General features: G+C 71.2%; 53 protein-coding genes and 2 riboswitches. Of the genes, 36 read left to right on the top strand and 17 right to left on the bottom strand.

Annotation, left to right across the window (positions count from 1 at the left end):
- The 3 genes from ACFY5B_RS15655 to ACFY5B_RS15665 form a co-directional block, all read left to right on the top strand.
- A partial coding sequence (locus tag ACFY5B_RS15655; RefSeq protein ID WP_389969219.1) for a cbb3-type cytochrome c oxidase subunit I occupies positions 1–1,237 on the top strand: 1,237 nt, incomplete at its 5' end.
- The gene (locus ACFY5B_RS15660) at positions 1,234–1,632 is read left to right on the top strand and encodes a cytochrome c oxidase subunit 4 (RefSeq protein WP_389969221.1); all 399 of its coding nucleotides are present in this window, start codon (positions 1,234–1,236) and stop codon (positions 1,630–1,632) included. The genes ACFY5B_RS15655 and ACFY5B_RS15660, both read left to right, overlap by 4 nt.
- A gap of 132 nt (positions 1,633–1,764) precedes the next feature.
- A complete protein-coding gene (locus ACFY5B_RS15665) occupies positions 1,765–3,018 on the top strand; it encodes an Ig-like domain-containing protein (RefSeq protein ID WP_389969223.1) in 1,254 nt (417 codons plus the stop codon).
- A 105-nt stretch (positions 3,019–3,123) separates the two neighbouring features.
- Here the strand turns inward: ACFY5B_RS15665 and ACFY5B_RS15670 are convergent, their stop codons facing one another.
- Positions 3,124–3,525: a hypothetical protein gene (locus ACFY5B_RS15670; RefSeq protein ID WP_389969225.1), complete on the bottom strand. Its 402-nt coding sequence runs from the start codon at positions 3,523–3,525 to the stop codon at positions 3,124–3,126.
- Positions 3,526–3,670: 145 nt separating this feature from the next.
- On the opposite strand from ACFY5B_RS15670, the gene ACFY5B_RS15675 reads away from it, so the two are divergent.
- The 6 genes from ACFY5B_RS15675 (at position 3,671) to ACFY5B_RS15700 (ending at position 10,782) form a co-directional block, all read left to right on the top strand.
- Positions 3,671–4,291, top strand: coding sequence for a heme-copper oxidase subunit III (locus ACFY5B_RS15675; RefSeq protein ID WP_020272940.1), 621 nt, complete (start codon positions 3,671–3,673; stop codon positions 4,289–4,291).
- 81 nt (positions 4,292–4,372) lie between these two features.
- Positions 4,373–5,185: a c-type cytochrome gene (locus tag ACFY5B_RS15680; RefSeq protein ID WP_389969227.1), complete on the top strand. Its 813-nt coding sequence runs from the start codon at positions 4,373–4,375 to the stop codon at positions 5,183–5,185.
- Positions 5,182–6,255: a Rieske 2Fe-2S domain-containing protein gene (locus ACFY5B_RS15685; protein ID WP_389969229.1), complete on the top strand. Its 1,074-nt coding sequence runs from the start codon at positions 5,182–5,184 to the stop codon at positions 6,253–6,255. The genes ACFY5B_RS15680 and ACFY5B_RS15685 overlap by 4 nt, the downstream gene beginning before the upstream one ends.
- The gene (locus tag ACFY5B_RS15690) at positions 6,252–7,874 is read left to right on the top strand and encodes a cytochrome bc complex cytochrome b subunit (RefSeq protein WP_389969231.1); all 1,623 of its coding nucleotides are present in this window, start codon (positions 6,252–6,254) and stop codon (positions 7,872–7,874) included. The genes ACFY5B_RS15685 and ACFY5B_RS15690 overlap by 4 nt, the downstream gene beginning before the upstream one ends.
- 138 nt (positions 7,875–8,012) lie before the next feature.
- Positions 8,013–9,077: an anthranilate phosphoribosyltransferase gene (gene trpD, locus ACFY5B_RS15695; protein ID WP_389969233.1), complete on the top strand. Its 1,065-nt coding sequence runs from the start codon at positions 8,013–8,015 to the stop codon at positions 9,075–9,077.
- Positions 9,078–9,162: 85 nt separating this feature from the next.
- Positions 9,163–9,279, top strand: a riboswitch (SAM riboswitch).
- Positions 9,280–9,414: 135 nt separating this feature from the next.
- Positions 9,415–10,782, top strand: coding sequence for an aminotransferase class V-fold PLP-dependent enzyme (locus tag ACFY5B_RS15700; RefSeq protein ID WP_389969235.1), 1,368 nt, complete (start codon positions 9,415–9,417; stop codon positions 10,780–10,782).
- Positions 10,783–10,869: 87 nt separating this feature from the next.
- Here the strand turns inward: ACFY5B_RS15700 and ACFY5B_RS15705 are convergent, their stop codons facing one another.
- Together ACFY5B_RS15705 and ACFY5B_RS15710 are read right to left on the bottom strand one after the other, a co-directional pair.
- Positions 10,870–11,151 (bottom strand): Lrp/AsnC family transcriptional regulator, encoded by a 282-nt coding sequence (locus tag ACFY5B_RS15705; protein WP_030848030.1) that lies wholly within the window; start codon positions 11,149–11,151, stop codon positions 10,870–10,872.
- Complete coding sequence (locus ACFY5B_RS15710; protein ID WP_389969238.1) at positions 11,148–11,900, bottom strand: rhomboid family intramembrane serine protease; 753 nt, start codon at positions 11,898–11,900, stop codon at positions 11,148–11,150. The genes ACFY5B_RS15705 and ACFY5B_RS15710 overlap by 4 nt, the downstream gene beginning before the upstream one ends.
- Positions 11,901–12,059: 159 nt before the next feature.
- Between ACFY5B_RS15710 and ACFY5B_RS15715 the strand changes: the two genes are divergently transcribed.
- The 6 genes from ACFY5B_RS15715 to ACFY5B_RS15740 all read left to right on the top strand — a co-directional run bounded on the left by ACFY5B_RS15715 (position 12,060) and on the right by ACFY5B_RS15740 (position 17,883).
- Positions 12,060–12,299, top strand: a complete 240-nt coding sequence (locus ACFY5B_RS15715; protein WP_003989675.1) for a hypothetical protein — start codon at positions 12,060–12,062, stop codon at positions 12,297–12,299.
- Between the two features lie 37 nt (positions 12,300–12,336).
- Positions 12,337–13,686 (top strand): NYN domain-containing protein, encoded by a 1,350-nt coding sequence (locus tag ACFY5B_RS15720; RefSeq protein ID WP_389969240.1) that lies wholly within the window; start codon positions 12,337–12,339, stop codon positions 13,684–13,686.
- Between the two features lie 245 nt (positions 13,687–13,931).
- Entirely contained in the window at positions 13,932–14,972 is a 1,041-nt protein-coding gene (locus ACFY5B_RS15725) for an NlpC/P60 family protein (protein WP_389969242.1), read from the top strand.
- A 241-nt stretch (positions 14,973–15,213) separates the two neighbouring features.
- The gene (locus ACFY5B_RS15730) at positions 15,214–16,227 is read left to right on the top strand and encodes an NlpC/P60 family protein (RefSeq protein WP_389969244.1); all 1,014 of its coding nucleotides are present in this window, start codon (positions 15,214–15,216) and stop codon (positions 16,225–16,227) included.
- Between the two features lie 135 nt (positions 16,228–16,362).
- The gene (locus ACFY5B_RS15735; protein ID WP_389969920.1) at positions 16,363–17,520 is read left to right on the top strand and encodes a hypothetical protein; all 1,158 of its coding nucleotides are present in this window, start codon (positions 16,363–16,365) and stop codon (positions 17,518–17,520) included.
- 33 nt (positions 17,521–17,553) lie between these two features.
- Entirely contained in the window at positions 17,554–17,883 is a 330-nt protein-coding gene (locus tag ACFY5B_RS15740; protein WP_389969246.1) for a hypothetical protein, read from the top strand.
- On the opposite strand, the gene ACFY5B_RS15745 is transcribed toward ACFY5B_RS15740, so the two are convergent.
- The gene (locus ACFY5B_RS15745) at positions 17,844–19,082 is read right to left on the bottom strand and encodes a glycosyltransferase 87 family protein (protein ID WP_389969248.1); all 1,239 of its coding nucleotides are present in this window, start codon (positions 19,080–19,082) and stop codon (positions 17,844–17,846) included. The genes ACFY5B_RS15740 and ACFY5B_RS15745 overlap by 40 nt on opposite strands.
- Before the next feature lie 117 nt (positions 19,083–19,199).
- Here ACFY5B_RS15745 and ACFY5B_RS15750 point away from each other — a divergent pair, with 117 nt between their 5' ends.
- Both ACFY5B_RS15750 and ACFY5B_RS15755 read left to right on the top strand, forming a co-directional pair.
- Entirely contained in the window at positions 19,200–20,342 is a 1,143-nt protein-coding gene (locus ACFY5B_RS15750; RefSeq protein WP_389969250.1) for a glycosyltransferase family 4 protein, read from the top strand.
- Between the two features lie 172 nt (positions 20,343–20,514).
- Positions 20,515–22,101 (top strand): GMC oxidoreductase, encoded by a 1,587-nt coding sequence (locus ACFY5B_RS15755; RefSeq protein WP_389969922.1) that lies wholly within the window; start codon positions 20,515–20,517, stop codon positions 22,099–22,101.
- 18 nt (positions 22,102–22,119) lie between these two features.
- Here the strand turns inward: ACFY5B_RS15755 and ACFY5B_RS15760 are convergent, their stop codons facing one another.
- The gene (locus ACFY5B_RS15760) at positions 22,120–22,671 is read right to left on the bottom strand and encodes a hypothetical protein (RefSeq protein ID WP_389969252.1); all 552 of its coding nucleotides are present in this window, start codon (positions 22,669–22,671) and stop codon (positions 22,120–22,122) included.
- 105 nt (positions 22,672–22,776) lie between these two features.
- On the bottom strand, positions 22,777–26,436 hold the full coding sequence (locus ACFY5B_RS15765) for an ALF repeat-containing protein (protein ID WP_389969254.1): 3,660 nt from the start codon (positions 26,434–26,436) through the stop codon (positions 22,777–22,779).
- 604 nt (positions 26,437–27,040) lie between these two features.
- Between ACFY5B_RS15765 and ACFY5B_RS15770 the strand changes: the two genes are divergently transcribed.
- The 3 genes from ACFY5B_RS15770 to ACFY5B_RS15780 all read left to right on the top strand — a co-directional run bounded on the left by ACFY5B_RS15770 (position 27,041) and on the right by ACFY5B_RS15780 (position 30,834).
- The gene (locus ACFY5B_RS15770) at positions 27,041–27,535 is read left to right on the top strand and encodes a hypothetical protein (RefSeq protein ID WP_389969256.1); all 495 of its coding nucleotides are present in this window, start codon (positions 27,041–27,043) and stop codon (positions 27,533–27,535) included.
- An 83-nt stretch (positions 27,536–27,618) separates the two neighbouring features.
- A complete protein-coding gene (locus ACFY5B_RS15775; protein ID WP_389969258.1) occupies positions 27,619–29,811 on the top strand; it encodes a S1 family peptidase in 2,193 nt (730 codons plus the stop codon).
- A 102-nt stretch (positions 29,812–29,913) separates the two neighbouring features.
- Entirely contained in the window at positions 29,914–30,834 is a 921-nt protein-coding gene (locus tag ACFY5B_RS15780) for an alpha/beta hydrolase (protein ID WP_389969260.1), read from the top strand.
- A gap of 132 nt (positions 30,835–30,966) precedes the next feature.
- Here the strand turns inward: ACFY5B_RS15780 and ACFY5B_RS15785 are convergent, their stop codons facing one another.
- Positions 30,967–32,763: an AMP-dependent synthetase/ligase gene (locus ACFY5B_RS15785; RefSeq protein ID WP_389969262.1), complete on the bottom strand. Its 1,797-nt coding sequence runs from the start codon at positions 32,761–32,763 to the stop codon at positions 30,967–30,969.
- A 297-nt stretch (positions 32,764–33,060) separates the two neighbouring features.
- Here ACFY5B_RS15785 and ACFY5B_RS15790 point away from each other — a divergent pair, with 297 nt between their 5' ends.
- From ACFY5B_RS15790 to ACFY5B_RS15815, 6 genes are all read left to right on the top strand, one after another.
- Positions 33,061–33,858: a metallophosphoesterase gene (locus tag ACFY5B_RS15790; protein WP_389969264.1), complete on the top strand. Its 798-nt coding sequence runs from the start codon at positions 33,061–33,063 to the stop codon at positions 33,856–33,858.
- A gap of 109 nt (positions 33,859–33,967) precedes the next feature.
- On the top strand, positions 33,968–34,405 hold the full coding sequence (locus ACFY5B_RS15795; RefSeq protein ID WP_389969266.1) for an SRPBCC family protein: 438 nt from the start codon (positions 33,968–33,970) through the stop codon (positions 34,403–34,405).
- Between the two features lie 134 nt (positions 34,406–34,539).
- A complete protein-coding gene (locus ACFY5B_RS15800; protein ID WP_389969268.1) occupies positions 34,540–35,709 on the top strand; it encodes an ArsA family ATPase in 1,170 nt (389 codons plus the stop codon).
- A 104-nt stretch (positions 35,710–35,813) separates the two neighbouring features.
- Positions 35,814–36,314, top strand: coding sequence for a DUF5304 domain-containing protein (locus ACFY5B_RS15805; RefSeq protein ID WP_389969270.1), 501 nt, complete (start codon positions 35,814–35,816; stop codon positions 36,312–36,314).
- A gap of 132 nt (positions 36,315–36,446) precedes the next feature.
- Positions 36,447–37,400 carry an ROK family glucokinase gene (locus ACFY5B_RS15810; RefSeq protein ID WP_361943350.1) on the top strand — a complete coding sequence of 318 codons (954 nt, stop codon included), beginning with the start codon at positions 36,447–36,449 and terminating at the stop codon, positions 37,398–37,400.
- A 109-nt stretch (positions 37,401–37,509) separates the two neighbouring features.
- Positions 37,510–38,256, top strand: a complete 747-nt coding sequence (locus tag ACFY5B_RS15815) for an endonuclease/exonuclease/phosphatase family protein (RefSeq protein ID WP_389969272.1) — start codon at positions 37,510–37,512, stop codon at positions 38,254–38,256.
- Here ACFY5B_RS15815 and ACFY5B_RS15820 read toward each other — a convergent pair.
- Together ACFY5B_RS15820 and ACFY5B_RS15825 are read right to left on the bottom strand one after the other, a co-directional pair.
- Positions 38,253–38,888 carry a hypothetical protein gene (locus tag ACFY5B_RS15820; protein WP_389969274.1) on the bottom strand — a complete coding sequence of 212 codons (636 nt, stop codon included), beginning with the start codon at positions 38,886–38,888 and terminating at the stop codon, positions 38,253–38,255. The genes ACFY5B_RS15815 and ACFY5B_RS15820 overlap by 4 nt on opposite strands.
- Complete coding sequence (locus tag ACFY5B_RS15825) at positions 38,881–39,678, bottom strand: alpha/beta hydrolase (RefSeq protein ID WP_389969276.1); 798 nt, start codon at positions 39,676–39,678, stop codon at positions 38,881–38,883. Before ACFY5B_RS15825 ends, ACFY5B_RS15820 begins: the two co-directional genes overlap by 8 nt.
- A 203-nt stretch (positions 39,679–39,881) precedes the next feature.
- On the opposite strand from ACFY5B_RS15825, the gene ACFY5B_RS15830 reads away from it, so the two are divergent.
- The 4 genes from ACFY5B_RS15830 to ACFY5B_RS15845 are packed head-to-tail and all read left to right on the top strand — an operon-like array spanning position 39,882 to position 43,742.
- Positions 39,882–40,718: a lysophospholipid acyltransferase family protein gene (locus ACFY5B_RS15830; protein ID WP_389969924.1), complete on the top strand. Its 837-nt coding sequence runs from the start codon at positions 39,882–39,884 to the stop codon at positions 40,716–40,718.
- A gap of 29 nt (positions 40,719–40,747) precedes the next feature.
- The gene (gene macS, locus ACFY5B_RS15835) at positions 40,748–41,974 is read left to right on the top strand and encodes a MacS family sensor histidine kinase (RefSeq protein WP_389969278.1); all 1,227 of its coding nucleotides are present in this window, start codon (positions 40,748–40,750) and stop codon (positions 41,972–41,974) included.
- The gene (locus ACFY5B_RS15840) at positions 41,971–42,660 is read left to right on the top strand and encodes a response regulator (protein WP_389969280.1); all 690 of its coding nucleotides are present in this window, start codon (positions 41,971–41,973) and stop codon (positions 42,658–42,660) included. The genes macS and ACFY5B_RS15840 overlap by 4 nt, the downstream gene beginning before the upstream one ends.
- Positions 42,661–42,713: 53 nt before the next feature.
- Positions 42,714–43,742, top strand: a complete 1,029-nt coding sequence (locus ACFY5B_RS15845) for a 6-phosphofructokinase (protein WP_389969282.1) — start codon at positions 42,714–42,716, stop codon at positions 43,740–43,742.
- A gap of 133 nt (positions 43,743–43,875) precedes the next feature.
- Here the strand turns inward: ACFY5B_RS15845 and ACFY5B_RS15850 are convergent, their stop codons facing one another.
- Positions 43,876–45,741, bottom strand: a complete 1,866-nt coding sequence (locus tag ACFY5B_RS15850) for an anthranilate synthase family protein (protein WP_389969284.1) — start codon at positions 45,739–45,741, stop codon at positions 43,876–43,878.
- Positions 45,742–45,848: 107 nt separating this feature from the next.
- Positions 45,849–45,905: a trp operon leader peptide gene (locus ACFY5B_RS15855; RefSeq protein WP_078602827.1), complete on the bottom strand. Its 57-nt coding sequence runs from the start codon at positions 45,903–45,905 to the stop codon at positions 45,849–45,851.
- A gap of 96 nt (positions 45,906–46,001) precedes the next feature.
- Between ACFY5B_RS15855 and ACFY5B_RS15860 the strand changes: the two genes are divergently transcribed.
- Together ACFY5B_RS15860 and ACFY5B_RS15865 are read left to right on the top strand one after the other, a co-directional pair.
- Positions 46,002–47,354, top strand: coding sequence for a class II 3-deoxy-7-phosphoheptulonate synthase (locus tag ACFY5B_RS15860; protein WP_389969286.1), 1,353 nt, complete (start codon positions 46,002–46,004; stop codon positions 47,352–47,354).
- Positions 47,355–47,504: 150 nt separating this feature from the next.
- A complete protein-coding gene (locus ACFY5B_RS15865; protein WP_389969288.1) occupies positions 47,505–47,738 on the top strand; it encodes a bacterioferritin-associated ferredoxin in 234 nt (77 codons plus the stop codon).
- A gap of 9 nt (positions 47,739–47,747) precedes the next feature.
- Here ACFY5B_RS15865 and bfr read toward each other — a convergent pair whose 3' ends face one another.
- Positions 47,748–48,224, bottom strand: a complete 477-nt coding sequence (gene bfr, locus ACFY5B_RS15870) for a bacterioferritin (RefSeq protein WP_389969290.1) — start codon at positions 48,222–48,224, stop codon at positions 47,748–47,750.
- Between the two features lie 175 nt (positions 48,225–48,399).
- On the opposite strand from bfr, the gene ACFY5B_RS15875 reads away from it, so the two are divergent.
- Positions 48,400–49,050 carry a sulfite oxidase-like oxidoreductase gene (locus ACFY5B_RS15875; RefSeq protein ID WP_389969292.1) on the top strand — a complete coding sequence of 217 codons (651 nt, stop codon included), beginning with the start codon at positions 48,400–48,402 and terminating at the stop codon, positions 49,048–49,050.
- 40 nt (positions 49,051–49,090) lie between these two features.
- On the opposite strand, the gene ACFY5B_RS15880 is transcribed toward ACFY5B_RS15875, so the two are convergent.
- The 5 genes from ACFY5B_RS15880 to thiO all read right to left on the bottom strand — a co-directional run bounded on the left by ACFY5B_RS15880 (position 49,091) and on the right by thiO (position 54,229).
- Complete coding sequence (locus ACFY5B_RS15880; RefSeq protein ID WP_389969294.1) at positions 49,091–49,969, bottom strand: deoxyribonuclease IV; 879 nt, start codon at positions 49,967–49,969, stop codon at positions 49,091–49,093.
- A gap of 59 nt (positions 49,970–50,028) precedes the next feature.
- A complete protein-coding gene (pknB, locus tag ACFY5B_RS15885) occupies positions 50,029–51,960 on the bottom strand; it encodes a Stk1 family PASTA domain-containing Ser/Thr kinase (RefSeq protein ID WP_389969296.1) in 1,932 nt (643 codons plus the stop codon).
- Between the two features lie 87 nt (positions 51,961–52,047).
- Complete coding sequence (locus ACFY5B_RS15890; RefSeq protein ID WP_389969298.1) at positions 52,048–52,845, bottom strand: thiazole synthase; 798 nt, start codon at positions 52,843–52,845, stop codon at positions 52,048–52,050.
- 2 nt (positions 52,846–52,847) lie between these two features.
- Positions 52,848–53,048 carry a sulfur carrier protein ThiS gene (thiS, locus tag ACFY5B_RS15895; protein ID WP_053671923.1) on the bottom strand — a complete coding sequence of 67 codons (201 nt, stop codon included), beginning with the start codon at positions 53,046–53,048 and terminating at the stop codon, positions 52,848–52,850.
- A complete protein-coding gene (gene thiO, locus ACFY5B_RS15900) occupies positions 53,045–54,229 on the bottom strand; it encodes a glycine oxidase ThiO (protein WP_389969301.1) in 1,185 nt (394 codons plus the stop codon). Before thiO ends, thiS begins: the two co-directional genes overlap by 4 nt.
- A riboswitch (TPP riboswitch) is annotated at positions 54,227–54,338 on the bottom strand. Its footprint overlaps the gene before it by 3 nt.
- A 52-nt stretch (positions 54,339–54,390) precedes the next feature.
- Between thiO and ACFY5B_RS15905 the strand changes: the two genes are divergently transcribed.
- The 3 genes from ACFY5B_RS15905 to ACFY5B_RS15915 all read left to right on the top strand — a co-directional run bounded on the left by ACFY5B_RS15905 (position 54,391) and on the right by ACFY5B_RS15915 (position 56,492).
- Positions 54,391–54,741 (top strand): hypothetical protein, encoded by a 351-nt coding sequence (locus tag ACFY5B_RS15905; protein WP_389969303.1) that lies wholly within the window; start codon positions 54,391–54,393, stop codon positions 54,739–54,741.
- 32 nt (positions 54,742–54,773) lie between these two features.
- Positions 54,774–56,033, top strand: a complete 1,260-nt coding sequence (locus ACFY5B_RS15910) for an NAD(P)/FAD-dependent oxidoreductase (protein WP_389969305.1) — start codon at positions 54,774–54,776, stop codon at positions 56,031–56,033.
- 93 nt (positions 56,034–56,126) lie between these two features.
- Positions 56,127–56,492: an Rv2175c family DNA-binding protein gene (locus ACFY5B_RS15915; protein ID WP_053671919.1), complete on the top strand. Its 366-nt coding sequence runs from the start codon at positions 56,127–56,129 to the stop codon at positions 56,490–56,492.
- Positions 56,493–56,630 lie beyond the last annotated feature (138 nt).

Consider the following 56,630-nt stretch of genomic DNA (forward strand, 5'->3'; position numbering starts at 1 on the left):
CCCGGGCATCGGCGCCGACATGTGGATCATGGGCCTGGCCTTCTCCGGCTTCGGCACCATCCTCGGCTCGGTCAACTTCATCACCACGATCATCTGCATGCGCGCCCCCGGCATGACGATGTTCCGCATGCCGATCTTCGTGTGGAACGTGCTGCTGACCGGTGTCCTGGTCCTGCTCGCCTTCCCGGTCCTCGCGGCCGCGCTGTTCGCCCTGGAGGCGGACCGCAAGTTCGGCGCCCACGTCTTCGACGCCGCCAACGGCGGTGCCCTGCTGTGGCAGCACCTCTTCTGGTTCTTCGGCCATCCGGAGGTGTACATCATCGCGTTGCCGTTCTTCGGCATCATCTCCGAGGTCATCCCGGTCTTCTCCCGCAAGCCGATGTTCGGTTACACGGGTCTGATCGGCGCGACCATCGCGATCGCGGGTCTGTCCGTGACGGTGTGGGCGCACCACATGTACGTCACCGGCGGTGTGCTGCTGCCGTTCTTCTCCTTCATGACGTTCCTCATCGCCGTACCGACCGGTGTGAAGTTCTTCAACTGGATCGGCACGATGTGGAAGGGCTCGCTGTCCTTCGAGACACCGATGCTCTGGGCGACCGGCTTCCTGATCACCTTCACCTTCGGTGGTCTGACCGGTGTCATCCTGGCCTCGCCGCCGATGGACTTCCACGTCTCCGACTCGTACTTCGTGGTGGCGCACTTCCACTACGTCGTCTTCGGCACCGTGGTGTTCGCGATGTTCTCCGGCTTCCACTTCTGGTGGCCGAAGTGGACCGGCAAGATGCTGGACGAGCGCCTCGGCAAGATCACCTTCTGGACGCTGTTCATCGGCTTCCACGGCACGTTCCTGGTCCAGCACTGGCTGGGCGCCGAGGGCATGCCGCGTCGTTACGCCGACTACCTGGCGGCCGACGGCTTCACCGCGCTCAACACGATCTCCACGATCAGCTCGTTCCTGCTCGGCATGTCGATCCTGCCGTTCTTCTACAACGTGTGGAAGACGGCCAAGTACGGCAAGCCGGTCGGCGTCGACGACCCGTGGGGCTACGGCCGCTCCCTGGAGTGGGCGACGTCCTGCCCGCCGCCGCGCCACAACTTCATCACCATGCCGCGGATCCGCAGTGAATCCCCGGCGTTCGACCTGCACCACCCGGAGATCGCCGCTCTCGACCAGCTCGAGAACGTCGGTCACGGCGAGAAGGCCATCGCTGGTGGCAAGGAGGCCGGCAAGTGAAGATCCAGGGCAAGATGTTCATGTGGCTGAGCGTCTTCGTCCTCGCCATGGCTGTGGTCTATGGCGTGTGGTCGAAGGAGCCGGCCGGTACCACGGCCCTCTTCCTGACCTTCGGTCTGTGCATCATGATCGGCTTCTACCTCGGCTTCACGGCCAAGCGGGTGGACGTCGGCGCACAGGACAACAAGGAGGCGGACGTCGCGGACGACGCCGGCGAGGTCGGGTTCTTCAGCCCGCACAGCTGGCAGCCGCTCTCCCTGGCCATCGGCGGCGCCCTCGCCTTCCTGTCGATCGCGATCGGCTGGTGGCTGATGTACTTCTCGCTGCCGATCATCCTGATCGGCATCTGGGGCTGGGTCTTCGAGTACTACCGCGGTGAGAACCGCACCCAGTAACCCGCGCCGAGCGCCGCAGGGGCCCGGACACTCCGACAGGAGCGTCCGGGCCTCTGTCTTATGCCGTAACGCATGTCACTCGTACGAGTCGCTCGGCGTGCCACTGTTGACGCCGGTTCCTAGCGTGAGGTCATGAGCCACACAGTGATCTCCCGCCCACGCACCGTCGTCAGCTGCACGTTGCTGTTGATAGCCCTCAGCGCGGGCGTCACGGCTTGCGGCTCCGACGGCAACCCGCTGGCCGCCCGCCCCTACGACGCGGCGGACCAGATCTCCTTCAACGCCCCCGACGGCGACCGCAAGAAGGCCGACCCGGACAAGCCCCTGGAAATCGTCGAGGACTCCGACGGGCGCATCACGGACGTCACGGCCCACGACGCCTCAGGACGCTACGTGGCGGGCGAACTCGCCGCCGACGGCAGCCGCTGGCACAGCACCTCCCCGCTCGCCGCGAACGCCAGCTACACGGTCCGCGTGAGCACCGAGGACGAGGACGGGGCTCCCGGCCGCAAGGTCGTCACCTTCGACACCGGCAAGCCCACCACCCAGAAGCGCCTGGATGTCACCTTCGGCCCCAAGACGGGCACCTACGGCGTCGGCCAGCCCGTCACCGCCGAGCTGAGCCAGCCCGTCAAGGACACGGCCCAGCGGGCCGTCGTGGAACGCGCCCTCAAGGTCTCCTCCACGCCCGCCACGGACGGCGCCTGGCACTGGGTGGACGACAAGAAGCTCCACTACCGCCCGAAGGACTACTGGCCCGCCCAGGCCACCGTCCAGGTCCGCAGCAACCTGCAGGGCATCAAGATCGGCGACCGGATGTGGGGCGGCAAGGCCAAGCCGCTGACCTTCACCACCGCGGACAAGCTCATAGCCGTCACGGACGCCGCCGCCCACCAGATGACCGTCTACAAGAACGACGAGATCGTGAGGCAGATACCGGTCACCACGGGCATGCCGGGCTACGACACCCGCAACGGCGTCAAGGTCGTCCTGGCCAAGGAGGGCACCGTCCGCATGACCAGCGCCAGCATCGGCGCCTCGGACTTCTACGACCTGGTCGTGCACCACTCGGTCCGGGTCACCAACAGCGGCGAGTACGTCCACGCCGCGCCCTGGTCGGTCGGGTCCCAGGGCTACGCCAACGTCAGCCACGGCTGCACCGGCATGAGCACCGAGAACGCCGCCTGGTTCTACGACACCGTCCGCGAGGGCGACATCGTCAAGGTCATCAACTCCGGCGGCGACATGATGGCGCCGTTCGGCAACGGCTACGGCGACTGGAACCTCGACTGGGCGAAGTGGCGCACCGGCAGCGCCCTCCTGGGCGGCACCCCGGACGGCCCGACGGAGGCGGACAGAGCCCGTCTACGCCCTCAGAGCGTCTGACCTGAAGGGGCGCGGGGCTGTGACTGTGACATCTGCGGCTCCGCCGCGGGGCGCGAACAACCTCCACGCGCCCGCAGCCGCCGCACAACAAGGCGAACCGACCCCCTAGGCGTTCAAAGCCGCCTTGTCCCGCAACAGCGAAGCCAGGGCAGCGGCGAACTCCACCGGCTCCACCGGCAGGGTCACCGCGGACTCGGCCCGGCTCCAGGTCGCGAGCCACGCGTCCTGGGGCCGCCCGATCAGCAGCAGCACCGGCGGACAGTCGAACACCTCGTCCTTGATCTGCCGGCAGAGCCCCATGCCCCCCATCGGCACGGCCTCCCCGTCCAGCACACAGACGTCGATCCCACCCCGGTCCAGCTCCGTGAGCACCGCGGCGGGAGTCGCGCACTCCACGAACTCCACCACGGGGACATCCGGAGCCGGCCTCCGTCCCGTGGCGAGCCGCACCTGCTCGCGGGTGTTGGAGTCGTCGCTGTAGACCAGCACCGTGGCGGTCGGCTGCATTGTTCCTCCGTGACGTCAACGTCGTAAGGACAGGCCCGTTGGGCCGGATGCTACTCCCTTGAACACCACGTCAACACCGGTACGACCGGTGAAGACACTCCGAACGGCACCCCCCGGAGTGAGGGCGGGATAAGCGACCGACATAATGTCGGTCGTGGCGACAGCAACGACAGTAGAAACCGGGCACGCGCACCCGTCGGTCAACCGGCCGAACCTCACCAGCGTCGGAACCATCATCTGGCTGAGTTCCGAGCTGATGTTCTTCGCGGCCCTCTTCGCGATGTACTTCACCCTGCGATCGGTGACGGGTCCCGATCACTGGAAGGAGATGGCTGCCCATCTCAACTTCCCGTTCTCGGCGACGAACACCACCATCCTGGTGCTCTCCTCCCTCACCTGCCAGCTCGGCGTCTTCGCCGCCGAGCGCGGTGACGTGAAGAAGCTCCGGATGTGGTTCATCGTCACGTTCGTGATGGGTGCGATCTTCATCGGCGGTCAGGTCTTCGAGTACACGGAGCTGGTCAAGGACGCGGGCCTGTCCCTGTCCTCCGACCCGTACGGCTCGGTGTTCTACCTGACCACCGGCTTCCACGGCCTGCACGTGACGGGCGGTCTCATCGCCTTCCTGCTGGTCCTGGGCCGGACCTACGCGGCCCGGAGGTTCACCCACGAGCAGGCGACGGCCGCGATCGTCGTGTCCTACTACTGGCACTTCGTCGATGTCGTCTGGATCGGTCTCTTCGCCACGATCTACATGATCAAGTAGCAGGGCCCGCATCCGCGCGTGCTCGACGAAGCGCGCATCCCAGAAGCATCGACGCAGAAGATCCTGACACCGGGGTAATCCGTGAAAAAGCTCTCCGCACGACGACGCCACCCGTTGGCGGCGCTCGTCGTCCTACTCCTCGCGCTGGCATGCACCGGGGGGCTGTACGCCGTGTTCGCACCCGCGGACAAGGCGCAGGCCGACGAAACCGCCCAGTCCCTCACCATCGAGGAGGGCAAGAAGCTCTACTCGGTCGGCTGCGCCAGTTGCCACGGCACCGGCGGTCAGGGCACCACCGACGGGCCGAGCCTGGTGGGTGTGGGCGCCGCGGCCGTCGACTTCCAGGTGGGCACCGGCCGGATGCCGGCCGCCACCTCCCAGGGCCCCCAGGTCCCGGAGAAGAAGAACATCTACTCGCAGGCCGAGATCGACCAGCTCGCGGCGTTCATCGCCTCGCTGGGTGCCGGTCCGTCCGTCCCGACGGAGGAGCAGTACGGCCCCGAGGGTGCCGACATCGCCAAGGGCGGTGAGCTGTTCCGCACCAACTGCGCGCAGTGCCACAACTTCACCGGCAAGGGCGGCGCGCTGACGCACGGCAAGTACGCGCCGGACCTCGAGGGCGTCTCCCCGAAGCACATCTACGAGGCCATGCAGACCGGCCCGCAGAACATGCCGTCCTTCCCCGACACCACGCTGTCGGAGAAGAACAAGAAGGACATCATCGCGTACCTCGACGCGGTCAACAGCGAAAAGACCGAGAGCCCCGGCGGCCTCGAACTGGGTGGCCTCGGGCCGGTCAGCGAGGGCCTGTTCGGCTGGATCTTCGGTCTCGGCGGTCTGATCGCCGTCGCCGTGTGGGTCGCCGCCCGGACCGCAAAGGCCAAGAAGTCATGAGTAGCCAAGACATTCCAGAAGAGAACCTGCCTGCCGCGCAGTCCGCAGGACATGACGAGCACGGGCACGGCGCGGTGAGCGTCGCGGACGACAAGCACCCGTTCGCCGACCCGGGCCTGCCGCCCCACGAGCACCGGATCCAGGACATCGACGAGCGGGCCGCCAAGCGGTCCGAGCGTTCGGTCGCCCTGATGTTCACGGTGTCGATGCTGGCCACGGTCGCCTTCATCGCCTCGTTCGTGGCGATCCCGGTCGACAAGTCGGTCTACATCTTCCCGCTGGGCCACATCAGCGCGCTGAACTTCGCGCTGGGCATGACGCTCGGCATCGCGCTGTTCTGCATCGGCGCGGGCGCCGTCCACTGGGCCCGCACTCTGATGTCCGACGTGGAGGTCGCCGACGAGCGGCACCCGATCGAGGCGACGCCCGAGGTCCGCGAGAAGGTCTTCGCCGACTTCAAGCAGGGCGCCAAGGAGTCCGCGCTCGGCCGTCGCAAGCTGATCCGCAACACGATGCTCGGCGCGCTCACGCTGGTGCCGCTCTCCGGCGTCGTGCTGCTGCGCGACCTCGGTCCGCTGCCCGGCACCAAGCTCCGCCACACGCTGTGGTCCAAGGGCAAGCTGCTCGTCAACATGAACACCAACGAGCCGCTGCGTCCGTCCGATGTCGCGGTCGGTTCGCTGACCTTCGCCAAGCCCGAGGGCCTGGAGGAGCACGACCACGACTTCCAGAACGAGATCGCCAAGGCCGCCCTGATGATCGTCCGGATCCAGCCGGAGGACATCAAGGACAAGCGCGAGCTCGAGTGGTCGCACCAGGGCATCGTCGCGTACTCGAAGATCTGCACCCACGTCGGCTGCCCGATCTCCCTGTACGAGCAGCAGACGCACCACGTGCTCTGCCCCTGCCACCAGTCCACCTTCGACCTCTCCGACGGAGCCCGAGTGATCTTCGGTCCCGCCGGTCACGCCCTGCCGCAGCTCCGCATCGGCGTGAACGACGAGGGCTACCTCGAGGCGCTCGGCGACTTCGAAGAGCCCGTCGGCCCTGCTTTCTGGGAGCGCGGATGAGCACTGCACAGACACGCCGCAAGGCACCCGCGGGTGAGCGGGTCGCCGACTGGGCCGACGGCCGTCTCGGGATCTACTCCCTGGCCAAGGCCAACATGCGCAAGATCTTCCCGGACCACTGGTCCTTCATGCTGGGTGAGATCTGCCTCTACAGCTTCATCATCATCATCCTCACGGGCGTGTACCTGACGCTGTTCTTCCACCCGTCGATGAACGAGGTGGAGTACCACGGCAGTTACGTCCCGCTCCAGGGGCAGCTGATGTCGGAGGCGTTCGCCTCCACGCTGGACATCAGCTTCGACGTCCGCGGCGGTCTGCTCATCCGGCAGATCCACCACTGGGCGGCGATCATCTTCCTCGCCGGCATGTTCGTGCACATGATGCGCGTCTTCTTCACCGGCGCGTTCCGCAAGCCGCGCGAGATCAACTGGCTGTTCGGCTTCCTGCTGTTCGTCCTGGGCATGTTCACCGGTTTCACCGGCTACTCGCTCCCGGACGACCTGCTCTCCGGCACCGGTGTCCGCTTCACGCAGGGCGCGATCCTGTCCATGCCGATCGTGGGCACGTACATCTCGATGTTCCTGTTCGGCGGGGAGTTCCCGGGCACCGACTTCGTCGCCCGGTTCTACTCGATCCACATCCTGCTGCTGCCGGGCATCATGCTCGGGCTCGTGGTCGGCCACCTGATCCTGGTCTTCTACCACAAGCACACCCAGTTCGCGGGTCCCGGCCGGACCAACAAGAACGTCGTCGGCATGCCGCTGCTGCCGGTCTACATGGCCAAGGCCGGAGGCTTCTTCTTCCTGGTCTTCGGCGCCATCGCGGCCATCGCCGGCATCGCGACCGTCAACCCGATCTGGGTCCTGGGCCCCTACCGCCCCGACCAGGTGTCGACCGGCGCCCAGCCCGACTGGTACATGGGCTTCGCCGAGGGTCTGGTCCGCGCCATGCCGGGCTGGGAGATCAACCTCTGGGGTCACACGCTCGTGCTGGGCGTGTTCATCCCGCTGGTGCTGTTCGGTCTCTTCCTCGCGATCATCGCCCTGTACCCGTTCATCGAGTCGTGGGTCACCGGGGACAAGCGCGAGCACCACATCCTGGACCGGCCGCGCAACGCCCCGACCCGCACCGCTGTCGGTGTCGCGTGGGTCACCGGCTACATCATCATGCTGATCGGCGGTGGCAACGACATCGTCGCCACGCACTTCCACATGTCGATCAACTCGGTGACCTGGTTCGTCCGGATCGGGTTCTTCGTCGGACCGGTCATCGCCTTCATCGTCACCAAGCGCATCTGCCTCGGCCTGCAGCGCCGGGACAAGGAGAAGGTGCTGCACGGCCGCGAGTCGGGCATCATCAAGCGCCTGCCGCACGGTGAGTTCATCGAGGTGCACGAGCCGCTCAGCCAGGAGCAGATGTACACGCTCACGGCGCACGAGCAGTACAAGCCGGCCGAGATCGGCCCGACGGTCGACGAGAACGGTGTCGAGCGCAAGGTGAAGGGCTCCGAGAAGCTGCGCGCCAAGCTCAGCGACGCCTACTACGGCGAGGGCGCCCAGATCCCGAAGCCCACCGCCGAGGAGTACCGGGAGATCACGAGCGGCCACGGCCACCACTGATCGACTGCTTCGCCACGCCACACGAGGGGCCTCGTCCGATCGCCGGACGGGGCCCTTCGTCCTGCCCGGGGCTGGATAGGGTGGACCTCGTTGAGACTCTCGTCCCGTAGTCCGGGACGCCTGACCCTGGAGCGGCTTATGAGCGCTGTGACCCCCGCTGGAGGCGACACCGCGGCGGGCCGCTCCTGGCCCCTGCTGCTGAACGGCCTGCTGGACGGCAGGCACCTGAGCGCGGACGACACCGCCTGGGCGATGGACCGGATCATGCGCGGCGAGGCGACCGAGGCGCAGATCGCCGGGTTCGTCGTGGCCCTGCGCGCCAAGGGCGAAACCGTCGAGGAGATCAACGGCCTCGTCCGCACGATGTACGCGCACGCCAACGTGATCGAGGTGCCCGGGGCGACGGTCGACATCGTCGGCACCGGCGGTGACGGCGCGAAGACGGTCAACATCTCCACGATGTCGTCCATCGTCGTCGCCGGCACCGGGGCGAAGGTCGTCAAGCACGGCAACCGGGCCGCGTCCTCGGCGTCCGGGGCCTCCGACGTGCTGGAGAAGCTCGGGGTCAACCTGGAGCTGCCGCTGCACCGGGTCGCGGAGGTCGCCGAGGAGGCCGGGATCACCTTCTGCTTCGCGGTGAAGTTCCACCCGGCGCTGCGCCACGCGGGCGCCGCCCGCGGGCAGTTGGGCATCCGCACGGTGTTCAACGCCCTCGGCCCGCTCACCAACCCGGCCCGGGTCCGCGCCCAGGCGGTCGGCGTGGCGGACCCACGCATGGCGCCCATCGTCGCGGGAGTCTTCGCCGAGCGCGGCAACTCGTCCCTGGTCTTCCGGGGCGACGACGGCCTCGACGAGCTGACCACCACGGCCACCTCCCGGGTGTGGACCGTCCGGGACGGCAAGGTCACCGAGGAGGCCTTCGACCCGCGGGACGTGGGCCTCGAACTGGTCCCCGTGGAGGCGCTGCGCGGCGCCGACGCCTCCTACAACGCCGAGGTCGCCCGCCGCCTGCTGGACGGCGAGACCGGCCCGGTCCGCGAGGCGGTCCTGCTGAACTCGGCGGCGGCGCTGGTGGCCCTGGAGCCCACCGCCGCGCCCCTGGCCGAGCAGATCCGCGCCGGGATGGCGAAGGCGGCCGAGTCGATCGACTCGGGCGCGGCGAAGCGCACGCTGGAACGCTGGGTGGCCGCGAGCAACGCCTAGCGGATCCCGTAGCCGAAAGGACCGGCGTCCCGCGATCCGGACTCGGGTTGCGGGACGCCGATCTTTTCGCGTACGTTCCTGAACAGGTCATGAGTGACAGTCATGAGGCCCCGGCCGACTGTCCGGCAACCCTCCGTCCGTGGCGGGGTGCCCCGGGTGAAGACCGGGTCGTAGGCAGCGAGGTCTACGGCAAGCGCGTGACGAGGAGTCTTCCGTGAACCAGCGAATGCGATAGGGCCGCAGAGCCCCGCCTCCGCATCCCCCTTTTTCTTTCACCCCCCGCTTGAGCCGCACGCGCTCGCGGGCGGATTCCACCTGCCTTCACGGGAGTTCCGTCATGTCTGTCTCCACCCTTGCCGCCGAACAGTCCGTTTGTGCCCCGCTGCCCGTTCTGGGGCGAGACGTCACCGTGCCGCTCGTGACCGGTGGTGAGGTCACCTACGCCGCGCTCGACTACGCCGCGAGCGCCCCGGCGCTCCAGCGGGTCTGGGACGACGTCGCCGCCTACGCGCCGTACTACGGCAGCGTGCACCGCGGTGCCGGTTACCTGTCCCAGCTGTCGACCGACCTGTTCGAGAACGCCCGCCGGACCGTGGCCGAGTTCCTCGACTGCCGCGAGGACGACCAGGTCGTGTTCACCCGGTCGACCACCGACTCCCTCAACCTCCTCGCCGCCGCGATCCCCGCCGACTGCCGGGTCTTCGTCTTCGAGACCGAGCACCACGCCTCCCTGCTGCCCTGGCAGGACGCCCGCGTCACCTACCTCGACGCCCCCCGCACCCCCCGCCAGGCCGTCGAGACCCTGGAGCGCGCCCTCGCCGACCGGGACCCCTACGGCCCGGCCCTGGTGTGCGTCACCGGCGCCTCCAACGTCACCGGCGAGCTGTGGCCCGTGCGGGAGCTCGCGGCGGCCGCGCACGCCCACGGCGCGCGGATCGTGCTGGACGCCGCCCAGCTGGCCCCCCACCACCCCGTGTCCGTCGCGGACCTCGACGTCGACTGGGTCGCCTTCTCCGGGCACAAGCTGTACGCGCCCTTCGGCTCGGGCGTCCTGGCCGGGCGGGCCGACTGGCTGCGCGAGGCCGAGCCGTACCTCGCGGGCGGCGGCGCCAGCCGCAAGGTCAGCCGGCGTGAGGACGGGGGAGTGGACGTGGAGTGGCACGACAGCGCCGCGCGCCACGAGGCCGGCTCGCCCAACGTCATCGGCGCCTACGCCGTCGCCTCGGCCTGCAAGGCGCTGAGCGAGGCGGGCTTCGACACCCTCGTCGCCCGTGAGCAGCACCTGGTCCGCACGGTGCGCGACGGTCTCGCCGACGTCCCCCAGGTGCGGTTCCTGTCCCTCTTCGGGGACGACGCGCCGCGTGTCGGCGTGCTCTCCTTCGTCGTCGAGGGCTGGAACAGCTCCCACTTCGCCGCCGCCCTGTCCGCCGAGTACGGCATCGGCGTACGGGACGGGCTGTTCTGCGCCCACCCGCTGCTGCGCACGCTGCTCGGCAGCGACCCGCAGGCGCAGGGCGAGTGCGGGTCGCCCGAGTCCGAGCCCGGGGAGAGGTCGCTCAACGCCATCCGGGTCAGCTTCGGCGCCGGCACGCCCGACGAGCACGTGGAGCGGTTCGTGCGGGCGGTGAGGGAGCTCGTGACGGTCGGAGCGAAGTGGAACTACCGCACGCAGGACGGCCGCTGCGTGCCGGACACCTCCGCCTGAGTCGGTCGTCGCCTGAGCCGGTCGTCGCCGGGGGCGGTCGTCGCCGGGGGCGGTGGCCACCGGGGGCGGCGACCGCCAGGACAGGCCCTAGTTGTCCAGCCCGATCGAGAACGCCGCCTCCAGGTCGTGCTGCGAGTACGTGCGGAACGCCACGTGCGTGTCGGTTCCCTCCACCCCGGGGATCTTGCTGATCCGGCCCGGGATGACCTCCGCCAGGTCCTCGTGCTCCTTCACCCGGACCATCGCGATCAGGTCGTAGGTGCCGGTGACGGAGAAGACCTCGCTGACGCTGTCCAGCGCCGCGATCGACTCGGCGATCTCGGGGATCCGGTCCACGCTGGTCTTGATGAGGACGATCGCGGTGATCACGGTTGGTTCTCTCCCTCGGGGGCCGGAGCAGGGGCGGCCTTCACTCTAGTGGGGCCGGTGGGGCGGCCGTAGCGGACCGACGCGTAGCCGAAGCCCAGACCGAATCCGATCAGATGGGCGAGATAAGCGACCCCCGGCCCGTCCGAGGCCCGTCCCGCCGCCAGCCACTGCAGCGCCGCCCAGAACGGCAGGACGACCCACGCCGGGAAGCGCACCGGCAGGAAGAACAGGAACGGCAGGAGACTGGTCACCCGGGCCCGGGGGAACAGGTACAGGAACGCGCCGAGGACCGCCGAGATCGCCCCCGAGGCGCCGACCAGGGACTGCTCGGAGTCCGCGTTGGCGACGGCGTAGCCCAGCAGGGCCAGGTAGCCGCAGCCGACGTAGAACAGGGTGAACTGCACCCGGCCCATCCGCTCCTCGGTCATCGCCCCGAAGACGTAGAGGAAGAGCATGTTGCCGAGCAGGTGGACCCAGCTGCCGTGGACGAAGAGCGCCGTCGCGGGGGTGAGGGCCGACCCCGCGGACCCTTCGAACAGTTCTGCGGGGATCACTCCCCAGTGCCGGAAGTAGGCCCGCTGCACGGCGAGCACCTCGTCGCCGGTGCCGTACGCCGGGTTGAGTCCCGAGGCGGGTCCGGCCAGGAAGGCCGTGCAGCACAGGGCGATCAGTGCGTACGTCACCGGCGACGAGGACCCCCGGACCGATCGGCCTGCCCGGATGATCGACGCGCTCCACTTGCTGATCATGACCACAGAGCATGACGTAACCGGACGCAACCGCACAGACCGCCTCGCCGCCGTGGACGCGCGGGCGGCGAGGACCCGCCAGGCCGTAGGGTTACGAGCCACACGCACCGGGGATGCCGGTCGCGTCACGGACACTAGAAGGAAAGAGAACAGGTCACGATGACGGTTCCCCTGCCGACCGCCGAGACGCGGTGGCGCTGCACCCTCTGCGGCAACCTCACGAGGTTCGACGTGACCCGCTCGTCGAAGGTCGTCGAGTACGTCCACCTCGACCTGGCCGGAGAGCCGAAGGTCGAGGAGCGCGAGGTGCTCAGTGAGACCATCGAGTCGGTGCGCTGCCGCTGGTGTAACGCGGTGGACCAGGTGGAACTCGTGGACAGGCCGGGCGCCGGCTCCTGACGGGAGCAGGCCCCGCACAGGCATTGGGGTGTGACGGATGGTGGAGACCACGGGCGGGGGGCCGGGCGACGGCGCCGCCGAGGTGCTCGACCGTCCGCTGCCCGACGGCGTGCGCCGCAGGGTCGTGCAGATCGTCTCCGACGGCTTCGGCTCGCTGACGGTCGGCGAGCTGCCCGCACAGCTCAGGCAGTACGCCCGGTTCGCGCCGAACCGCCGGGCGAAGTTCGCCGGCAACGCGATGGCGGCCGCGCTGGAGACGGATCCGCTGTTCCGGCAGCGCATCGGGGAGAAGCTCAGAGAGGCCCAGCCGGAGCTGACCGGCGCCCTCGACTCAGGCTCCCCGCCCCCGGCCGCGGACCCGCTCGACGTGGCGGCCGCGGCCTACGTACTGCGGCCACCCGGCTGGGTGAAACTGGTGGCCGCCGCCGGCGAGGAGGCTCAGCGGGCCGACGCCGAACGCGCCGACGAGGAGAGCCGGGCCGAACTGGAGCGGCTGCGCGCCGAACTCGACCGGGCCCGTGACCACACCCGGGCCGAGACCGAGCGGCTGCGCACGGAGCTGGAATCGGCCAAAAGGGAAACCGAGGCGCTGCACCGCAAGCTGCGCGCCGCCCTCAGCGACGTCAAGCGCGGCGAGGCGGCCCTGCGCAAGGCGCACGGCGAGATCGACGCCGTCCGCGCCGAGGGGCACGCCCAGGTGTCCGCCGCCGAGAGCGAGACCCGGCGGCTCAAGTCCCGGCTGAGCGAGTCCGAGGCCGCCCTGGAGGCCGCGCGCCGGGCCGCCCGCGAGGGCCGCAGCGTCGAGGACATGCGGGTACGGCTGCTGCTGGACACCCTCCTGGACGCCACCCAGGGGCTCCGCCGCGAACTGGCCCTGCCCCCGGTGTCGGTGCGCCCCGCCGAGACCGTCGACGCCGTCGAGCCGGGCCGGATGTCCCCGAAGGACATCGCCGCCCGCGCCCTGTCCGAGAACGACCCGCAGGTCCTGGACCAGCTGCTGGCGCTCCCGCAGGCCCATCTCGTCGTCGACGGCTACAACGTCACCAAGACCGGCTATCCGCAGATGCCGCTGGAGAAGCAGCGCCTGAGGCTGCTCGGTCAGCTCTCCCAACTGGCCGCGCAGAGCGGCGCCGAGGTGACCTGCGTCTTCGACGGCGCCGAGCTCGCCGCACCGGTGCTGCTGGCCCCGCCGCGCGGTGTGCGCGTGCTGTTCTCGAAGCCGGGCGTCACCGCCGACGAGCTGATCCGCCAGCTGGTGCGCGCCGAACCGCCGGGGCGTCCGGTCATCGTGGCGTCCACCGACCGCGAGGTCGCCGACGGCGTGGCCCGGGCCGGTGCCCGCCCGGTGGCCTCGGCCATGCTGCTCAAGCGCCTTTCGCGTGCCTAAGGGGCGTACGCCCGCTGTGTAACCTCCGGGCGCGATGCCCGGATTGGTGAGGCCGGTGGGCCACGGTGAGTCAAATGGGTCTCACCGCCTGTGAGTCCAGGGGAAAAGATGGCCTACCGTGACGCAATTTTTCATCTGAGGATTTGAACTGATCACAGGAAGGTCACTAGGGTCGGGCCCAACCTCCGCTCGGGTGATCACTCATCGGGAGAGACGGCGGAGGGGCCAGAAGGAGCTTTTCACCCGTGGCGTCCCACCGTCGTCCTAAGCAGCCGAGTCGCGCACGTGTGACCGTGCTGACCACAGCCGCCGCCGCTGCCGTCGCCTTCAGCTCGCAGGCCGCCAACGCGGCCCCCAGTGAGAAGCCGAGCAAGGACGAGGTCAAGGCCAAGGTCGACAAGCTCTACGAGGAGGCCGAGCAGGCCACCGAGAAGTACAACGGGGCCAAGGAGAAGCAGGAGAAGCTCCAGAAGGAGATCTCCACCATCCAGGACAACGTGGCCCGCGGCCAGGAGGAGCTGAACGAGCTCCGCGACAGCCTGGGTCTCGCCGCCGCCTCGCAGTACCGCACCGGCTCCATCGACCCCTCGGTCCAGCTCTTCCTCTCCGCCAATCCCGAGGACTACCTCGACAAGGCCTCCACGCTCGACCAGTTGAGCAGCCAGCAGGTCGAGGCGCTGAAGAAGGTCCAGGAGAAGCAGCGCGAACTCGCCCAGGAGCGCGCCGAGGCCTCCGAGAAGCTCAAGGACCTCGCCTCCACCCGGACCGAACTCGGCAACAAGAAGAAGGAAGTCCAGGGCAAGCTCGCCTCCGCGCAGAAGCTGCTCAACAGCCTCACCGCCGCCGAGAAGGCCGCACTCGCCGCCGAGCAGAGCCGCGCCAGCCGGGCCAGCGAGCGCGACGCCCTCGACGTCGACGTCCCGCCCGGCTCGGGCCGCGCCGCCGCCGCGTTCGCCTTCGCCCAGAGCCAGCTCGGCAAGCCCTACGTCTACGGCGCCACCGGCATGAGCTCCTTCGACTGCTCCGGCCTCACCTCCCGGGCGTACGCCTCCGCCGGCATCCAGATCCCGCGCACCTCCGAGGCCCAGTCCCAGATCGGCACCAAGATCTACTCGACCAGCCAGCTCAAGGTCGGTGACCTGGTCTTCTTCTTCAACGACCTGCACCACGTCGGCCTCTACGCCGGCAACGGACAGATCATCCACGCCCCGCGCACCGGCACGGTCGTCCGCTACGAGTCGATGAGCACCATCGGCGGCCCGTTCATGTTCGGCGTCCGGGTCTGACCCCGCTCCTCGAAGCTCGCGCGTTCGTCCCTAAGTCCCCTCGGCGCCTTCAAGATCAGGACACCGTGTCCGCCGTTCGGGCGAAACGCGACCGCCTTGAGTGAGCCCACGCCCCGCCATTGACCTGCGTCAGCGGCGGGGCGCAGTGCTGGACACCCACGGATGGTCGTTGGCGGCCCTCTGCCACGGGGCTACTGTCTGCCGCGTTCCAAGTCCGCCAGCGGAAGGAGAGCGGCTTCCCGTGGGGTCCCATCGCCGCCTTGCACCGTCCGGGTTCGACCGGGGCGCCGGTGCCGCCGTCAGCATCCTGTCCGTAGCGGCCGCCGCCCTGGGCGCGGTACCCGCCGGCGCCGCACCGCACGACGACACCCGGGCCACGGTGGACCGGCTCTACGAGCAGGCGGAGAAGGCGACCGAGGCGTACAACAAGGCCGACGAGCGCGCCGACGAGCTGCGCGAGCAGGCCGGCACCGCCCGGGACCGCGTCGCCCGACAGCAGCAGCGCGTCAACAGCCTGCGCGAGACCCTCGGTTCGCTCGCGGGCGCCCAGTACCGCTCGGGCGGCATCGACCCGTCCCTCGCCCTGCTGCTGTCCGACGACCCTGACGACTACCTCGACCACGCGTCCCGGCTCGACCGCCTCACCGCCCGCCAGGCCGGTGAGCTGAAGGAACTCCAGGACGCCCTGCGCGAACTCGCCCAGGACCGCGAGGAGGCAGCCGGGAAGCTTCGCGAACTGGAGAAGAGCCGCACGGCCGTCGCCGCCCACAAGAAGACCGTGGAGCGGAAACTCGCCACGGCCCGGCGACTGCTCAACTCCCTGCCGGACGCCGAGCGCGACGCCTACGGCCGTGCCTCCCGCTCCGGCCGCCCGGGCATGCCCGACTTCGGCGGCGCCACCGCCGCCTCGGGACGCGGGTCAGCCGCCGTCGCCGCCGCCCGCAGCGCGCTCGGCAAGCCCTACGTCTGGGGCGCCAACGGGCCCACCGGCTTCGACTGTTCGGGTCTGATGCAGTGGTCGTACGCGCAGGCCGGGGTCGCCCTGCCGCGCACCTCGCAGGGCCAGCGGTACGCCGGCCGGCAGGTCCCGCTGTCCGAGGCACGCCCCGGCGACCTGGTCCTCTACCGGGGCGATGCCAGCCACGTCGGGATGTACATGGGCGACGGCCAGGTCATCCACGCGCCCTACCCCGGCGCGCCCGTGCGCTACGACCCGGTCGGGATGATGCCCGTCTCCTCGGTCACCAGGGTCTGACCGGCGCGGCCCGGCGCCCGTACGATCGGGGACGTGGCTGGTCGAAGGTCTGGTGCTGCGGCAGGCGACGTCTGCCCGTCAAGGGCCGGGCGTCGCGACGGGGCGCATGGTGCCTGCCGCGGCACCGGGTCCGCGCTGGTGGCGCTCGTCGTGCTGCTCGTCTTCCTGGCCGGGTGCGGCGGCCGGCCTGCGGCCGACCGCGCCACGGCGGACGTCCAGCGCCTCCTGGACCGGCGGGCCGCCGCCGTCGTGGACCGCGACGAGCGGGCCTACGAACGGACGGGCAGGGGGACGGATTTCGCCAGACTGCGGGCGGTGCCCGTGGCCGCGTGGTCGTACCGGGTGACCGCGGTGCGCCGCACCGGCGACACGGCCACCGCCGACGCCGAACTGCGCTACCGCGTCGCCGGGTACGACCAGGCGCCGGTGACCGCGGGGCGCACCCTCCGGCTGGGCCGGGACGCGGACGGGAAGTGGTCCGTCGACACCGACCGGCCCGCGAAGAAGTCCGCACAGCAGCTGTGGGACCAGGGGGCGGTGCAACTGGTCCGCGGACGGCACAGTCTCGTCCTGGGAGTCGGGCAGTCCGGGCAGGCGCTGCGGGACTTCGCGGACCTGGCCGACCGCGCCGTACCGGCCGTGTCGGACGCGTGGGGCACGGACTGGAGCCGGCGAGTCGTCGTGCTCGTGCCGAAGTCGGTGGAGGGGATGGCGGGGCTGCTCGGCTCACCCGCCTCCTCCTACCGCGGGATCGCGGCGGTCACCACCGGCGAGACCGGGGCATCGGCCCGGGCGCCGGCGGACCGGATCATCGTCAATCCGGACGCGTTCGCGCTCCTCGGCGGTCTCGGCGAGCAGGTCGTCGTCACCCACGAGACCACCCATGTCGCCACCCGCGCCCGGACCACGGCCGCCACGCCGCTGTGGCTGTCCGAGGGGTACGCCGACTGGGTCGGCTACCGAGCCGCCGGCCGCACTCCCGCCGAGGCCGCGCCGGAACTGTCCCGGGCCGTCCGCGAGGACCGGCTCCCCACCGCACTCCCCGACGACGAGGACTTCGGCTTCACCGGCGACGCGAGCCGCCTGGCCCGTTCCTACGAGAGCGGCTGGACGGCGTGCCGGCTGATCGCCGACCGCTGGGGCGATGCCCGGCTGGGCGCGTTCTACCGGGCCGTCGGGGAGCACCGGGAGCGGGCCGGGGCGGTGGAGGCCGCGATGCGGAAGGTCCTGGGGACCACTCCGGATGCCTTCACGGCGGACTGGCGGGCGTATCTGCGGGACCAGCTGGGCTGACCGTGCTGCTGGCCGCCGGCGCCCCCTAGGGTCATGGCGGCCTTCGGCGCCGGGCCCGCCATCGCACACGAGGGCGTGCTGTTCCCGCGCTGCGTCGGGCCCTACCTCGTGCTGATGGCGGGTCTGATCGCGCTCGGCGGTGTCTTCGAGGGCAGCGGAGAGGCCCCTGCGCTGCTGCGCGTCACCGCGCTGGGGACAGTGGTCCAGCTCGCGCTCGCGTACGCACTGACGGGGCTGGGGCTCCACGGGGTGTGCCTGGCGCCGGCGTTCGCGGCGGCTGTGCAGTGTGCCCTGGTGCGGCTGCTGTTCCGGCGGGCCCCGGTTCAGGAGGAGACGGGGGTCTCGTCCGTCCGGGCCGGCTGAGGGGGTACGGGGGCCGGCGGTGTGACGGACGGTACGGTCGCCCGCCACAGGGCTCGGGCCGCGATCAGCGCGGCGGCCACCAGGAGTCCGTTGCGCAGGAACAGCAGGGTGAGGCCGAGGCCGTCGCTGGCGACGACGTTGGCGAAGTAGAACGGGAACTCCAGCACCGTCACGAAACACGCCACCAGCACCAGGGCGACCGGCAGCCGCATCCGGCTGCCCGGGAAGTACAGGCACACCGCCGCGAGCCCCACCAGCCACACCATGTACTGGGGGCTGATCACCCGGCTGGTGGTGGTGAACATCAGCACCGCCACGAAGGCAGCGTCGGCGAGCGTGTGCTCCTCGAAGCGCCGGGCCAGCAGCCGCCACAGCACCAGCCAGCCGAAGGCCGCCCCCGTCAGGAACAGCGCACCCGTGCTCACCTCGCTCACATACGGCCCGAGGAACTCGATCGAGCCGTAGTTCAGCCTCACCTCGCCCTGCCAGCCGAAGTGCCGGGCGACATGGAAGACCAGTGCGCCCAGCGACTCCACCTCGGTGCCCCGGTCGCGCTGGAAGGTCAGGAACGCGAACGTGCCCGGCATGGCCAGTGCGAACCCGGCCGTCACCGCGATGCCGGTCAGCAGGGCCGAGACCCAGGCGCTGCGGCGGCGGGCGGCCAGGAGCAGCATCGCCGGCCAGACCTTCAGCAGCGCGCCGAAAGCGGCCAGGGCGCCCATGGCCCTCGGGTGCCGGGCGCCCGCGAGCAGCGCGGCCATGGCCACCGCAGTGACCATCACGTCGTAGCGGGCGTACACCGTCGGCCCGAGCAGCGGTACGCCGATCACCCACACCCAGGCGCCGCGCAGCGACCGGCCCGAGCGGCGTCCCGCGTACGCCATGAGGGCCAGCACGGCCAGGTCGGTGACGCAGACCAGCACGAAGAAGGCCGTCGCGTAGTCCAGGAAGGGCAGCAGGCCGGGGGAGAGGATCGCCAGCGCGGCTGCGGGCGGGTACTGCCAGGTGACGTCGGCCAGCGGGAAGGTCCCGGTGCTCAGGACGCGGTACCAGCCCTGGTAGATCACGTGGACGTCGCTCGTGACGTCCGGCCCCGGGAAGACGTACACCTTCAGCACGAACAGCAGCAGCAACAGCCTCGTGAGACACCAGACCACCGGCAGCCATGCCAGGGACCGCCTCGTGCCCGTCGTCTTCACGTGATCCCTGCCCGTTCGCGTGCCGTGTTGATGGGGCCATGATGGGCCCGCAGGCTGTGAGCGTGCCATATGTGCTTCCGCACAGGGCGGTGAGGGCGGTTCGGTAGGGTCGGCGGCGTGCGCAAGACCCTGATCGTGACGAACGACTTTCCGCCCAGGCCCGGGGGCATCCAGGCGTTTCTGCACAACATGGCGCTGCGGCTGGATCCGCAGCAGCTGGTCGTCTACGCCTCGACCTGGAAGCGGACCCGGGAGGGCGTCGAGGCGACCCGCGCCTTCGACGCCGAGCAGCCCTTCACCGTCGTACGGGACCGTACGACCATGCTGCTGCCGACGCCCGGCGCCACCCGGCGGGCCGTCGGCCTGCTGCGGGAGCACGGCTGCACCTCGGTGTGGTTCGGGGCGGCGGCCCCGCTCGGCCTGATGGCCCCGGCGCTGCGCGCGGCGGGCGCCGAGCGGCTGGTCGCCACCACGCACGGCCACGAGGCCGGCTGGGCGCAGCTGCCCGCCGCCCGGCAGTTGCTGCGCCGGATCGGCGACGCCACGGACACGATCACCTACCTCGGCGAGTACACCCGCTCGCGCATCGCGACCGCGCTGACCCCGGACGCGGCCTCGCGCATGGTGCAGCTGCCGCCGGGTGTCGACGAGAAGACCTTCCACCCCGGCTCGGGCGGCGACGAGGTGCGGGCCCGTCTGGGCCTGACGGACCGCCCGGTGGTGGTGTGCGTCTCCCGGCTGGTGCGGCGCAAGGGGCAGGACACCCTGATCCGCGCCATGCCCCGCATCCTCGCGGCCGAGCCCGACACCGTCCTGCTGATCGTCGGCGGCGGCCCCTACGAGCAGGACCTGCGGCGGCTCGCGCACGAGATCGGCGTCGCCTCCGCCGTCCGCTTCACCGGTGCGGTGCCCTGGTCCGAACTGCCCGCCCACTACGGCGCCGGCGACGTCTTCGCGATGCCCTGCCGCACTCGCCGCGGCGGCCTCGACGTCGAGGGCCTCGGCATCGTCTACCTGGAGGCCTCGGCGACGGGCCTCCCGGTCGTGGCCGGCGACTCGGGCGGCGCCCCGGACGCGGTCCTCGACGGCGAGACGGGCTGGGTGGTGAGGGGCGGTTCCGCGGAGGAGGCCGCCGACCGCATCACCGTCCTCCTCGGCGACGCCGAGCTGCGCCGCAGGATGGGCGAGCGGGGCAGAGAGTGGGTCGAGGAGAAGTGGCGCTGGGACCTGCTCGCGGAGCGCCTCGAGGACTTGCTGTAGAGCAGTCGCCCTCCAGGGGCGCGGGGAACCGCGCAAGAAGCCACAAGCGATCCGCACCCGCCCACAAGGATCAAGTGGCACCCCACTAGGCGGAATCCAATAATCCGCCGATGCTGCGCGCATGACAGTAAAACTGATGCAGCGTCAGCTGACAAGACGTCACATCCTGGGCATGGCCGCCCTGCAGACCGCAGCCACCCTCGGCTTCACCCGCATCGGCCTCGAAAGCGCCCGGGCCACCCAGCCCGACGCGGCCGACACCGCCCCCGCGATCGTCGTCGGCTCCGGCTACGGCGGCGCGGTGGCCGCCCTCCGCCTCGCCCAGGCCGGCATCCGCACGATCGTCCTGGAGATGGGCCGCCTCTGGAACACCGCAGGCCCCGACGGCAAGGTGTTCTGCACCACCAGCGCCCCCGACCACCGCTCCATGTGGTTCCGCACCCGCACCGAGGCCCCCCTCGGCACCTTCCTCTGGCTGGACGTCGTCAACCGGGACATCGGCCGCTACCCGGGCGCCCTGGACCGTGTGCACTTCGACCAGATGTCCGTGTACGTCGGCCGGGGCGTCGGCGGCGGCTCCCTGGTCAACGGGAGCATGGCGGTCACCCCGCCCCGGTCGTACTTCGCCGAGCAGTTCCCCACCGTCGACGCCGACGAGATGTACGGCACGTACTTCCCGCGCGCCCGCGCCGCCCTCGGTGTGAACACCGTCGACCCGGCCTGGTTCGAGTCGACGGAGTGGTACCGCTTCACCCGCGTCTCCCGCAAGCACGCCGAGAAGACCGGTCTGCGGACCACCTTCGTGCCGAGCGTCTACGACTTCGGCCACATGGAGCGCGAGGCGGCCGGCACCGCCCCGAAGTCGGCACTCGGCGGCGAGGTCATCTACGGCAACAACCACGGCAAGCGCAGCCTCGACAAGACCTACCTCGCCGCCGCGCTCGGCACCGGCAACATCACGATCCACACGCTGGAGAAGGTGCGCGCGATCAGCCGCGCGCCGGACGGGACCTGGGTGCTGACCGCCGACCGCATCGACGAGACCGGCAAGGTCGTCGAGACCAGGGAGTACGGCTGCACGTACCTCTTCCTCGGCGGCGGCAGCCTCGGCACCACCGAACTGCTGCTGCGCGCCCGGGAGACGGGCACCCTGCCCGCGCTCGACGCCGGTGTCGGGGCCGGCTGGGGCACCAACGGCAACGTGATGCTGGGCCGCGCCAACCACCTGTGGGACACCGTCGGGGCGAACCAGTCGACCATGCCGGTCATGGGCATCGACGACTGGGCGAACGCCGCCAACCCGGTGTTCGCCGAGATCGCCCCGCTGCCGACGGGCCTGGAGCACTGGGTGAGCCTCTACCTGGCGATCACCAGGAACCCGGAACGGGCGTCCTTCTCCTACGACACCGGCTCGGACCGGCTGCGGCTCGGCTGGACGGCCGCCCACAGCGCGGTCTCCGTCGCCATGGCCAAGAAGCTCTTCGACCGCATCAACGCGGCCAACGCGACGATCTACCGGTACGACCTGTTCGGCTCGAAGAACAAGGTCTTCGCCGACGACTTCACCTACCACCCGCTGGGCGGCTGCGTGCTGAGCCGGGCGACGGACGACTACGGGCGGGTCAAGGGGTACTCCCGGCTGTACGTCACCGACGGCTCGCTCGTGCCCGGATCGCTCGGGGTGAACCCCTTCGTCACCATCACCGCGCTCGCCGAACGGACGATGGCGCGGGTGCTCGCGGAGGACATGGCGGCCTGAGAACGGTCCGGCCGCGCCTCACATGTACTGGAAGTACCGGTCGTACCAGGCTGGCGGCAGATCGTCTTCCTCTTCTTCCTCCTCGTCCGCGGACGAGGCCGCCGCCAGCGCCGCCAGAAGCGCCTCGCCGGCCTCGTCGTCTCCCAGGTGAGTCGGTCCGTCGTACGGCTCCATGAGCAGTGCGATGGGCACGTAGACGCAGCCGAGTTCCGTGCACAGCTCGTCGAGCCAGGTCACGAACTCGTCGTCCAGGCCTTCCTCACAGCCGGGCAGACCCCATCGCCTTCCCGTTCCGGCGGTGACGAAGGGACCGAAATTGCTTATCAGCACCCACAGGGGTCGGCCCGTCCCCGTGGCCTCAGCAGGGACCGAGGCGGCACCGAGGAAGCTCGAGTCCTGCCCCATGCCGGCCGACACGGACGGTCCGAACCGCCCCTCCAAGGCGTCGGCGAACCGCCGAAAGCGCTGCCGGGCGGCTGGAACGTCGTAATTCCGGGGCATCTCCCGGTGTTCGGGGTCGGGATCGTCCAGCTCGCGCAGGAGCTCCCGGAGGCGGTCGAGGGGAAGCATGGCGGTTGCCCTTCGTGGTATTTCGCCGTACGCCGGCACTCAAGGGGTGATTCTCGTCCGGACACGCGGCCGGGGCCCAGCCAGTTCTGGCCCCGGCCGCGCGCATCACTCCGTCGGGCACTCCTTCGATGGCGACGGGTACGCGCTGATGACGCGGTACATCTTGCTCTTGTACCGGGTGACGATGCACAAGAACTTCTCGCCACCGTCTCCGATCGCTTCCCCGTATTCGACCGGGAAGACCTTGTTGCCCCGCTTGAGGATCGGGTCGCCGCGCTTCTTCCAGGCGTCGTCGATCAGCGCCAGGAGCTGGCCCTGGTCCTTCTGCTTGAAGACGCCGTGCCGCGGCTTGTCCGGTTTGGGCCGCGTGTGCTCCATGACATGGTCGATGCGGTGCCTGGTCGCGCTTTCCCGCATGTACACCAAGCCGCCCGGCGACTGGAACACGTCGTTGCCCATGTTCTGGAAGCCCACCGGACAGCTGATCGAACTCGCCGCCCGTGCGAGCGACATGGCGCGCAGCGACCGCGCGCACATCGCGAACGCCGGGTTCTTGCCGAACAGCTTGCGGAAGAAGTCGTCCGCCTTGGTGCCCCACTTGCCGAACTTGACGCCCGCGGCGCCCCACCCGGCGAACGGCACGGCTCCGGCGCAGGACAGCCCCGCGTCGATCTTCTTGTCCTCACCGAAGTACCAGGCACAGTTGACGCCGTCGGCGGCCTCGCCGAAGCCAGGAATCAGGCCGAGGACGTCGAGGGTGAAGTGGCCGCCCTCGGAGAACAACTGCCCCCAGTCGATCTCGTTCAGCTTGGCCATGTACTCCGCGAACTCCTCGTCCTCCCTGAGCAGAGCGCGTTCCTCGTTCTCGGCGACGACGTCCGCGAAGTGCTTGCGGATCTCCTCCTGGAGCTTGCGGAACGCCACGTCGCCCGCCGCGTCCGCCGCCTTGCTCGCGGCGTCCGCGTCCTTGCCGGCCTCGATCGACGAGGCGTACGCGGCGTCCGCCGCGGCCCAGGCGTCGCTCGCGGAGACCTGTGCCGCGGCGGCGGACGCCGTGGCACGGTCGGCCGACAGGTCGGCTGAGCGCGCGGCCTGCTTCGCGTCGGCTTCGGCGGCCCGGGCCTTCTTGGCCGAGGCAGCGGCGTCGGCCGCGGACTTCTCCGCCGCGTCGGCGTGCGCGTCCGCCTCCTTGGCGAACTCGCCCGCCTGTCTCGCCGACTCCCGCGCGTCGCTCGCGTGCTTCGCCGCGTCCTCCGCCGCCTTGATGGCCTCGGCCGCGACCTTGGCGGCCAGAGCGGCGTCCTGCTGTGCCGTCGCCGCGATCTTCGCGGCCCCGGCGATCAGACCCTGGACCCTGGACACATGGGTCGCGGTGAGCTTGTCCTGGCGCGCCGCGCGGTACTGCTCGACCTCGATGAACCGGTGCAGCACCTGCGGCGGTCCGGCCACCGCCACGTCGGCCGCGGCCTTGAGCTCCGGTCCGCCCGTGCTGCGCAACTGGACGGCCCGGACCCGCTCGTCGCTCGTCCGGGCCGTGTAGTACCCGGTGTGGATGAACGCCCGCATCTTGTCGGCGGAGCCGGAGTCCAGGGCCTCCTGGCCGGCCTTCTTCACCGCGGCGCCGGCGTCCTGCATCAGCTGGGTGACCCGGATGCGGTAGTCGTTGCGGGCCGCTTCGTGCTGACCTGTCGCGATGAAGGCGCCGATCTGTGCCGCGTCGCCGTTCAGCGCGGTCTTGGCCGCCGTACGGACGGTTTCGTACTCCGACTGCCACGCCAGGTTGACCGTACGCGCGTACTCGTCGCGCTGGGCCGCTTCCTTCAAGCCGGAGCGGATGTACTCCACGACCAGTGCGTCCGAGCCCGCCAGGGCGGCCTCGGCCGTGGTGGCGCTCCACGGGCCGCGGGTCTTGGCGGCGTGCAGTGCGATCTTGCGGGCCTTGGCCGCGGCGGTCGGCAGGTCCACGCCCGGCGCGTTCACCTCGGAGGCCAGACGCACCGCCTCCTCGTCGGCCGCGCGGCTGTCCGCCGCGGCCTTCTGTTCACGCGCCTTGCGTTCGTCGTCCGCGGTCTTCAGGGCCTTGGCCGTCTCGACCTCGGTGTACCGGCGGTCGGCGAGTTCCTCCGTCTCCACTTCCCGAGCCAGGTCGAAGGTGTTCTTGGCCTTGACCACGGCCGCGGTCGCGGCGTCGGCGGCCTTCTTGGCCTCGGTGGCGTGCTTCTTGGACTCGGCGGCGGCGGTGGCGGCTTCACCGGCGTTCTTGGCCGCCTCTTCGGCGGCCTTGCCGGCGTTGCGGGCGTGAACGGCCGCGGAGTTGGCGGCGTCCCGGGCCTCCCGGGCGGCCTGGGCTGCCTTCCCCGCCAGGGTCACCGCCCGGTTCGCGGCACGGGTTGCCTCGGCCGCCTGCCGCCGGGCATCGGCGGCAGCGTCCCGGGCCCGCTGGGCCTGGGCGGCGGAGACGTTGGCGTGACCGCTGGCCTCCTGTGCCGCGGCCGCCGCGCTGTCGGCGTTGGCGCCCGCGCCGGCGGCGGCCTTCGCGGCCTTGCCGGCCTCGTCGGCCGCGGTCGCCGCGTGGTCGGCGGCCTTGGCGGCGGTCTCCGCGCCTTCGGCCGCAGCGTAGGCGCCCTTGGCGGCCTTGCGCGCGGCGTCCGCCTTGCCCGCGTTCGTGGCGGCGTCGGCGGCGGCGCTGCGGGCCCGGGAGGCGGCCTGGGCGGCGGCAGCGGCGGCGGAGGCCGCCTGGGACGCGGCGTTGGCGGCGATCCGTGCCGAAGTGTTGGCGGCGCGGGCGGCGCTGATGGCCTCCTGGGCCGCCTTGGCGGCCCCATGGGCGGCGTCGGCGGCCCGGCCGGCGGCGTTGGACGCCTTGGTCGCGTCGTCCTTGGCGGCCGCGGTCTCGGCAGCGGCTTTCTGCGCGGCTTCCTTGGCCAGCTTGGTCGCCGCGATGGCGCGTGCGGAGGCTTCCTTGGCCGCCTCGGTCTCCTCCCGTGCCTGCCGGCCGGCCTCCTTCACCAGGGCGACCAGGTCCTCGACGGTGGCCTGTTCCTGGTCCCGGGACCGGGCGATGTGCTGGCCCACCGTCAGGAAGTCGGTGACGTCCTCGGGCGTGCCGTTCAGCGCAGCCTGCGCGGCCTCGCGGGTGGCGGGCCCGCCCGTGCTGAGGATCTGCACGACCTCCACGCGCTCGTCGTTGCGCCGGGCGTCGTACTGGCCTTCCGCGATGAAACGCCGCACGTCCTCGGCGGTGCCGTTCAGGGCGGCCTGGCCGGCCTGCTGCACCTCGGGCCCGCCGGTGCTGACGATCTGGACGGCGCGGACCCGCTGGTCCTGCTCCAGCGGTGCCCGCCAGCCCGACTTCAGGAAGGTGTCCAGGTCCTGAGGTGTCCCGGCCAGCGCCTTCTCGGCGGCCTCGCGCACACCCCGGCCGCCGGCCGAGAAGACCTGCACTGTGGACACCCGGTCGTCGGACAGCTGGGCGACGGCACGCTCACTTTCGAGGAAGGCGCGCACCTGGGCGTCCGTGCCCAGCAGCGCCGCCTCCGCGGCGGCCTTCACACCGGGTCCGCCTGTTTTCCAGGCCTTCAGGACCTCCCCTCGCGGCGTGGCGGGGATGTGGTCGGTGCTCGTCTCTTCGGGGTCGACGGCTTCGGCTGCCGCCGCATGGGCCGGGACGCCGAGCAGACCGACGGTGAGGGACAGGAAAAGGGCCAGGCAAAGCGCCCGGGCGGAATGTTGTCCGACGTGTGCGTGTTGGTTTCTCCCGGCCAACCGGAATATGCCGGTCCGGGCTCCGGATCTCTCAGTCAAGGAACAAGCACCCATTTCGTTTCTGGTCAACCGACGGACCAGTCACCGAACTTCGGCCTCACTGAGAATACGCCGTGATTTCCAGTCTCCTATTTCGTGCGCAACGCGGGCAGACGGTTTTCGGACGCACGCGCGCGGAGCGCCAGGCTGTGACTTCAGCCACACGAAACGACAGTGAAGGCTCAGTAAAGCGCCGGCAAATGTGGCATAAATGAGCCGTTAAGGTGTCGTACGCATACGAAAAATGTGACCAAAGAGTGTAAGTCACGTGTTTCACTCGTGGGGTGTTTACGTGGTGATTACTTGCTACCGTGCGATCGCCGCCGGGACCGGGCGGCTGTGAAGGGGGCGTTTCAGCGACCACGCAGGAACGCGTTCTGGGGGAACGAGGGGGAGTCGTGCCACCGGGTTGAATTCCCGGTGTTTTCGCGCGCATCGCCATCTGCCTGCGTTCCTGGATCCTTTCTCGGCATGCCGTTCCGGCATGCCTGCGGTGCCGATCGACGTCTGTTGCCCGGCCCGTATTCACATGCTCTCGCGTGTCGCTTCCCGGAAGGAATCCTCCGTGATATCCAGAGCCCGAAAAGTCCTGCTCGCCGCCCTCATGGTCGGCGCGGTGGCAGCCGGAGGCACCGCTCTGGCCACCGCCGTCCCGAGCGTGGCCCCCGGAGTCGCTGCCGGAGCCCAACCGCCGGTCGCGGTCGAGGACTTCGCCTACCCGGACGCGGACCGGATCCTCGCCGAGCAGGGCATCGCCCTCAAGCGCGGCGACGGTCGCATTACCCTGGCCACCTGCAACGAAGCCGCTGATCAGATCAAGGTCATGACCCGGGTCGGCGCCGGCGAGTTCTGCTTCAAGGCCACGCACACCACCGGTCATCTCACCCTCGAACTGCCCAACGTTTTCGGCATCCAGACGGAGAGTCACCCGGTACGGGCCGAGCTGACCGCCGAGGGCAAGAGCCAGACGGTCGACGTCCCGAAGAACGAACTCAAGGGCGTCGGCGAGGGTTTGGGCGAGCCTCCCGCCGTGCTCCTGGAGATCCGCGTCACCGGCTGATCCACGTGCTGAGACCGCACCCGCCCACCGCACGGCGGCCGCGTACGGCCACCGTCCCCACCCGAAGTCCGAAGGAAACCAACGTGTCTCCTCTCCGCCCGCGCACGGCGCTGCTGAGTACGGCGGTCGTGGCCGCCCTGCTGACCGGCGCGTTCACCAGTGGCTCCGCGCAGGCCGTGACCGGCAGCCCGAGCACCGACGGGACTCTCACCTTCACCGCCCGACTCGACATCGGCTCCGGCGAACGAGCCTGCTCCGGCGTGCTCGTGGACCCCCGCTGGGTGCTGACCGCCGCGAGCTGCTTCGCCGACAACCCGCAGCAGAGCTTCCAGATCCGCGCGGGCAAGCCCGCGAAGACCACCACCGCCACCATCGGCCGCACCGACCTGACCAGCACCGCCGGCCAGGTCCGCCAAGTCGTGGAGCTCGTGCCGCGCACCGACCGCGATGTCGTCCTGGCCCGGCTCGCCACGCCGGTCACCAGCGTCACACCGGCAGCGGTCGGCACCACCATGCCCACCACGGGCGAGACCCTCACCGTCCCGGGGTTCGGCCGCACCAAGGCGGAGTGGTCCCCGCTGAAGCTGCACGCCGGTGCCTTCACGGCCGGCGCGATGGCGACCGAGACCCTCGATCTGGCCGGCAAGGACGGCGTCGCCGTCTGCGCTGGTGACACCGGCGGCCCGGCTCTGCGCGCCCGGAGCGGCGGAGCCGGCGGCTACGAGGTCGTGGCCATCTCCAGCAGGTCCTGGCAGGGCGGCTGCTTCGGCCAGGACCCGGACGAGACCCGTACCGGCGCGGTCAGCACCCGCGTGGACAACCTGCGCTCGTGGCTGGACGCCACCATGCAGGCCGCTCCCGTCACCGACTTCAACTGCGACGGCGTCCGCGACACCGCCGTCGCCGACCCCGACGCGGCCGTCGGCGGCGACGCGGGCGCGGGACTGGTCCGCGTCGTGCAGGGCGGCGGCAAGGGCACCGCCGAGATCACCCAGGACCTCGAGGCGGTGCCGGGCGGCTCGGAGGCGAAGGACCACTTCGGCACGACGCTCGCCACCTTCGACCACAACCTCGACGGCTGCACCGACCTCGTCGTCGGCGCCCCGTCCGAAGACCTGGGATCGGCCGCTGACGCCGGCATGGTCAACGTCCTCTACGGTGCGCCAGCGGGGCTGACCACCGGCAAGGCGGCCGTCAGCCTGGAGCAGGGCTCGGGCAGCGGTGCCCTGGCGGCGATGGCGTCCGAGTCCGGCGACCAGTTCGGCGCCGCCCTAGCCGCAGGCACCACGCTCGCCGGTGAGCCGTACCTGGCCGTCGGCGCGCCCGGCGAGGACGCCGCCGGGGGCGCGACCGACGCGGGCGGGGTCATCTATGTGCGCGGCACCGGCACCACCAACGTCCTGATCCACCAGGACAAGTCGGGCGTACCGGGCGCCTTGGAGAAGGGCGACAAGTTCGGCTCCACCATCGCCGGTTCGCCGCAGCATCTCGTGGTGGGCGCCCCGGGCGAGGCCATCGGCACGCTGGCCGCCGCCGGCGGTGTCTCCCTGTTCAGCCACACGCTCAACGCCGACAAGCTGCCGACCGGCGTGACCGGTCTGGACCAGGACCTCGACACCGTCGAGGGCGGCGCGGAGGCCGACGACCGGTTCGGCGCGTCACTGGCCCTGGTGCAGTACCGGGCGGGCGCCTCCGCGAACGGCGCCGAGTCGCTCCTGGCCGTCGGATCCCCTGGGGAGGACGGCGCCCAGGCCGCCGACGCGGGCCGCGTCGACACCTTCCGTCTCACGGCCTCCGGGTTCACTCAGGTCTCCGGCATCTACCAGGGCGCCTCCGGTGTCCCGGGCGCCACCGAGGCCAATGACAACTTCGCCCAGTCCCTGTCGGCCGTGAACACCGCCCCGGGCGCGGTCAGCACCGCGCAGAACACCCTGCTCGCGGTGGGTGTGCCCGGCGAGGACAGCACCGGCGCGACCGACGGCGGCACGGTCTACACCTTCAGCCTGACCAACGGCGCCTTCATCAACACGGTGTACCCGGGCAAGTTCGGCATCCCCGGTGCCTTGGGCAACGGGCAGAAGGTGGGCACCGCTGTGCACGCCACCGGTGCCGAGCTCTACCTCGGTCTGCCCCACGGGCCCGTCTCGTACGGCTCCGCGCACGCCGTGCCGTGGGGCAACGTCCTCAGCGGCGGCACCCAGCCGGTCACGACGTTCCAGCCGGGCACGGGCGGCCTGCCAGCGGCCGGTGAGACGTTCGGCTCCGTGATCCGCTGACGCGCCGAAGTCCCGGCTGCACCACGGCCGGTCCCGCGGCAGCTCCCAGCCGTCGCCGGACCGGCCGTTCACCCCCTCTCCTTCGTCTGAAAGCACACACCCATGCGTCGCTTACTGCTGCCCGCGCTCGCCGCCCTCACCGTGGCCGGCGCCGCCGCCCTCTCCACCACCGCGTCGACGGCTCCGGCCGCCCAGGGGGCCCGCACGACACAGGAAGTGCAGGCCGGTGCCACGAAGGCCACCCACAAGTACGGCCCCCACGCCCGTCAGACCCTCGACGCCCATTGGAACGCGAGCAGCTCCGGGCCAAAGCCCGCGCTGATTCTCATCCACGGCGGCTACTGGTACCACCAGACCGACTGGTCCTCCTCGGCCGAGCGCTTCGCCGCCGAGGGGTTCCAGGTGTTCGCCATCAGGTACCGGCTCAACTTCGAGGCCGCCTGGCCGGCCCAGCGCGACGACGTCGCCGACGCCGTCACCTGGATCCGTTCGCACGCCGCCGACTTCGACGTCGACCCCGACCGTGTACTGCTCCTCGGCTCCTCGGCCGGCGGCCAGCTCGCCACCGACGCGGCGACGCACGGCGCGGGCGCCCTGCGCCTCAAGGGCGTGGTCGCCCTCTCGCCCGTCGCCTCGCCTTACCGGGCGTGGAACGACGGCAACACCTCCACCGACGCCAAGAAGCGCAAACTACGCGACAACTCGGCCATCCTCGCCCGCTGTTACCCCGACTCCGACGACACTGCGACCACGCTCCACCCCTCCTGCTGGGACACCTGGCGCAGCATGGTCTCCAAGAACTGGGTCGATCCGGCCGACGCTCCGATGTACCTGATCCATTCAGAGGACGACTTCGTGCCGCCGGTGCACTCCACCGACCTGAAGGCCACGGCCGAGGACAAGGGAGTACCCAGCGGCCGGATCCAGACGCACGTCGTCGCCGGGTCCGCGCACGGCGGATCGCTGCTGAGCGAGCCGGGCGTGTACGACCGCATCGTCGCCTGGCTGAAGAGCAAGGCATAAGGAAGAGCAAGGCATAAGGAAGAAAAAGGCAGAAGAGCGGAAGCGAGCGCTCGCCCGCGTCGCCCGCACCCCCTCCGGCGGCGGACCGCGTGCCGTCCTCGCGCCGTGATCGGCGCCAGGACGGCCCCCAGGTCACTTCGCGTAGATCGCCTCGATCTCGTGCGCGTAGTCCTTCGCCACCACGTTCCGCTTCAGCTTCAGCGACGGCGTCAGGTGGCCCGACTCCTCCGTGAACTGGGAGTTCAGAATGCGGAACTTCCGCACCGATTCCGCCTTCGACACCGCGGCGTTGCCGTCGTCGATCGCCGCCTGGATCGCGGCCAGCAGGTCCGGGTCCTCGCTCAGCGACGCCGCGGTGGCACCCGCCGGCTTGCCGTGGTCGGAGCACCAACGGCCCAGGAACTCCTCGTCGATGGTGATCAGCGCGCCCACGAACGGCCGCCCGTCGCCCACCACCATGCACTCCGCGACCAGCGCGTGCGCCCGGATGCGGTCCTCGATCACGGCCGGGGCGACGTTCTTGCCGCCCGCGGTGACGATGATCTCCTTCTTGCGGCCGGTGATCCTGAGGTAGCCGTCCTCGTCGAGGGTGCCGATGTCACCGGTGTGGAACCAGCCGTCAGCCAGCGCCTCGGCGGTCGCGCCGGGGTTGTTCCAGTACTCCTTGAACAGGTGCTCGCCGTGCAGCAGCACCTCGCCGTCGTCGGCGATGCGCACCACCGAGCCGGGCAGCGGCTGGCCGACCGTGCCGATCTTCTGCCGGTCCCACGGGTTGAACGCGGTCGCCGCGCAGGACTCGGTCAGGCCGTAGCCCTCCAGCACCGTGAAGCCGATGCCGCGGAAGAAGTGGCCCAGGCGCTCGCCGAGCGGGGCGCCGCCGGAGATGGCGTACTCGCCCCGGCCGCCGAGGACCGCGCGGAGTTTGCTGTAGACGAGCTTGTCGAACGTCTTGTACTTGATCTTCAGGCCTAGCGACGGGCCCGAGGGGGTGTCCAGCGCCTTGCTGTACGCGATGGCGGTGTCGGCGGCCTTGTCGAAGATCTTGCCCTTGCCGTCGGCCTGGGCCTTGGCGCGCGCCGAGTTGTAGACCTTCTCGAAGACGCGCGGCACACCGAGGATCAGCGTCGGACGGAACGCGGCCAGCTCGTCGGTGAGGTCCTTGATGTCCGGGACCGTGCCCAGCTTGATCGGCGCCATCATGGGCGCGATCTGCACCAGCCGGCCGAAGACGTGCGCGAGCGGCAGGAAGAGCAGCACCGAGCACTCGCCGGTGCGGAACAGCGGACGCAGCCGCTCGACGATGTTGCCGCACTCGGCGAAGAAGCTGCGGTGGGTGAGCACACAGCCCTTGGGCCGGCCGGTGGTGCCGGACGTGTAGACGATGGTCGCCGGGTCGTCGGCCTTGGCGAACGAGCCGCGCTCCTCGACCGTCTCGTCGGTGACGTCCTGGCCGAGCCGGCCCAGCTCGTCGACACCGCCGCCGTCGATCTGCCACACGTGCTTGAGCTCCGGCAGCCGGTCGCGCACCGACTCGATCGCGGCCGCGTGGGCGTCCGACTCCACGACACAGGCGGTCGCGCCCGAGTCGCCGAGGATCCACTGCACCTGCTCCGCCGAACTGGTCTCGTACACCGGCACGGTCACCGCGCCCGCGCTCCAGATCGCGAAGTCCAGCAGCGTCCACTCGTAACGGGTGCGGGACATCAGGCCCACCCGGTCGCCCGGCTGGACCCCGGCGGCGATCAGCCCCTTCGCGGCCGCGTGCACCTCGGCGAGGAACGCGGTGGCCGTGACGTCCTGCCAGCTGCCGCCGACCTTGCGGGCGATGACGGCGACATCCGGGTGCTGCGCGGCGTTTCTGCGGACGATGTCGGTCAGATTTCCGTCCGCAGGGACCTCGTACAAAGCCGGAAGGCTGAACTCGCGCAAGACTGCTGCTCCTCATAGGGCGCCGGCGCCACGACGGTGTGTGCTGCGACGGTGCGGTCCAAGGCTCGGGGAAGTGCTCGCGCATTCACTTGTTGAAATGCAGAGCACGACTGGACTGGCCGGACGTTACCCGCCGGTATGGCTTCCACGACAGGGGGTCCCGTCGAGATGTTCGCTGCGTCACACAGTTGGGTATTCCATTGCGCACAGTAGTCCACCCGCTAACTGACTGGCCAGTAACCGCAGGTAGGACCGCCACTGTTCACAACCGCAGCGCTCGACCTACGCTTGATCGTCATGGCACCCACACCAGCCCGAAACCACCGGACGCGCGTACACGTGGTCAGCGACGTGCACGGCAACGCCCGCGACCTGGCCAGGGCCGGCGAGGGCGCCGACGCCCTGATCTGCCTGGGCGACCTCGTCCTCTTCCTCGACTACGCCGACCACTCGCGCGGCATCTTCCCCGACCTGTTCGGCGTCGAGAACGCCGACCGCATCGTCGCGCTGCGCACCGCCCGCCGCTTCGAGGAGGCGCGGGTGTTCGGGGCCGGGCTGTGGGCCGGTCTCCAGGGCGACCGCGCCACGGTGATCGAGAAGGCGGTGCGCAAGCAGTACGCCGAGCTGTTCACCGCCTTCCCCACTCCCACGTACGCCACCTACGGCAACGTCGACATGCCGACCCTGTGGCGGGAGTACGCGGGCCCCGGCACGACCGTCCTCGACGGGGAGCGCGTCGAGATCGGCGGCCGGGTCTTCGGCTTCGTCGGCGGCGGCCTGCGCACGCCGATGCGGACGCCGTACGAGATCAGCGACGAGGAGTACGCCGCGAAGATCGAGGCCGTGGGCGAGGTCGACGTGCTCTGCACCCACATCCCGCCCGAGGTCCCCGAACTGGTCTACGACACCGTCGCCCGACGCTTCGAACGCGGCAGCCGGGCCCTGCTGGACGCCATCCGCCGCACCCGTCCCCGCTACTCCCTCTTCGGGCACGTCCACCAGCCGCTGGTGCGAAGGATGCGGATCGGGGCCACCGAGTGCGTGAACGTGGGGCACTTCGCGGGCACCGGGACGCCCTGGGCACTGGAGTGGTGAGGACGCCCCAGGTCGGGTGAGATCCGCGGGTCCCGCGCGCGGTAGCCTTCACGCTGCACGCACGTGCGCACGACCTCATAACCGGCCCGTATCTGGAGGAGCCACGGCGATGGCGGAACACACCAGCTCGAGCATCACCATCGAGGCGGCCCCGGCCGACGTCATGGCGGTCATCGCCGATTTCGCCCGCTACCCGGACTGGACCGGCGAGGTGAAGGAGGCGGAGGTCCTCAAGACCGACGACCAGGGCCGCGCCGAGCAGGTCCGCCTCGTCATGGACGCGGGCGCGATCAAGGACGACCAGGTCCTCGGATACACCTGGACCGGCGAGAACGAGGTGTCCTGGACGCTGGTGAAGTCCCAGATGCTGCGTTCCCTGGACGGCTCGTACATCCTCAAGCCCGCCGGGGCGGGCGGCACGGAGGTCACGTACCTGCTGACCGTGGACGTCAAGATCCCCATGCTCGGCATGATCAAGCGCAAGGCGGAGAAGGTCATCATCGACCGGGCGCTGGCGGGGCTGAAGAAGCGGGTCGAATCCGCCTGATCGCACGGCACCGCCGGGGCACCCGCGCATGGTTCGGCGCGGGCACACCGTGATCGCAGGCGCTCGCGCGGCGGAGCCGCATGGTCAACACAGCACCGCGCCCCTTCGGGGCGTCTGGGTTAGCGTTCCTTCCCATGCGCACCATCCTGATCATGGGCCCCGGCGGCAGCGGGCGCACCACACTCGCCGCTGCCACCGCGCTCACCGCCGCCCGCGAGGGCAGCCGCACCCTCGTCCTCGGCACCGACCGCACTGACACCCTCGGTGCCGCCCTCGGAGTCCCGACCGGCCCCGCCCCGGCCGAGGCCGCCCCGCGTCTCACCGCCTGGCGCCCCGACGCCGCCCAGGACTTCCGCAGGGACCTGGTCGCCCTCCAGGACCGTGCCTCCTCCGCACTGGACCTCCTCGGCGCCTCCCGCCTCGACCCCGAGGAGCTCACCCCCTTGCCCGGGGCCGAGGAACTCGCCCTGCTGCGCGCCCTGCGCGACGCCGCGCTGTCGGAGAAGTACGACACCCTCGTCGTCGACCTCCCCCCGGCCCCGCAGGCCCTCGCCCTGCTCGCCCTGCCCGAGGAACTCCGCCGCTACCTGCGCCGTCTCCTCCCGCCCGAACGGCAGGCCGCCCGTGCCCTGCGCCCCGTGCTGGGCCGCCTCGCCGGCGTCCCCATGCCCGCCGAGTGGCTCTACGAGGCGGCGGCCCGCTGGGACCTGGAACTCGCCGCCGTCGAAGCGGTCGTCGCCGACCGCGGCACCGTCGTACGGCTGGTCGCCGAGCCCGGCCCGGCCGGCGCCGACGCGCTGCGCACCGCCCGCCTCGGCCTCGCCCTGCGCGGGCTGCGCACCGACGTCGTGGTCGCCAACCGCGTCCTGCCCGAGGCGTCCCCGGACACCTGGCTCGCCGGCCCGGTCGCCCAGCAGCGCAAGACGCTGGAGGAGTGGCGGGAGGCCTACGACGTCCGCACCGTCGCCCACCTCGGGCGCGACCCGCGCGGCACCGACGACCTCACCGCCCTCGCCGTGCCCGGCACCGGGCAGGCCGCCCCCGCCATGGACTGGCCCGTGACCGACCGGCTCGGCGAGGACGGCGTGCTCGTCTGGCGCATCCCGCTGCCCGGCGCCATACGCGAGGAACTCGACCTCGTCCGGCGCGGCGACGAACTCGCCGTCACGGTGGGGCGGTTCCGCCGGATCGTCCCGCTGCCCTCCGCGCTGCGCCGCTGCACCGTCGACGGGGCCGCCCTGCGCGAGGGCGAACTGCGGATCCGCTTCGCGCCCGACCCGAAGCTGTGGCCGCAGAGCCCCTGAGCCAGCGGTGTCGAACGGGGGGGGACAGTGGCCGGCACGGCCCGTGAACCCGGTACGCCCGTTCGGGTAACGTCGTAAGGACGAACCGTAGTCAGGAGTCCGTGATGAGCGAAGATCTCCCTCCGTCCGGCGACGCCCGGGAAGGGGCCGGGGACGACGTTCGGGCGACCGACGCCGACGCCTGGGCGACCGCGTGCGCCGAGGACCTCCAGGCGGAGAAGGCCCGCCGCCGCGCCGAGTACGGCACGCCCCCCGGTTCCGCGGCCGAGGAACTGAAGAAACTCGTCGACGCCGTCGCCGAGAAGCTGTCCGGCGTCCAGTCCCCGCTGCTCGGCGCGGTCGCGGGACCCGCCGCCCAGCAGGTCGTACGACAGGTCGTGCAGCAGGCCAAGGACGCCGTGGAACCCGTCATCGAGCGCAACCCGGACGTCTTCGACCACCTGGCCGCGGCCGGGAACGAACTGCTCGCCGCCTACCGCTCCGCCGTCCAGGCCCAGGAAGGGCGCTGGACCGGCCGCGACGACCAGCACGACCCCCGTGACCGGGGCGAACGCCGGGACGGCGGCGACGACGCCGGCCCCGGGGAGCGCATCGACCTGGACTGAGTCCCCGGGCCCGGCCGAGAGGCGGCCCCGGCACGGCGTCCCGGGGTGCCCAGCGTGCGGACGACAGCGAACCCGGCGGCATGCCTCGGGTACCGTTGGCCGTAGCGGGGCTCGACCGAAACTGAGGGATTCATGGGACTCACCATCGGCGTCGACATCGGCGGCACGAAGATCGCGGCCGGCGTGGTCGATGAGGACGGCAACATCCTCTCGACCCACAAGGTGCCGACCCCGGGCACGGCTGAGGGCATCGTGGACGCCATCGCTTCGGCGGTGGAGGGCGCACGCGTCGGTCACGACATCGTCGGCGTGGGCATCGGTGCCGCCGGCTACGTGAACCGGCAGCGCTCCGAGGTCTACTTCGCGCCCAACATCCACTGGCGCAACGAGCCGCTCAAGGACAAGGTCGAGGCCCGCGTGGGCCTCCCGGTGGTCGTGGAGAACGACGCGAACGCCGCGGCGTGGGGCGAGTACAAGTTCGGTGCCGGCAAGGGCCACCGCAACGTCATCTGCATCACCCTCGGCACCGGCCTCGGCGGCGGCATCATCATCGGCAACAAGCTGCGCCGGGGGCACTTCGGCGTCGCCGCCGAGTTCGGCCACATCCGCATGGTGCCGGACGGCCTGCTGTGCGGCTGCGGCTCGCAGGGCTGCTGGGAGCAGTACGCCTCCGGCCGCGCCCTCGTCCGGTACGCCAAGCAGCGCGCCAACGCCACCCCCGAGAACGCCGAGACCCTGCTCGGCCTCGGCAACGGCACGCCCGAGGGCATCGAGGGCAAGCACATCTCCATGGCCGCCCGCCAGGGCGACCGGGTCGCCGTCGACTCCTACCGCGAACTCGCCCGCTGGGTCGGTGCGGGCCTCGCAGACCTGGCCTCCCTCTTCGACCCCTCCGCGTTCATCGTCGGCGGCGGCCTCTCCGACGAGGGCGAACTGGTCCTGGGCCCGATCCGCAAGTCGTACAAGCGCTGGCTGGTCGGCGGCAACTGGCGCCCGGTGGCCGAGGTCCGCGCGGCGGAACTGGGCAACAAGGCGGGTCTGGTAGGGGCGGCCGACCTGGCCCGCGAGCCCGACCCGATCATGTAAACACCTCTCTTCTTCTCTTGAGGGCGCGGGGAACCGCGCGACGAGCCACGAAGCACCGGCACTCGCGCACGATCCCCGCGCCCCGCCCCGCTGGGCGTAAATTGATCACATGCCGCTGCTCCCCAACTCCCGTACGGAACCCGATGGTTCCGCGGTCATCAGGGTCCTCAGCTACAACATCCGCTCCATGCGCGACGACACCGACGCCCTGGCCCGCGTCATCAAGGCCTGCGCACCCGACCTCGTCCTCGTCCAGGAAGCCCCCCGCTTCTTCCGCTGGCGCAAGAAACTCGCCCGCCTGGCCCTCGCCTCCGACCTGGTCATCGTCACCGGCGGCGCCACCACCACAGGACCGGCGATCCTCAGCTCGCTCCGGGCGAGCGTCGAACGCACCGAGGACATCCTCCTGCCCCCCACCCCCGGCCTGCACCGCCGCGGCTTCGCCACCGCGGTCGTCCGCTTCGCCGGCGCCCGCCTCGGCGTCCTCAGCTGCCACCTCTCCCTGCAGAAGGACGAGCGCTACGAGCAGTCCGGCATGCTCCTGGACCGGCTCGCCGGCCTGGGAGTGCAGCACGCGATCGCCGGCGGCGACCTCAACGAACGCCCCGAGGGCCCGGCCTTCCGCCGACTGGCCGACGGCCTGACCGACTGCCGGGCCGCGGTCCCCTGGGGCGGCGAGCACACCTGGACACCCGCCGACCCCTACCAGCGCATCGACGCGATCTTCGCGACGAAGGGCATCGGGGTGCTGGGCTGCGGCGTGCCCTCCGAGCACCCGGGGGTGTCCGACGCGGACCTGAGGGCGGCCACCGACCACCTCCCGGTCCTGGCCGCCCTCAGAATCCCGGCTTCCTAGACGACCGCGCCCCGCCCGGGGTCGTCGTCCTCCTCGTCGTCCGTGCGCATCCGCACCACCAGCGTCGCGAACCCGCCGAGGAACCCGCCGATCCCCAGCGTGGCCAGCCACCAGGTCATGTCCCAGCCGAGGAGCACGGCCAGCAGGAGCAGCACCGGCCCGCCGAGCACGCCGAGCCAGGCGAACTTGGCGGTCGGGTCGCCGGTGGGCAGCGGGGGCGGCTCCGGGGGCACGAAGTGGCCCTCGTCGTCCTCGTCGAAGTCGTCCTCGGCGGGCTCGGGTGTGGTGTAGTCACGCGGGCCGACGCCGGGCGCGAAGGAGACAGAGCCGCCCAGGGGCTTCCCGGGCTCCTCCCCGGGCCCGGACCCCTCGGCCTGCTCCGACTCGACCGGCTTCACGGCGTCCCCGGACTTCACGGCCGTGTCGCCCCGGTCGCCGTCCAGCACGGCGTCGTTGGTCCCGGTCGCCGGCAGAGCCAGGTCCTCGATGGACTTGAACGGCTTGGCGCCCGGCGGGTCCGGCGGCTCCTCGCCGTACCCGGCGACGATCGCCGCCCAGGCGGCCTCCTCGTCGAAGGGGACGCCCTTGTCGTCCGGCTCCCGGCCTTCCCGGTCGGAGTCGTGCTCAGCCACCTGCGGTCGTCCCTTCCTTGCCGAGCCCGGGCTCCTTGCCGAGGCCGGACGCGATGCGGCCGATGAACGCGAGGCTCTCCTCGTGGATCCGGTCCGCGTCATGGTCCAACGTGGCGACGTGGTAGCTCTGTTCCAGGATGACCTCTTTCACGTCCGTCGACGAGATACGGCTGAGGATCCGGGCGGAGTCGACGGGCGGCACCACATGGTCCTGCGGGCTGCGCAGCAGCAGCACCGGCTGGGTGACCTGCGGCAGCTCGCGGTCGGTGGCCTGGAAGAACTGCCGCAGCGAGTGCGCCGCGTGCAGCGGCACCCGGTCGTAGCCGAGCTCCCTGCCGTCCGGCTTGGCGATGTCGCTGGCGATGCCCTTCGTCGCGGGGACGAGGTGGCGCACCACCGGGAGGGCGTGCGCGGCCAGGCCGTGCACCTTGTTCGCGGGGTTGACGACCATGACACCGCGGACGGCGTCGCCGTGCTTCGCGGCCAGCCGCAGGGCCAGCGCCCCGCCCATCGACAGACCGGCCACGAAGACCGTCTCGCGGCGCTCGCACAGCAGGCGCAGCGCGCGGTCCACCTCCGCGTACCAGTCCTGCCAGCCGGTGATCCGCAGGTCCTCCCAGCGCGTGCCGTGGCCGGGCAGCAGCGGCAGGGAGACGGTCATGCCGTGCTCGGCGAGGTGCTCCGCCCAGGGGCGCAGCGACTGCGGTGATCCGGTGAAGCCGTGGCAGAGGAGGACGGCGACCTCTCCGCCCTCGTGGTGAAACGGCTCGGCTCCGGCAAGGACCGGCACCTTCGGCCTCCTGGTCGGTGAGAAGGGACTGGCACGATCACGGAATGTCACGGAACGTCATGGAAGGGGTCGCACGGCGTTCGCGGGACCTTCACCGTACGCGACCGCACTGACACCGACCAGGGCCGTCGGCGCCTTTGACAGCGCTCCGGGTTAAGGTCTGATCGACACATACAGGAGGCACTCGGTTGTTGTACGGCGCGATGAAGGTCACCATCGGGGGTCCGCTGAAGCTCGCCTTCAGACCCTGGGTGGAGGGCCTGGAGAACGTACCCGCCGAGGGCGCTGCGATCCTGGCGAGCAATCACCTGTCGTTCTCCGACTCCTTCTTCCTGCCCGCCGTCCTCGACCGCAAGGTCACCTTCATCGCGAAGGCGGAGTACTTCACCACGCCCGGTGTGAAGGGCCGGATGACGGCCGCCTTCTTCAAGGGGGTCGGGCAGCTCCCCGTGGACCGCTCCGGTGCGCGCGGCGCGGGCGAGGCCGCCATCAAGAGCGGCATAGAGGTGCTGGAGCGCGGTGAGCTGTTCGGGATCTATCCCGAGGGCACGCGCTCGCCCGACGGGCGGCTCTACCGCGGGAAGCCGGGCGGCCTCGCGCGCGTGGCGCTCGCCACCGGCGCGCCCGTCCTCCCCGTCGCCATGATCGACACGGAGAAGATCCAGCCGCCCGGGAAGGTCATGCCGAAGCTGATGCGGCCCGGCATCCGGATCGGCAAGCCCCTGGACTTCAGCCGCTACCAGGGCATGGAGCACGACCGGTTCGTGCTGCGCGCCGTGACCGACGAGGTCATGTACGAGATCATGAACCTCTCCGGCCAGGAATACGTCGACATGTACGCCACGGCCATGAAGCGGCAGCTCACGGACGCGGCGAAGGCGGAGAAGGAAGCCGAGAAGGCCGCCAAGGCCGCCCTCGCACGGGCCGAGAAGGAACAGGCCGAGAAGGAGAAGGCCGAGAGGGAACAGGCCGCGAAGGAACAGGCCGGGAAGCAGAAGCAGGCGGAACAGCAGGCGGAACAGCGGCGGACCGAGCCCTAGCCGGGGCTTCGGTCGGGGGGGCGGGGGAGATGGCCAAGCGCGAGCGCGTCATGAGGATGTCGGTCGAGCAGCCGCTGTGGCGTGCGCTCACCGGCTACCGGGTGCTCACGATGCTGTACGCGGTCGGCCTGTTCGCCACCGCCTACGAGGAGTTCACCCGGCCCTGGATCGCCGTCGCCTACTACGCCGTCCTGTGCGGCTGGACCCTGGCCACCCTGCCCCGGGTCGCGAACGCGGCCCGCTGCACCAAGCGGTTCCTCGCCGCCGACCTCACCATCGCCCTCACCGGCATCCTCCTCACCCCCGTCGCCGACGCGCACGAGCGGGTGCAGTCGGGCGGCCCGACCCTGCCCTCGATATGGACCGCCGGCGCCGTCCTCGCCTTCGCCATCAAGGGCGGCTGGCGCTGGGCGGCCCTCGCCTCCGGCCTGGTGGCCGTCGCCAACCTGGTCGAGCGCGGCAGCCCGGCCCGCGACACCGTCCACAACGTCATCCTGGTCTGCATCGCATCCGTCGCCATCGGCTACGTCGTCGAGGTCGCCCGCGCCTCCGAGCGCACCCTCGCCCGCGCCCTGGAGATCGAGGCCGCCACGCGCGAGCGCGAGCGTCTGGCCCGGGACATCCACGACAGCGTGCTCCAGGTGCTGGCGATGGTGCAGCGCCGCGGGGCCGTGATCGGGGGAGAGGCGGCCGAGCTGGGCCGGATGGCCGGTGAGCAGGAGGTCGCGCTGCGCACCCTGGTGTCCGGTGGCCTCGTCCCCGTCTCCCGCGTGTCGGAGGACGCCGCGCAGGGCGCGGTCGTACGAGCCGTCGACGAGGAGCCCGAGGAGAGCGGACCCGTCGATCTGCGCGCCCTGCTCGCGCCGTACGCGGGCGCCCTGGTCAGCCTCGCCGAGCCCGGCGCGCCCGTGCCGCTGGCGCCGGTCGCGGCCCGGGAGGTGGCCGCCGCCGTCGGGGCCGCCCTGGACAACGTCCGCCGGCATGCCGGTCAGGACGCGCGCGCGTGGATCCTGGTCGAGGACGAGCCGGACGAGGTGATCGTCACCGTACGGGACGAGGGGCCCGGCATCCCGGAGGGGCGGCTCGACCAGGCCGAGGGCGAGGGGCGGCTCGGGGTCGCCCTGTCGATCCGCGGCCGGCTGCGCGACCTCGGCGGCAGCGCCGAGGTGATCTCGGTGCCGGGCCAGGGCACGGAGGTCGAGCTGAAGGTACCGAAGGACGTGACGAACACACGGGGGAAGGCGGAGCAGCGATGACGGAGACCACCGGAGACCGGCAGGGCCCGATCAAGGTCATGGTCGTCGACGACCACCCCATGTGGCGCGACGCGGTCGCCCGCGACCTGGCCGAGTCGGGCTTCGAGGTGGTCGCCACCGCGGGCGACGGCGACCAGGCCGTACGCCGCGCCAAGGCCGCCGCACCCGACGTCCTCGTGCTCGACCTCAATCTGCCCGCCAAGCCCGGCGTGCAGGTCTGCAAGGAGGTCGTCGCCGCGAACCCCGCCCTGCGGGTGCTCGTGCTGTCCGCGAGCGGCGAGCACGCCGACGTCCTGGAGGCCGTGAAGTCCGGGGCGACCGGCTATCTGCTGAAGTCCGCCTCCACCGGGGAACTGCAGGACGCGGTCCGCCGCACGGCCGTCGGCGACCCCGTCTTCACCCCCGGCCTCGCCGGACTGGTCCTCGGCGAGTACCGCCGCCTGGCCTCCGAACCCGCCCCCGCCGCCGGCACCGACGAACCCAAGGCACCCCGGCTCACCGACCGCGAGACCGAGGTGCTGCGCCTGGTCGCCAAGGGCCTGAGCTACAAGCAGATCGCCGAACGCCTGGTCATCTCCCACCGCACGGTGCAGAACCACGTCCAGAACACCCTCGGCAAGCTTCAGCTGCACAACCGCGTGGAGCTCGTCAGGTACGCGATAGAACGCGGCCTCGACGACGAGTGAGGCGCACGTCACACTGACCCTTCGTCAGGTACCTGCGGCGAAGGGACTGTTCCATGCGCGTCGGAGTACTGACCGGAGGCGGCGACTGCCCCGGCCTCAACGCCGTCATCCGGGCCGTCGTCCGCAAGGGCGTGCAGGAGTACGGCTATGACTTCACCGGCTTCCGGGACGGCTGGCGAGGACCTCTGGAAGGCGACAGCTTCCGTCTCGACATCCCCGCGGTGCGCGGCATCCTGCCCCGGGGCGGCACGATTCTCGGCTCCTCGCGGACCAACCCGCTGAAGGTGGAGAACGGCATCCGCCGGATCAAGGAGACACTCGCCGGACTGGAGGTGGAGGCGCTCCTCGTGATCGGCGGCGAGGACACCCTGGGCGTGGCCGCCCGACTGTCCGACGAGCACGGCGTGCCCTGCGTGGGCGTACCCAAGACGATCGACAACGACCTGTCCGCCACCGACTACACCTTCGGTTTCGACACCGCCGTCGGCATCGCGACCGAGGCCATCGACCGGCTGCACACCACGGCCGAGTCCCACATGCGGGTCCTGGTCGTAGAGGTGATGGGCCGGCACGCCGGCTGGATCGCCCTCCACTCCGGCCTGGCCGGCGGCGCCAACGTCATCCTCATCCCCGAGCAGCGCTTCGACGTCGAGCAGGTGTGCACCTGGGTGACCTCCCGCTTCCGGGCGTCGTACGCGCCGATCGTGGTGGTCGCCGAGGGGGCGATGCCGAAGGACGGCGACATGGTCCTCAAGGACCAGTCCCTGGACTCCTTCGGACACGTCCGGCTGTCCGGGGTGGGCGAGTGGCTGGCCAAGGAGATCGAGAAGCGCACGGGCAAGGAGGCGCGCACGACGGTCCTGGGGCACGTCCAGCGCGGCGGCACCCCCAGCGCCTTCGACCGCTGGCTCGCCACCCGCTTCGGCCTGCACGCCATCGACTGCGTCCGAGACCGCGACTTCGGCCGGATGGTCGCCCTGCGCGGCACCGACATCGTCCGCGTCCCCCTCGCCGACGCCACCGCCCGCCTGAAGACCGTCGACCCCGCGCTGTACGAGGAGGTCGGGGTGTTCTTCGGCTGACGGCCGGGTCCTCGTGCCGGTCGGGGTGTTCCTGGGCTGACGGCCGGGTCCTCGTGCCGGTCGGGGTGTTCTTCGGCTGACGGCCCCGGCCCCCGTGCCGGTCGGGGCCGAGCCGGCCCCGACCGGGCCCGTGCTACACCGAGGGCGCGCCCGTCTCCCGCAGCCGCCCCACCAGCTCCCGCACCACCGCCGCGCCGTTCAGCGTCAGCACCGACTCGGGATGGAACTGCACCCCGGCGAACCCGGGCGCGCGCAGGGCGTGCACCTCACCGTCGGCGGCGCGCGAGACCTCGACCCCGTGGGCCGACAGCTCGGCCGCCGCCGCGTCGTCACAGCGCGCCACGAAGCTGTTGTAGAACCCGACGGTCTCCCGCCGCCCGAACAGCTCGATCTCCGTCTGCGCCCCCTGGAAGGGCACGTCCTTGCGCACGATGTCCAGTCCCAGTTCGGCCGCGATCAGCTCGTGCCCGAGGCAGACACCCAGCACGCCCTGCCGTTCGCCCCTGATCACCTCGGCGGTGAGGGAGCGCAGGAACCGCATCTTCGGATCCGCCAGGTCGGACGGGTTCCCCGGCCCGGGACCCAGCACCACCGGACCCTCGTGCCCGAGCACCGCCTCCCGCAGCCCCGGCTCGTCGTACCGCCGTACGCTCACCTCCAGGCCGTTCGCGCGCAGCAGGTGCGCGAGCATCGCCGTGAAGGTGTCCTCACCGTCGACGACCAGGGCGTGCCCCGCCGGCTCCGGCGAGCGCTCCTGCATCCGCAGCCAGAAGGGCGCGAGCGAGGCCCGGCGTCCGTCCAGCGCGGCCCGCACGCGCGGGTCGTCGGCGAGGCACGGTCGGGTGTGCCCGGCACGCGGCCGGGACGGTCCCACGCCCAGGGCCGCCAGCACACCCGCCGCCTTGGCGTGCGTCTCGGCCACCTCGCCCGCCGGGTCCGAGCCGCGCACGAGAGTCGCGCCGACCGGCACCCTGAGCCGCCCGCCCGCGTCGATGTCGGCGGTGCGGATCAGGATGGGGGAGTCGAGGGTCTGGACCCCGCCCGCGTCCCGGCCGATCAGGGCCAGGGCGCCCGCGTAGTACCCCCGCCCCCCGCTCTCGTGCCGCTCGATCACCCGGCAGGCGTTCTGCACCGGCGAGCCGGTGACGGTCGCCGCGAACATGGTCTCCTTCAGCACCTCGCGCACGTCCAGCGTGGACCTGCCGCGCAGCTCGTACTCGGTGTGCGCGAGGTGCGCCATCTCCTTCAGCCGGGGGCCGACGACCACTCCACCCATGTCGCCGACGGTGCACATCATCTTGAGCTCCTCGTCGACGACCATCGACAGCTCCTCGATCTCCTTGCCGTCGGCGAGGAAGTCCAGCAGGTGCTCCGGCGTCGGCCCCTCGGCGGGGTAGCGGTAGGTGCCGCTGATCGGGTTCATGACGACCGTGCCGCCGGACATCCGGACGTGCACCTCGGGGCTGGCCCCGACCAGCGTGCGGTCCCCGGTGTGCACGACGAACGTCCAGTACGCCCCCCGCTCGCCTTCCAGCAGCCGCCGGAACAGCGCCAGCGCGTCGGCCCGGCCGAAGCCGGGGATCTCGCCCTCGTAGGTCCGCCGGATCACGAAGTTCGCGCCCTCGCCGCGCCCGATCTCCTCGCGCAGCACGCGCCCGACGATCTCGCCGTACTCCTCGTCGGCGACGTCGAAGCCGCCGCCCTCGACGCGCACGTCGTGCGCCGGGAGCTGCTGAAGGGCGTCAATCAGCGGGACGGCGTACGACTCCTCGGGGGTGAGTGCCAGCAGGGGCGTGCCGTCGTCGCGGACGTCGAAGCCGCGCTCACGGATCTGCCGGAAGGGCACCAGCGCGAGGCTCCGGTCGGGGAGGTCGGCGAGCCGGTCGTACGGGGCGACCGGGCCGATCAGGACCTCGACCAGATCGTGGTCGTGGCCCGGGGTGCGGCGGCGCAACAGGGCGAACGGACGGGAGTCGTCCGGCAAGCCGAGCAGGTTCATGGTCCGTGCTCCATCTCGGTGAGTCTCGGTGAGAGAGAGGAACGGACCCCGGGAAACACCGAAGGCCGCCCCTCGGGCGGCCTTCGCGAAGTCTTGAGTACGCGCAGTCAGCGGGCCGCCGGGTGAGCGGTCCACCACCAGGTCTGGATCGAGTGCGCGAACATGCGACGCACCCTACCCCATGTCCGAGGGGTGTTCGGGGTGTCTCACTTGCTGGGCATGGGTCAGAACGCCCGACACGACCCCGTAATGTTGGTGGCGTGACCGTGAACGCTAAGACCAGCGCGAGTGCTGGCAACACCTGGCGAGACCTGCCCGCGGCGCAGCAGCCCGAGTACCCCGACACCGAGGCTCTGCGCGCAGTCGTTGCGGACCTCGAGTCGTATCCGCCGCTCGTCTTCGCGGGCGAGTGCGACCAGCTGCGCGCCCGGATGGCGGCCGTCGCCAAGGGAGAGGCGTTCCTCCTCCAGGGCGGCGACTGCGCCGAGGCCTTCGACGCGGTGTCCGCCGACCACATCCGCAACAAGCTGAAGACGCTGCTCCAGATGGGCGCCGTGCTGACGTACGCCGCGTCCGTGCCGGTCGTGAAGGTCGGCCGGATCGCCGGGCAGTACTCCAAGCCGCGCTCCAAGCCGACCGAGACCCGCGACGGCGTGACGCTGCCGACCTACCGCGGCGACTCCGTCAACGGCTTCGACTTCACCGAAGAGGCCCGCGTCCCGGACCCCGAGCGGCTGAAGCGGATGTACCACGCGTCCGCCTCCACGCTGAACCTGGTGCGCGCCTTCACCACCGGCGGCTACGCCGACCTGCGCCAGGTGCACGCCTGGAACCAGGACTTCGTGAAGTCGTCCCCGTCGGGGCAGCGCTACGAGCAGCTGGCGCGTGAGATCGACAACGCGCTGAACTTCATGCACGCCTGCGGGACCGACCCGGAGGAGTTCAAGACGGTCGAGTTCTACGCCTCGCACGAGGCGCTGCTGCTCGACTACGAGTCCGCGCTGACCAGGGTCGACTCCCGCACCGGGCAGCTGTACGACGTCTCCGGGCACATGGTGTGGATCGGTGAGCGCACCCGGCAGCTCGACCACGCGCACATCGAGTTCGCCTCGAAGATCCGCAACCCGATCGGCATCAAGCTGGGGCCGACGACCACCGCCCAGGACGCGCTGCAGTACATCGAGCGCCTCGACCCCGAGCGGGAGCCGGGCCGGCTGACCTTCATCGTCCGCATGGGCGCCGACAAGGTCCGCGACAAGCTCCCCGAGCTGGTCGAGAAGGTCACCGCCTCCGGCGCGACCGTCGCCTGGGTGACCGACCCGATGCACGGCAACACCTTCGAGGCGGCCTCCGGGCACAAGACCCGCCGCTTCGACGACGTGCTCGACGAGGTCAAGGGCTTCTTCGAGGTCCACAAGGCCCTCGGCACCCACCCGGGCGGCATCCACGTGGAGCTCACCGGCGACGACGTCACGGAGTGCGTGGGCGGCGGCGACGAGATCTTCGTCGACGATCTGCACCAGCGCTACGAGACGGCCTGCGACCCGCGGCTCAACCGCAGCCAGTCGCTCGACCTGGCGTTCCTCGTGGCCGAGATGTACAGGGACCAGTAGCGGGTCCGCCTCTTACCTGGGGCACGGACTGGGGCGCGGATCACACGATCCGCGCCCCACTCCGCTTTTCCGCTTCCGACCCGACGGGTAAGGTTAGGTTAGCCTCACCGATCAACGGGGACGGCAGATCCGGGAACGACCCGTCGGGAGGTGGACCGCGTGTACGTCTGCAGTTGCTTCGGCATCACCGAGCAGCAGGTCAAGCAGCACGCGGACGGCGGCGCCTGCACCCCCCGCCAGATAGCCTCCGCCTGTAAGGCGGGCACCGACTGCGGGTCCTGCGTACGCCGCATCCAGGCGATCCTGGGCAGGGGATCCTGCCCCCGCCGCGACCTGGCCGACCGGGGCGAGCCGGTACTCACGGATCTGGAAGACGCGGCCTGACGACAGCCCTCAGCTCGGCTGCTCGATCTGCTGCGCGATGTACAACGCCTCACCGAGCTTGTCGATCAGCTCCAGCTGCGTGTCCAGGTAGTCGATGTGGTGCTCCTCGTCCGCCAGGATCGATTCGAAGAGGTTCGCGGACGTGACGTCGCCCTTGCTGCGCATCACCTCGATGCCGCGCCTGAGCCGGTCGATCGCCTCCACCTCGACCTGCCGGTCCGCCTGGAACATCTCGGTGACCGTCTGGCCGACCCGTACGTGGAATAGTCGCTGGTAGTTGGGCAGGCCGTCCAGCATGAGAATGCGTTCGGTGATCTTGTCCGCGTGCTTCATCTCGTCGATGGATTCTTCACGCGTGTACTTGGCGAGCTTGGTCCAGCCGTTGTTGTCCTGGATCCGGTAGTGCAGCCAGTACTGGTTGATCGCCGTCAGCTCGCCGGTCAACTGCTCGTTGAGGAATTCGAGGACCTCGGGGTCGCCCTGCATCGCAGAGGCTCCTTCCGCGCGGGGGAACTGGCAGGTTGCGCCGCATGATTCCACTGGTGAAGAAGATCGTCCAGTAAGTCTGCACTTAGTAAGTAAGGGCATGCTTAGTCGAGTTTGTTCCGTTTCGGAGTGGCCTGGGTCAGGGGCATCACCCGGGGTCTGTCAGGATGGAGTCATGGGTCAGCCGCTGGAACACGAATCGGGAGAAGGGCGCGATCCAGCAGGAGCGGCGCAGCCGGAGCTGCCCCCGGGCCAGCGGCTGCAACGCGGCTGGCCGGTCACGCACTACGGGCCCGTCCCCAAGTTCCGTCCCGAGCGCTGGGAGTTCCGCGTCTTCGGTGCCACCGCCGGCGGCGGCAAGCACTGCTGGACGCACGAGGAGTTCACGGCACTGCCCCACACCACCGTCGTGGCCGATCTGCACTGCGTCACGAAGTTCAGCATGCTGGGCGCGGAGTGGGGCGGCATCCCCGCCCGCACGGTCCTCGACCTCGCCCCGCCCGCGGACGACGTCACCCATGTGATGGTGTGGGCCGAGTACGGATTCAGCTCCAACCTCCGGCTGTCCGACTTCGCCGACGAGCAGGTCCTTTTCGCCACCCACAAGGACGGCGAGCTGCTCACCGCCGAGCACGGCTTCCCGCTGCGCCTGATCGTCCCCCACCTCTACGCCTGGAAGGGCCCCAAGTGGGTGCGCGGCGTGGAGTACATGACCGCCGACCGGCGGGGCTTCTGGGAGGAGCGCGGCTACCACAACATCGGCGACCCCTGGCAGGAACAGCGCTACTCCTACCAGGAGCTGCCCGGGGACGGGCCCGACCTCTGAGGACAGCCGTCGCGGAAGGACTCGGTCGTGGCCGGCGGGCTCAGCCGTCGCGCAGCTTCTTCAGCCGCTCCACGTCGGCCGCGTGCCCCTGCTTGCCGCCCGGCGTCTCGATGATCAGCGGCACGCCCGCGGTCGCGGGGTGCGTCATCAACGCCCGGAACGGATCCTCGCCGATGTGGCCCACGCCGATGTTCTCGTGCCGGTCCTTGTGCGCGCCCACGACGTCCTTGGAGTCGTTGGCGTGGATCAGCTTCAGCCGGCCCTCGCCGACCGTGTCCACCAGCAGGTCCAGCGTCTGGTGCATACCGCTCGGACCGGTCAGGTCGTGCCCGGCGGCGTAGATGTGGCAGGTGTCCAGGCACACGCCGAGCATCGGATGGGCGTCCAGCGCCTCGAAGTACGGGCCGAAGTCCCACGTCCGCGAGCACAGCGAGGCGCCCTGGCCGGCCGTCGACTCCAGCAGCAGGAACGGGTCGTCGTCGTGGGTCAGCTCGTCCAGCAGCGGCAGCAGATGCTCCCGTACCTGCTTCAGCGCCACCGCCCGCTCCCGGCCGCCGGTCGCGCTGCCGGTGTGCACGACCACGCCCAGCGCCCCGATCTCCCGCCCGCGCCGCAGTGAGTGCCGCAGCGACTCCACCGACCGCTCCACGGTCGCCTCGGTGTGCGAACCGAAGTTGATCAGGTAGGGGGCGTGCACGTACGCCGGGATCGACCCGTCCGCGCACGCCGCGCGGAACGCCTCGTCCTGCTTGGGGTTTCCGGTCGGAGTGGCCCAGCCGCGCGGGTTGGCGACGAAGACCTGGACGGCCTCCGCCTCCAGATCACGGGCGTACGACAGGCCGACGGAGTGGAGCCCACCGGCCACGGGGACGTGGCCGCCCACGGGGTTGCGGGAGGGGCCGGACAGCTGACTGTTCACCCGTTCAGGGTGTCATGCGTCCGGCCCTGCTCCGTCCACCGGCTCCCGGTCCGCCGTCGTCACCTGATCTCGATGGTGATCGTCGAGCCCTTGGGCGCACTCCGGCCGCCCTCGACGGACTGGCTCTTGACCTCGTCGCCGAACAGGCCGAGCAGACCGCGGTCCTCGTCGACCTCGAACCCGGCACCCTCCAGCGCCTGCCGGGCGTCGTCGACGCTGTCGCCGACCACGTCCGGGACCTCGATCATCTCGGGGCCCTTCGACAGCGTCAGCGTCACCGTGTCGCCCTCGGCGGCGGTGCCGGACGCCGGTGACTGGCGGACCACCTGGCCCTTGTCGTACTCGGAGGAGTTGACCCGTTCGGTGGCGATCTTCACCTTGAGGCCGGCCTCGGTCAGCTCGGACCGCGCGTCGGCCTCGTCCGAGCCGGTGACATCGGGGATGTCGATGGGGGCGCCCTTGCTGACGACCAGCGCGACGGCCGTGCCCGCGCGCACCTTCGTGCCGTCGGCCGGGCGCGCGGAGACCACCGAGCCGCGCGGCACGTCCTCGCTGAACTCCCGGGTGACCATGCCCGGCTGCAGCCCGTCGTCCTTCAGCAGGTCCCGCGCCTCGCCCAGCTTCCGGCCCGCCAGAGCGGGCACCCGCACGGTCTCGGGGCCGTCGGAGACCGTGATGCCCACCGAGTCGTTGCCGCGGATGCGCGTCCCGGCCTTCGGGTCGCTGCTGATGACCTGGCCGCGCTCCACGGTGTCGCTGTAGGCGTGCTCCACCTTGCCGAGCTCGAGACCGGCGTCCCGCAGCCGGTCCTCGGCCTGCTCCTGGGTCTTCGCCAGCAGCGGCGGGACCTCGGTGAACTGGCCGGAGTTGATGTACCAGACGCCGACACCGAGGCCCAGCACGAGCAGGACTGCGACGACGATCACCGCAGGGCCGCGCAGCGGCCCCCGGCGGCGCCTGGACGGCGGGGGCGGCGGCGGGGACGCGAAGCGGCTGGTGCGGTCCAGGGCGGCGGAGGCCTCGTCGTCCCCGTCGGCCGGCAGCGGGCGAGGCGTGGTCAGGGCGCGCGGGATCACGGTCGTCCGGTCGTCGCCGTTGTCGTGGTCCACCGCGAGCGCCTGCGGCGGCACGGCGTCCAGCTGCTCCTCGTCGAGCCGGCCGCGCCCGTCACGGACCTGCGCGAGCAGCGCTACCGCGTCGTGCGGACGGAGGGCCGGGGTGCGGGCCGTCGCCGAGGCCACCATCGCGTCCAGCTCGTACGCCATGCCGGGCACGGCGGCCGAGGGCGGGGGCACGTCCTCGTGCAGGTGCTTGTAGAGGATCACGGCGGGGGAGTCCCCGTCGTGCGGCTTGTCGCCGGTCAGCATCTCGTACAGCATCACGCCGCACGCGTACACGTCGACGCGGGGATCGGCGGTGCCGTCCTCTATCTGCTCCGGGGCGAGGTACGAGACCGTGCCGAGCACGGTGCCGGTGGTGTTCGTCACCGTGTCCACGGCCCGGACCAGGCCGAAGTCGGCGACCTTCACCCGGCCGTCGTCCCCGATCAGGACGTTCTCGGGCTTCATGTCGCGGTGCACGAACCCGGCGCGGTGCGCCGCGCCCAGTGCGGCCAGCACCGGCTCCAGGATGTCCAGGGCGGCCCGCGGCTGCAGCGCCCCGCGCTCGCGCAGCACGTCCCTCAGGGTGCAGCCCGCGACGTACTCCATCGCCAGGTACACGTACGAGCCGTCGGTGCCCTGGTCGAAGACCTGCACCACGTTCGGATGGGCCAGCCGGGCCACCGACTTCGCCTCGCGGATGAACCGCTCGACGAACGAGGCGTCGACCGCGAGCGAGGGGTGCATCACCTTGAGCGCGAGGACCCGGTCGAGCCGGGTGTCCACGGCCCGGTAGACCGTGGCCATCCCGCCGACCGCGATCCGCGCGTCGATGCGATACCGGCCGTCGAGCACCTGCCCGACCAAGGGGTCCTGAAGGGTCGTGTCCACGCAGGCGAGTGTACGAGCCACGACCGACAGCCCCGTCCCCCCGGCTGTTTCCGGGGCGCGACTGCAGCCGACCTGTGACGTGTGCCCCTACTGGAAAGCGGGACGCTCCGGGTCCAGCGCGGCCAGGCCCTCCGCGGGCGACGACGCCTGCGCGAAATGCCGCCGGGGAATCCGCCCGGCCCGGTACGCCAGCCGCCCCGCCTCCACGGCGTGCCGCATGGCGTCGGCCATCAGCACGGGTTCCTGCGCCCGCGTCACCGCCGAGGCCAGCATCACGCCCGCACACCCCAGCTCCATCGCCAGTGCCGCGTCCGACGCCGTCCCGGCGCCCGCGTCCAGGATCACCGGTACGCGCGCGTGCTCGACGATCAGCTGGAAGTTGTGCGGGTTGCGGATGCCGAGCCCGGAGCCGATCGGCGAGCCCAGCGGCATGATCGCGGCGCAGCCCGCGTCCTCCAGCTTCCGCGCGAGCACCGGATCGTCGTTGGTGTACGGCAGCACCGTGAACCCGTCGTCGACCAGGGTCTCGGCCGCCTCCAGCGTCTCGATCGGGTCCGGCAGCAGTGTGCGCTCGTCGGCGATGACCTCCAGCTTGACCAGGTCCGTGCCGAGGGCCTCGCGCGCCAGGCGGGCCGTGAGGACGGCCTCACCGGCGGTGAAGCAGCCCGCCGTGTTCGGCAGCACCCGGATACCGAGCCTGTCGAGTACGGACAGCACCGAGCCGTGCACCGAGGCGTTCACCCGGCGCATCGCGACCGTCGTCAGCTCCGTCCCGGACGCGACCAGCGACCGCTCCAGGACGTCGAGGCTGGGCGCCCCGCCCGTACCCATGATCAGACGGGACGTGAACGACGTACCACCGAGGACGAACGGATCGTCGGCCATGATCAGCCTCCCTGGACGGCGGTGAGGACTTCCACGCGGTCCCCCTCGGACAGGGGCGTGGAGGGCCACTGGGTACGCGGGACGACGGTTTCGTTGAGGGCGGCGGCCACGCCCGAGGGTGAGGCCGTGAGCGACCTCACCACGGTGTCCAGAGCCGTGCCGGGCCCGACGTCCCGGGGCTCGCCGTTGACGGAGATGTTCATGCGGGCTGCTCCGTGAGTGCGGTGGCGGGGCTGAAGCGCTTCGGGGTGAAGGGGCGTGCCTCCTCGGGGAGTTCGCCCGTCGCCAGGACGTGCGCCATGGCGTCACCGGTCACCGGGGTGAGCAGGACGCCGTTGCGGTAGTGCCCGGTGGCCAGCAGCAGCCCCTCCAGACCGGTGGGTCCGAGCAGGGGCGCGTTGTCGGGGGAGCCGGGCCGCAGCCCGGCCCTGGTCTCGGTGAGCGGCAGCTCGGTGATGCCCGGGACCAGCTCGTGCGCGTCCCGCAGCAGCTCGTACACGCCGCCCGCGGTCACGGTGGTGTCCCAGCCCAGCTCCTCGCTGGTGGCCCCGACGACCAGTTCGCCGCTCGCACGCGGCACCAGGTAGACGTGGCTGCCGCGCACGACCGCGCGCACGGTCCGGCTCAGGAACGGCCCGTGCCGCTGCGGCATGGTCAACCGCAGAACCTGCCCCTTCACCGGCCGCACCGGAGGCAGCACGTCCTCCGGGACGCCGGCGAGCCGCCCGCTCAGACTGCCCCCGGCGAGCACCACCTGCCCGGCGGCGGCCTCGGTCCCGTCGGCCAGGACGGCACCCGTGGCCCGGTCCCGGACGACGGTCAGCCGCTCCGCCCACGTCGGGTGGAAGACCACGCCCGCCCGCTCGCACGCGGCGAGAAGGGCCCCGGCCAGCCGCCGGGGGTCGATCTGGTGATCGCCGTCGACCCGCAGCCCGCCGCGCACGCCCGGCGCGAGCATCGGCTCCAGGCGCCGGCAGTCGCGCCCGGACAGCCACTGCGACTCCAGCCCCGACTGCTGCTGCAGGGCGTGCAGTTCGCGCAGGTGGGCCCGGTCGTCGGCGTCCAGGGCCACGGCGAGCGTGCCGCAGCGGCGGTAGCCGAGGTCCCGGCCGGTCACCTCGGTGAGTTCGGCGGCGAAGTCCGGGTACCGCCGGGCGGAGGCGAGGTTCAGACCGAGCAGGGTCTGCTCGCCGTAGTGCAGCTCCGTGACGGCGGCCAGCATGCCGGCGGCGACCTGCGCGGCCCCGCCGCCCGGCTCGGGGTCCACGACGGCCGTGGCGAACCCCCGTTGCGCGGCCCGCCAGGCCGTGACCAGGCCGATGATCCCGCCCCCGATGACCAGGACGTCCGACGATGCGGACGTGGATGTGGACGTAGGCGACATGGGCGTCCAGCCCCTCCCTTCGCCGGCATGACCCGGATCAGGTTCGTACGGTCGGAGGCCGCCAGCCTCCCTCTCAGCCCGGTGCGTCCGGGCTCCCGCGAGTGCTTTACGTTGGCCACCCTAGCCCGATGCCCGGTCCCGCAGTAAGGGAGCCTCAGCCCATGGCCCGATCCCTCGACGGTCTCGTCCTCGCCCCGGTCGCCGACCAGGCACCGGGCCAGGTGGGGACCCGCACCCGGTTCACGTACCACGAGCGGGAGGGCGAGATCTGGGCCGAGTACACGGGCGGCGACGTCGTACGCGGGCACCTCGTGGGTACCCGGGAAGGTGACCGGCTGGACTTCCGGTACGTCCAGCTCAAGCGGGACGGCACCACCTCCTCGGGGCACTGCGTCTCGGCGGTCGTGGAGCTGCCCGACGGGCGGGTGCGGCTGGAGGAGACCTGGGAGTGGGAGTCCCAGCGGGGCAACGGCACGAGCGTTGTGGAGCAGGTCACGGCGCATGAGCACTGACTGACAGAACGTCAGGTGTCTATGGTGATCAGGTGAGCGAGCAGACGCAGGAACCAGGTCCGTCCGCACCGCGGCGCGTCGTCGTGGCGGGTGCGGGCATGGCCGGGGTGCAGACCGCCGTAGCCTTGCGCGAGCAGGGCTTCACCGGCGACGTGATCCTCATCGGCGCCGAACCCCACCAGCCTTACGATCGGCCCCCGTTGTCCAAGGCCGTTCTGCTCGGCAAGTCCGAGGGATCCGCCTTCGACGTCGACTTCGAAGCCCTCGGCATCGAACTGCGGCTCGGCTGCGAGGTGCTGGGCCTGCGCCCCGCCGACCACGAGCTGGACACCGAGGGCGGGCCCGTGCCGTACGACGTCCTCGTGGTCGCGACCGGCGCGGAACCCGTCCGGCTGCCCGGCACCGAGGGCGTGCCGGGTGTGCACCTGCTGCGCACCCTGGACGACGCCGAGCGGTTGCGGCCGGTGCTGGCCCGTCAGCACGACATCGTGGTCGTCGGCGCGGGCTGGATCGGTGCGGAGTTCGCCACCGCGGCGCGCGAGGCGGGCTGCGCGGTGACCGTCGTAGAGGCCGCCGAACGCCCGCTCGCCGGGGCGCTGCCCGCCGAGGTCGCCGCCCCCATGGCCGGCTGGTACGCCGACGCGGGCGCGGCCTTGCGGACGCACGCGCGCGTGGAGCGCGTCGAACCCGGTGTCGTCGTCCTCGACGACGGCTCGCGGCTGCCCGCGGGCGCGGTCGTCGTCGGCATCGGCGCCCGCCCCGCCACGGCCTGGCTGGCCAGCTCCGGGATCGAGCTGGGCACCCACGGCGAGATCGAGGCCGACGAGCATCTGCGCACGGCCGTGCCGGATGTGTACGCGGTCGGCGACTGCGCCTCCTTCCCCTCGGGGCGCTACGGCGGGCGCCTGCTGATCCACCACTGGGACAACGCCCTCCAGGGGCCGCGCACGGTCGCCGTGAACATCGTCGGCGGGGCCACCGGGGAGCCGCCGGCGGTGTACGACCCGGTGCCGTACTTCTGGTCCGAGCAGTTCGGGCGGTTCGTCCAGTACGCCGGGCACCACGCGGCCGCGGACACCACCCTGTGGCGGGGCGACCCTTCCGGTCCGGCCTGGACGGTCTGCTGGCTGCGGGGCGAGAGGCTGGTCGCGCTGCTCGCGGTGGGCCGGCCCCGGGACCTGGCCCAGGGCCGCCGCCTGATCGAGTCCGGCACACCGATGAACCCGGTGCTGCTGGCGGATCCGGCCAGGCCCATGAAAGCGGCGACGGCCCAGCCGCCACCGCCTCGGTGAGGGCCGCGGGGTGGTGCGTCCGGGCGCGGCGCGTCCGCCCTTGTGGACCGGTCCGACTTCCGACTGTCACTGGCAAATGGCAGGCTGGTTTCCGTGACCGAGATTGACGCAAAGATCGATGCTCTCGTCCCCGCCTGGCTCACCCTCCCCGACATCGCCGAGCAGCTCGGCGTCGAGGTGACGCGTGTGCGGCAGCTGGTCAAGGAGGGCCAGCTCATCGCCGTACGCCGAGGTGAGAACCGCGCGCTGCACGTCCCTGCCGCCTTCATCGACGGGGACAAGGTCGTCAAGGGCCTGTCCGGGACCCTGACGCTCCTGCGGGACGACGGCTTCACGGACGAAGAGATGCTGGAGTGGCTCTTCACCCCGGACCCCAGCCTGCCCGGCACCCCCGCGCAGGCGCTCAGCGAGAATCGCGGCACGGAGGTGAAGCGCCGCGCCCAGGCGCTCGCGGTCTGACCCGGCCGCGACGGGACAACCGTCCGGTGCCGTGCGAGCGGGGCCGGACCTGAACAACCGCCCGACGTGAGGGCCGTGACCCGAGGGGTCACGGCCCGGGGGCGGCTCGCGCCCTGTGCGGGGCTGCGAGCGTCACCG

Source organism: Streptomyces sp. NPDC013187 (assembly GCF_042899705.1).
Lineage (GTDB): Bacteria > Actinomycetota > Actinomycetes > Streptomycetales > Streptomycetaceae > Streptomyces > Streptomyces hawaiiensis_A.

Bases quoted from the DNA above. Each gene is read 5' to 3' on its own strand.
- ACFY5B_RS15755 (WP_389969922.1), top strand. From the start codon at position 20,515: ATGGCCGCCCTGCAGACCGCAGCCACCCTCGGCTTCACCCGCATCGGC.
- ACFY5B_RS15830 (WP_389969924.1), top strand. From the start codon at position 39,882: ATGAAGGTCACCATCGGGGGTCCGCTGAAGCTCGCCTTCAGACCCTGG.
- ACFY5B_RS15890 (WP_389969298.1), bottom strand. From the start codon at position 52,845: ATGGCCGACGATCCGTTCGTCCTCGGTGGTACGTCGTTCACGTCCCGT.
- ACFY5B_RS15795 (WP_389969266.1), top strand. From the start codon at position 33,968: ATGGCGGAACACACCAGCTCGAGCATCACCATCGAGGCGGCCCCGGCC.
- ACFY5B_RS15840 (WP_389969280.1), top strand. From the start codon at position 41,971: ATGACGGAGACCACCGGAGACCGGCAGGGCCCGATCAAGGTCATGGTC.
- ACFY5B_RS15760 (WP_389969252.1), bottom strand. From the start codon at position 22,671: ATGCTTCCCCTCGACCGCCTCCGGGAGCTCCTGCGCGAGCTGGACGAT.
- ACFY5B_RS15720 (WP_389969240.1), top strand. From the start codon at position 12,337: ATGGTGGAGACCACGGGCGGGGGGCCGGGCGACGGCGCCGCCGAGGTG.
- ACFY5B_RS15780 (WP_389969260.1), top strand. From the start codon at position 29,914: ATGCGTCGCTTACTGCTGCCCGCGCTCGCCGCCCTCACCGTGGCCGGC.
- ACFY5B_RS15875 (WP_389969292.1), top strand. From the start codon at position 48,400: ATGGGTCAGCCGCTGGAACACGAATCGGGAGAAGGGCGCGATCCAGCA.
- trpD (WP_389969233.1), top strand. From the start codon at position 8,013: ATGAGCGCTGTGACCCCCGCTGGAGGCGACACCGCGGCGGGCCGCTCC.
- ACFY5B_RS15665 (WP_389969223.1), top strand. From the start codon at position 1,765: ATGAGCCACACAGTGATCTCCCGCCCACGCACCGTCGTCAGCTGCACG.
- thiO (WP_389969301.1), bottom strand. From the start codon at position 54,229: ATGTCGCCTACGTCCACATCCACGTCCGCATCGTCGGACGTCCTGGTC.
- ACFY5B_RS15800 (WP_389969268.1), top strand. From the start codon at position 34,540: ATGCGCACCATCCTGATCATGGGCCCCGGCGGCAGCGGGCGCACCACA.
- ACFY5B_RS15685 (WP_389969229.1), top strand. From the start codon at position 5,182: ATGAGTAGCCAAGACATTCCAGAAGAGAACCTGCCTGCCGCGCAGTCC.
- ACFY5B_RS15845 (WP_389969282.1), top strand. From the start codon at position 42,714: ATGCGCGTCGGAGTACTGACCGGAGGCGGCGACTGCCCCGGCCTCAAC.
- bfr (WP_389969290.1), bottom strand. From the start codon at position 48,224: ATGCAGGGCGACCCCGAGGTCCTCGAATTCCTCAACGAGCAGTTGACC.
- ACFY5B_RS15675 (WP_020272940.1), top strand. From the start codon at position 3,671: ATGTCGGTCGTGGCGACAGCAACGACAGTAGAAACCGGGCACGCGCAC.
- ACFY5B_RS15850 (WP_389969284.1), bottom strand. From the start codon at position 45,741: ATGAACCTGCTCGGCTTGCCGGACGACTCCCGTCCGTTCGCCCTGTTG.
- macS (WP_389969278.1), top strand. From the start codon at position 40,748: ATGGCCAAGCGCGAGCGCGTCATGAGGATGTCGGTCGAGCAGCCGCTG.
- ACFY5B_RS15805 (WP_389969270.1), top strand. From the start codon at position 35,814: ATGAGCGAAGATCTCCCTCCGTCCGGCGACGCCCGGGAAGGGGCCGGG.
- ACFY5B_RS15740 (WP_389969246.1), top strand. From the start codon at position 17,554: ATGGCGGCCTTCGGCGCCGGGCCCGCCATCGCACACGAGGGCGTGCTG.
- thiS (WP_053671923.1), bottom strand. From the start codon at position 53,048: ATGAACATCTCCGTCAACGGCGAGCCCCGGGACGTCGGGCCCGGCACG.
- ACFY5B_RS15710 (WP_389969238.1), bottom strand. From the start codon at position 11,900: ATGATCAGCAAGTGGAGCGCGTCGATCATCCGGGCAGGCCGATCGGTC.
- ACFY5B_RS15690 (WP_389969231.1), top strand. From the start codon at position 6,252: ATGAGCACTGCACAGACACGCCGCAAGGCACCCGCGGGTGAGCGGGTC.
- ACFY5B_RS15810 (WP_361943350.1), top strand. From the start codon at position 36,447: ATGGGACTCACCATCGGCGTCGACATCGGCGGCACGAAGATCGCGGCC.
- ACFY5B_RS15670 (WP_389969225.1), bottom strand. From the start codon at position 3,525: ATGCAGCCGACCGCCACGGTGCTGGTCTACAGCGACGACTCCAACACC.
- ACFY5B_RS15790 (WP_389969264.1), top strand. From the start codon at position 33,061: ATGGCACCCACACCAGCCCGAAACCACCGGACGCGCGTACACGTGGTC.
- ACFY5B_RS15815 (WP_389969272.1), top strand. From the start codon at position 37,510: ATGCCGCTGCTCCCCAACTCCCGTACGGAACCCGATGGTTCCGCGGTC.
- ACFY5B_RS15715 (WP_003989675.1), top strand. From the start codon at position 12,060: ATGACGGTTCCCCTGCCGACCGCCGAGACGCGGTGGCGCTGCACCCTC.
- ACFY5B_RS15905 (WP_389969303.1), top strand. From the start codon at position 54,391: ATGGCCCGATCCCTCGACGGTCTCGTCCTCGCCCCGGTCGCCGACCAG.
- ACFY5B_RS15700 (WP_389969235.1), top strand. From the start codon at position 9,415: ATGTCTGTCTCCACCCTTGCCGCCGAACAGTCCGTTTGTGCCCCGCTG.